Below are 57,671 nucleotides of genomic sequence, written 5' to 3' on the forward strand. Positions count from 1 at the left end.
GTGCAAAGATAACATCTTTATTTTTTATAATCCAAATCTTTTTTGAAGTTTTTTTAAAGTTTTTCGCTTTCGCCTTAAACTCAAACCCTTAAAGATTTATATCACATTAAATAAAGAACTTCGCTTGTTGTGCGCTCAACTACTTGTTGATTGCGGGTGCAAAAGTACCACCTTTTTTCAATTACGCAAGCCTTTTTGCAATCTTTTTTGAAAGTTTTTTGTTAAACTCACGTTTACAGGAAGTTACCTTCGTCGATTTTATATTACATTTTATCGATAAACACGCAAAAACTAAAACAACAAGCATGCATCAAATAAAAAGGGTTGTAAAAACCTTACAAATTCAGTTTTTACAACCCAAAATATTATCACCTATATATATTATATAGTATAAATTCTTATTTATTGATTAGCTTTTTTTCTTAGCTCCATTCTTTTTTACCCAATTTTCGATTAATTCTGTTTCAGAAATTGGATTTTTAGCTTCTTGTTTTACTAATTTACCTTCTTCAAAACATCTAATAAGATATGTTTCTATATAGTAATCTTCTGGAACTTCCATTGGATTATACTTTTTTTTCAAATCAATATTAAAAACTTTAGCTGTATTATTAGACCAAAAGGCTTTCCATCCACTTTTATAATTCTTAATTAGGTCGTAAGTACTTTGCCCAGTTTGTCTATCTATTAGTTTAACTAAAATTTGTCCTTGCTTTTGTGAAAGCTTTTTTAGTTTAGGTTCAAATTCTTCATTAAGATATTTTTCAACTAGTTTAAAATATTTCTTTTTTTCTTTATTCGTTTTAAGCTTATCCATTGTTGCGTTTATATTCACTAACTTCTCAGCAGTTAGCTTCGCATAGGGATAAACCACCCTTACTCTTTTTTGTAAAAGTAAAATTTGTTCTTTTTCTTCTTTAGTTAATTTTTCAGTATGCGCATCGGTAACCAATACTTCTTCAATAACAATTTCTTTAATGTACGATGTGTCCTGTTCAATTGCTAAAGAATCGGTTTTTGTTTTTTCTTGCGCTTGTACTAAAGAGAACCCAAAAAGTAAAATTAAAATCAGTCTATGCATACCTATATATATAAAGTGTAAAATTATAAATTTAATTAGCAAGTTCAATGCCAATTTTTTATTTTAGCACAAAAAACATCAAATAAATGAAAAGTATTTTAAAAGATAGTTCAATTGCTTTTTTAGAAGCCTATTTAAATAATGCCTCACCTACAGGATACGAAAGTGAAGGTCAGAAATTATGGATGGATTATATGAAACCTTATGTTGACACATTCATAACAGATAATTATGGTACAGCAGTAGGAGTAATAAATCCAGACGCACCTTTTAAAGTAGTAATTGAAGGACACAGTGATGAAATTTCTTGGTACGTTAACTATATAACTGATGATGGTTTAATATATGTAATAAGAAATGGAGGAAGTGATCATCAAATTGCACCCTCAAAAAGAGTAAACATTCATACCAAAAAAGGTATTGTTCGTGGTGTTTTTGGTTGGCCAGCAATTCACACACGAGGAAGAAGCGGTAAAGCTGAAGAAACAGCCAAAGTTGAAAACATATTTATTGACTGTGGATGTAGTTCAAAAGAAGAAGTTGAAAATTTAGGTGTACATGTAGGATGTGTGATTACGTATCCTGATGGATTTGAAATTTTAAATGGAAATAAATTCGTTTGTAGAGCCATTGACAACAGAATGGGTGGTTTCATGATTGCGGAAGTGGCAAGACTGTTAAAAGAAAACAAGAAAAAGCTACCTTTTGGATTATATGTTGTAAATGCAGTTCAAGAAGAAATTGGTTTACGTGGAGCAGAAATGATTACACAAAGTATCAAGCCAAACATTGCAATTGTAACGGATGTTTGTCACGACACCAATACACCAATGATTGATAAAAAAATTGAAGGTGATTTAAAAATGGGTAAAGGTCCGGTTATTGCCTATGCGCCAGCCGTGCAAAATAAATTAAGAGATTTAATTACCGATACGGCAGAAGCTAAAAAAATTCCATTTCAACGTCATGCGACTTCAAGAGTTACCGGGACAGATACTGATGCTTTTGCTTATAGTAATGGCGGTGTACCAAGTGCTTTAATTTCGTTACCGTTACGTTATATGCATACAACTGTAGAAATGGTTCACCGAGATGATGTAGAAAATGTAATTAAATTAATATACGAATCGTTATTAAAAATTGAAAACAATCACGATTTCTCTTATTTTAAATAATGAATAAAATTGCCTTATCAATATTTTTTTCGCTTTTAACAGCACTGAGTTTTTCTAACGAAATAATTAAGAAAAAATTCAACTCTAAAAATAATATTGATAAGGTTACTTTTTTTAGAAGTTTAAGCAATGAAGATAAAGTTGAAAACATCACTTTTTTCAAAAAGGAATTTTCCAGCTTATTGAATCAAAATTCTAAAAACTATACTCACAAAAAACATTTCCTTTTTGTTCTTGGGTTAATTAATCAGATACAAAATGAAAATTTAGAAGCCATTTCTAAATTTAACGACTTAATTTCAGACAAAGCTTTCAATTTATCAGAAAGAGAAACCATGGATATTTATGTAGCCATGCAAGAATGCTACTTAAAACTTAATTTATATTCCAAGGTATTTGACATTAACAAAAAAATAAACACCTTAATTATAAATGGTGTTGATTATCCCTTATGGAGTTATAATATACAAAGTAGACTCTATTTACAATTACAACAATATGACAAAGCGATTTCTCAATTGAAAAAGGAAATTCAATTGTTATATAAAAATACGAAAAGAGATTCTTTAATTATTCCTTCGGCTTATAATGATTTAGGATTCTATTATCATTTAAATAAAGACTTCAAAAACGCTTTATTGTATTACAACAAATCGATTCAAACAGCAAATAGAAGTTTGAAATCTACAAATCCATCAGCATATAAAAGCATAATACTAAGTTCACAAAGTAATATGGCGAGTTTATATTTAGAAATTAAAGAATACAATAAAACCATTTCGATTTTAAATAATGAGGTTTTAAATAAAGTTGAAAACAAAAACACTCCTATATATATACAAAGTTTATTGTTGTTAGGCGATGCTTATTTAAAAACTAATAATGTAAAGAAATCAGAAGAAATTATCAATTCGTTAAAACAAATTTGCTGTTTAGAAGACATTACTTTAAAAATTCAGTTTTTAGAAATTCAGGCTTCCTATTTCAAGAAACTAAAAGACTATAAAACTTCCTTAGAAATCACTTCAGAAATTAAACATTTAAAAGATTCTTTGCTTACAGTTCAAAATTTGAATCTTTTGAAAAGTACCGAATTAAACTATTTTATTGAAAATAAAGAAAAGGAAGTTGCTACTAAAAATTTAATTATTGAAGAAAAGGAAAAAACAAACCTTATAATAATTATAATAGGATTGATTGCTTTATTAGTGACAGGAACAATAGCCTTACGAAATAACCGCCGCAAAAGAATTGAAATTGAAAAAATGAATGTTTCCATTTCTAATAAAAAAGAAGAATTAAAAACATCTTTACACGAAAAAGAGTTATTATTAAAGGAAATTCATCATAGAGTAAAAAACAATCTTCAAGTTATTTCTGGGATTTTAAACATACAGAATAATACTATTACTGATGAAAAAACCAAAAAATTGTTAGTTGAAGGTCAGGATAGAATTCAAACTATTGCATTGTTACATAAAACCATGTATCAAAATGAGAATTTCAATATAGTAGATTTTAAGACGTATATTAATGAATTGATTTCATATATTAAAAAAGCAAATATCAATGATCATAAAAACATCGAAATACATATAGAAATTGAAAACATTCGATTGAATATAGATACCGCTATTCCTTTAAGTTTGATCATCAATGAAATCATTACGAATAGCTTCAAACATGCATTTATTGGTAAAAACGAAGGATTGATTTCAATTTCCATTTTAAAAACAAATAACGAATCCTATCAATTAATTATAAAAGATAACGGAATTGGATTACCAGAAAATCTTAACATCGATAGAAATAGTAAAACGGTAGGTTTCGATTTAATTTATGGATTAAGTCAGCAAATTGAAGGTAAAATTGAAACTTCAAATGATCACGGAACCTTAATTAAAATTCAATTTAAAGAACAAAAATGACACAACATCCTATAAAAATATTAGTTGTTGAAGACGAATACATTACTCAAAAAACCATTTGTAATTATCTTACTGAAATTGGTTATGAAGTAATTGACACATCAATGAATGCAGCAGATGCGATTGAAATTATAAAAAGCAAACCTGTTGATTTTGTTATTTTGGATATTAATATAAAAGGAGAACAAAACGGTATTTGGTTAGGGAATAATATTGCTGAAAATTTCAATTTACCTCATTTATATTTAACCGCCTATTCTGATACCGAAACCATTAAAAACGCCTTACAATCAAATCCATTAGGTTATTTGGTAAAGCCTTTTCAAAAGCACGATTTATTTACTGCTATTGAAATTGCCATTTTAAATTTTAATAAAAGTCAGAATTCTAATGAAAAGCAGCTTTTAGTAAAACATAATGAAGTGTATACTAAAATTAATTTCGATTCGATATTATATATTGAGAGTGATAAAAATTATTTGATTATAAATTGTGAAGAGGATGTTTATCGTTATCGTTCCACCATTTCAGATTTTGAAAATATCATGCCCAATTATTTCATCAAAACGCATAAAGGTTTTATTATAAACACTCAAAAGGTGAAAGAATTTTCCAATTCTACTGTAATAATTAATGATAATAAAATACCGATTTCAAAATCTCACAAGGATTTGGTTTTAAACATTTTACATTCAATTTAACCATATTTCCCTAAATTCGATTCATATTTCCCAGTTTTTTTAAAACTTAAAAATTATATCTGATTTTCGTAGTTAAAATAACTACTAAGTCATGAAAAAACTACTATTTACTTTACTTTTCCCTTTATTTATACAGGCTCAAGTTGGTATAAACACCACAACACCCGACGCTAGTTCAATGCTAGATATTAATGCTACTGATAAAGGTTTATTAATTCCAAGAGTTTCAATTCCAAATTTAAATGCAGCAGCACCTATAACTTCACCTGCAACAAGTTTGTTAGTTTACAACACCAATACAACAACTGGTGCTGGATTTTATTATTGGGATGGAACAAAATGGACACCTTTTACTGGTGGCACTAGTCATTGGACTAAAGTCGGAAATGACATTTATAACAATAACACCGGAAATGTTGGTGTAGGAACTACTACTCCAACTACAAAATTTCATGTAGAAAATGTTGGATCACCTTCTACCTTATTAAATCAGAATTTTGAAACCAACGCCATTACTCCATTTACTACTGGTGGAAATGCAAACTGGGCAACTCAAACTACTGTAAAATATGCTGGAAGTTATGCTGCAAAATCGGGAACAATTGCCGATAATCAAAGTACACAAATGTCGCACACAATTGTAATACCTTCTGGTGGAGCCACATTAAGTTTTTTCTATAATGTAAGTAGTGAATCTAATTATGATTATTTACGTTTTTATATAGATGGGATTCAACAAAATCAGTGGTCTGGAGCAATTGGTTGGACACAACAAACCTATATATTAGCAGCAGGATCTAGAACATTAAGATGGGAATACAGTAAAGATTCTTCATCAAGTTCGGGTTCAGATGCAGCATATATTGATAATATTTCAATTGTAACTGCTGCACCACCTGCAATGAGAATTGTAGATGGAAATCAAGCCAGTGGAAAAGTATTAACTTCAGATGCTAGTGGTAATGCTTCTTGGCAGGCAATTACCAATAGTAGTATTTCAGATATTCCTATTATGGCTTCGGTTCAAGGAATGGTTATTCCAATTTGTAATGATGTAAGTGTAGGATCTACGGGTAGTTTTAGCGTAACTATAAAAGGAGTTCCAACTACAGTAAGTTGGGAAGTTTTAGGCAGACAACAAAAAAGTGGTTCCCAATTAGTAAGCGGAAATCAATTAGCACGTGCTGAAGTATTAGCAGAAAGACTTCAAGTTAGATATAATTTTAGTCCGCAATTACCCTTTAATCCAAATGGTTTCATTTTTAGTGCGAACAACAATAGTGGATTTCCAGATGTTTTTGTTTTAAATTATGCTAATAAATCGCAATCTTCAGTAACAATTAATATTGCTAGAGTAGAGCGTTTTGCAGAACAATCGGGTGCCAATTGTTGGACAGGACAATTTTATTTTGATGCTTTTATTACGAATTAATATTAGTATTATTTCATCTTAAAACTTCATAATTATTTTTTTATTTAATATTCGAATGACCAAGCTTAGGCTTGGTTTTTTTATACAATTAATTTTAATATTATATATTTACCACTTGTTAAGCGACATTTAATTCTTCAAAACACAACTATTGAGCTTAAAAAAAACATTACTATTATTCTTTTTTTTCACTTTTACTTTAAGTAATGGTCAGATTAATTCTGTTCAAGATTTAAAAAAAATGAATTTGGAAAAAAAATGCACTTATTATATAGAATTAAGTAATGAAGAAAAAATAAAACATATTGGTGTATTTGAAAAAGAATTTCAAAAAATAGACATTGAAAATCTCCACAAAAAAGAATTACTTAATTTAAGGCTTTCACAAGGTTTAATTGAAAAAGCAAAAGGCAATTACATACAATCTATATTAAAAATTAATGAAGTTTTAATAGATGATAGTCCAACCATACTTCCAAAACATTTATTAATAGTATACCTTTCTTTATACGAATCGTATTTAGAACTCAATATTTTTTCAAAAGCTATTGAAATAAATTCTAAAATTGAAGAGCTTTCCAAAAAAAATGTTTCAATACCATTATGGGATTATAACTTAAAAAGTAAGTTATTTTTTAAAATGAAAAAATATAAAGAAGCGACTATTCAATTAGCTAATGAAATTGAATTGCTTAAAAAAAATCCTTTAAGAGATTCTTTAATTATTCCATCAGCTACAAATGATTTAGGTTTATATTATTATGTAATAAGCGATTATAAAAAAAGCGAAATCAATTTTAATAAGTCGATTCAATTAGCAAAGCGATCATTAGATACATTATCTACAAACTATAAAGAATTATATTTTACAGTTCAAAATAATTTAGCTCGATTAAAAGTACGTCAAGCTAAAAATGAGGATGCCATACAAATTATTCTCAAAAATGTATTTTCTAAAATTAAACCAGGAGCAGAATTATACACTGAAGCTTCCTACATATTGGCAAATGCTCAATTAAACATTAAAGATTTTAAAAATTTTAATGTCACACAACTTTATAATGCAAAACATCAAGATGATCATCCGAATTATAAATACCAATACATCAGTTTTCAAATTAATTATTTTTCTTTAATTGGTAATTATAAAAAAGCATTAGAACTACAAAAAGAGTTATACAATTTACGTGTTTCAGAAATTCAAAATGAAAATTCAAAACAATCTAAAAGTCAAGAAATAGATTATCTTTTAATAGAAAATGAGAATACCATTCGTCAAAAAAACAACGAATTAGAAGATCGTAATATTAAAATATTAATATTTCTAATTTCCTTTTTTGCATTAACAATTATCATTATTTCATATTTATATATCAATATTCTTAAAAGAAAACGTCAAATTGAAAAAATGAATTTGGCAATTTCTAATCAAAAAAGTGAAATTGAACAATCCCTAAAGGAAAAGGAAATATTATTAAAAGAAGTTCATCATCGAGTGAAAAACAATTTGCAAATAATTTCAAGTATCTTAGACTTACAATTATTAAGTACAAACAATACTGAACTTATAGACAAATTAAAAGAAGGACAAAATCGTATTCAAACTATTGCTTTAATACATAAAAACATGTATCAAAAAGAACTATATAGTGAAGTTAATATTAGAGAATATATTGAAGAATTGATTCAGCAAATTCAACAAGCTCAAAATAACAGAATTGAAATAGAAATTAAATACAACATTCAACCCGTTTTATTATCCTTAGATATTACTATTCCTTTAAGTTTGATTGTTACTGAAATTATAAGTAATTCTTATAAACATGCTTTTAAAGAAGTACTAAAAGGAGAACTATTAATTTATTTTGAAGAAGTTTCGCCTAAAAAATATATTTTAAAAATTTCAGATAATGGAAAAGGATTCGATATAAATGAAATTGACACTAATGATTCAATTGGTTTAGATTTAATTCATGGATTATCAGAACAAATAAACGGTGAAGTTTCTATTGATTCAAATTTAAACAAAGGCACAACTATAACTATTATTTTTTCTTCTCATGATTAGTAAAAAATTAAACATATTGATTATTGAAGATGAATACATCACTCAAAAAAGCATTGAAAAAAACTTAATCGTTTTAGGTCATAATGTAAAAGGACGCGCTATGGATTATGACAAAGCGATTTCCATCTTAAATGAAGAAAACATCGATTTTGCTATTATCGACATTAATATTAAAGGACAAAAAAAAGGAACTGATATTGGGACATATATTACCAATCATAAAAAAATTCCTTTTGTTTATTTAACTTCTTATTCTGATACAAAAACAATTCGCTCAGCAATTGAAACCGAACCTTATGGTTATTTAGTAAAACCATTTCAACAACACGATTTACTAACAGCAATTGAAATAGCTTTAATTAATTTTAATAAAGAAATAGGAAAATCAGAACTTCCTCAAATTCAAATTAAAATTGGAGATAAATCCATTAAACTGAATCTCGACGCCATTTTATTTGTAGAAAGTGATAAAAATTACGTTAACATTCATACCAATAAAGAAATTTACAAATACCGAAATACGCTTCATGAATTTCAAGAAAATTTACCTTCTAATTTTGTTCAAACCCATAAAAGCTTTATTGTAAATTTTAATTGTATTACTTCTGTTTCAAAAAATTTAATAGAGATAAATGAATTTAAAATTCCAATTTCAAAATCATTTAAAGAAAATATTGATATATATCTTACAAATACAAAAAAATAAAATAGACGTTTGATGAATTCGTCCCTATAACGCATTCATTTGTCCCTCAAAAATTAAAGTCGTAACAACTCCTAATAATTTTGATGATTAGAACAACACAAATCATCTCAATTATGAAAAAAGTTTTATTTTTATTTCTACTGCCTTTACTAACACTTGGTCAAGTTGGAATAAACACAACTACTCCAAACAGCAGTTCAATACTCGACATAGAAGCAACTGACAAAGGTATATTAATTCCAAGAATTTCAATTCCTAACTTAAGTAGTGCGTCACCGATTACTTCTCCAGCTACTAGTTTGTTAGTTTATAATACCAATACCACTACTGGAACTGGGTTTTATTTTTGGAATGGCACTAACTGGGCTCCTTTAGGCGGAGCGGATAATGATTGGATTTTTTCTGGCAACAATATTTATAATGGCAATACAGGCAATGTAGGAATTGGAACTGCTACTCCAACTACAAAATTACATGTTGAAAATTCTGGACCAGCAGTAAGTATTTTAAATGAAAATTTTGAAGCGAATTCATTAGGAACACTAACAACTTCTGGAAGTCAGAATTGGTATGTACAAAATACCCAAGTTGGAGCCGGAACTTACTCAGCAGCTTCTGGTGGAATTACCCATAATCAACAAACCAATTTAACGGCAACAGTTACCTTAACTTCACCTGCAGTTTTAACTTTTAAATATAGAGTAAGTTCAGAAGGTAACTTTGACTATCTTCGATTTTTTGTAAATGGTACACAAATTACTCAATGGTCAGGAAATGTATCTTGGGCAACGTATACTTATAATTTACCAGCTGGTAATCATACTTTAAATTGGAGATATTTAAAAGATGGATCTCAAAATTCTGGAGAAGACAAAGCATATTTAGATGATATATTAATTACTGGTACAACTTCAAGTTCTGTTATTCGTATTGTTGATGGAGCACAAGCAGCAGGTAAAGTTTTAACATCTGATGCGAATGGTAATGCTTCATGGCAATCCTTAACAAATAGTTCAATTCCAAATCTACCACAAATAATAGCGGTGAGCGGATTTACCATTCCATCTTGTTTTAATTATAGTGTAAATTCAACTGGAACATTTACAAAATCCATACTAGGAACGAATACAACTATAACTTGGAAAATATTACAAAAACAAACGGCAACAAACACAGTTACCGCAACTACTCCAACTGGAACTGCTCAAGTTGCTTCTGGACCGGTATTAGCGGAACGTTTACAAGTTGAATATACGTTTAATCCGCCGCTTCCGTTTTCACCAAATGCAATTATGTTTACTGTAAACAACACCTCATCTTTACCAGATGTATTTACTTTAAACTATGCTTCAAAATCAACAAATTCAATTGTAGTGAATATAGCAAGATCAGACTCATATGGAAATTTCACTACAGCGTCTTGTTGGGCTTCACAATTTTATTTCGATCTATTTATAACCAATTAATAAACACCAACTGTTAATAAAAGCCATGTTCATCATGGCTTTTTTCTTAGAATAAAATGTAAATTGCCATCAAAAATTAGTACTATGTCACAACACAACGAAACTATTGCTTTTAAATGGTTCGAAGCTTTTAACCAACATAATTTAGAAAATTTATTAAGCTTGTACGATGATCATGCGGAGCATTTTAGTCCGAAATTAAAAATCAGAAAGCCAGAAACAGAAGGATTAATAAAAGGAAAAAACGAATTGAGAATTTGGTGGCAAGATGCTTTTGATAGATTACCGACTTTACATTATAAAGTAACTTCTTTAACGGCAAATAACGATAGAGTATTTATGGAATATATTCGTCAAGTTGAGAATGAAGAAGATATGTTAGTTGCAGAAGTATTAGAAATTAAGGATGGTAAAATTATTTTCTCGAGAGTTTATCACGGATAATAGATAAAAAAAAATCCCGACTAACGTCGGGATTTTTTTTATTTTCCAAGCATTCCTGCTTTTAAGTCGTCATCTGCAGGTTTATTACCTAACCAAATTCCGAATAATGCTTTTTTGAAATCTAAACCATCAATTGTTCCTTTTTTAGTTCCGTTTTTGTATACTGAAACACCTTCACCTGGAACATAAACGATAATAAAAATATCTTTTTTATTAATTTTTTCTTTAAAGAAACTTTTAAACTTATCAATTTTTGCTTTTAATGGTGCTGTTTTTTTACCTGTAGAATTTTCGAATCCTTCATTAATTGCAGTAGTCATTTTTTCTGAAGTAATTAAACCTGAAACAATATTCAATTTAATTGCCATTGCTTCGTTAGCAGCAGAAATTGCATTTCCATCAGTAGATTTTTTAGTAACATATAAAGAACCAACATACATATCCATAAACAGTTTTTCACGAACTCCTGCTCCATTTAATGTTAAGTTCTGTCCTTCAATTGCTAGTTTGGCATCTACTTTTACATCTCCAACTGTTTTTTGAGCTGAAGCAAATATTGCTGTTAAAGCAATGAATAAAGTTAAAAATTGTTTTTTCATATTGTTATATTTTTTAGTTATTGCTAATATATTAATTTTTTTTCTTCATTTTATAAATAAATGCATTTAATTCGAAACCTATTAAAAGCAAAATGCAGTTTATCCATACATAAAACATCATTACAAGAAGTGTACCAATTGAACCATATAATTCATTATATCTTGCAAATCGCTCTACATAAATTCCAAAAACATAAGAAGATAAAGCAAAAAGTAAGGTTGTAAAAATTGATCCGTAACTAAAAAAAGCAACTTGTTTCGTTTCTTTCGTTCCTAATTTATACAACATTGAAGTAATGGTTAAAACCATCATTCCGACAAATACATATCGACAAATTTGCAATACTGAAGCATTGGTAGATAATCCGACTTGATTTTCAATTTTTTGAATAAAAATCTCAAACACAACGATTGCAGCAACGGTAAAAATCAGCAAAAAGGCAATAATTAAAGATAATCCAATTGCTATACTATATTGTCTGAAATATCCTCTTTTAATACTAATATGTGAAGACATTTCAAATCCGTCCAATAAAGCATTTATACCATTCGACATTAAATAAATAGATAACAAGATACCGGTTGAAAGTAATCCTTTATGACTTTTATTTAAAATATCATTAATAATATTGGCAATGGCATCGTATGTATTTGGTGGTACATTTTGTGAAACGAATTCTAAAAAGTCGGCTTGAAAATTTTCTAATGGAATATATGGTATTAAGTTAAACAGAAATAATGCAAAAGGAAACAAAGCCATGAAAAAGCTAAATGCGATGGCACTTGCTCTTTGAGTCACGGCTCCATTTGCGATTCCTTCAAAATATAATTTGATGACATCATACAAAGACATTTCGTGAAAAATTGCTGGTTTGATCGATTTTAAAAAATTGACAAACACATTCACAAAAGGAATCTTTTTTATGTATTCTTTCAATAATATTGGCATTAGATAGCTTTTAAACTCAAATCCATATTATGAACCGAATGCGTTAAAGCACCTGATGAAATATAATCTACACCACAAAGCGCATATTCTCTAATGGTTTTCTCGTTGATATTACCAGAAGATTCTGTTAAACATTTATCGCCAATAATTTCTACTGCTTTTTTAGTCGTTTCAAAATCGAAATTGTCTAATAAAATACGAAAAACTCCACCAGCAGCTAAAATTTCTTCTACTTCAGCAATGCTTCTAGCTTCTACAATAATTTTTAAATCTTTATTGTGCTCTTTTAAATAGTCTTTCGTTTTAGCAATAGAAGCTGTAATTCCACCCGCAAAATCATTATGATTGTCTTTTAACATGATCATATCATATAAAGCGAAACGATGATTTTCACCACCACCAATTTTAACCGCCCATTTTTCACAAGCTCTAAAATTTGGAGTTGTTTTTCGAGTATCTAAAATTTTCGCGCCGGTTCCTTCAATTAAACGAACATACTCTTTGGTTTTAGTAGCAATAGCACTCATTCGTTGCATACTGTTTAAAACCAAACGTTCTGCTTTTAATATCGATTGCGAACTTCCGTGCACATGAAAAACGACATCTCCATGTTTCACATCAGTACCATCCTGAATAAAAGTTTCCACTTTCATGTTTGGATCTACGTAATTAAAAACCATTTTGGCAAATTCTACACCAGCAATAATTCCGTTATCTTTTACCAAAAGTTTCGCGCTTCCTTGAGCTGAAGCTGGAATACAAGCTAATGAACTATGATCGCCATCACCAACATCTTCTCTAATGGCATTGGAAATTATTAAATTTAATTCGTTTTGAAATTGTTCTTCTGTAATCATATTTTTTATTTAATTGCAAACTAGCAAATTCCTTCGAAAAGCTCAGGATGACATTGCAAAGTTCGCTAATATTTTTTCTTTTGACTTATTTCTTTTGACTTTTTACTTTTGACTTGGCTCTTTATCCCTAAACCTCATCCGAAGTAAATGATTGTTGCAATTTCTTTTTATAAGGTCTGATAATTAAACGTGCTTCTCTATCAAAACGAATGTAATTATATACCCAATTTAAGAAAACAACTGCTTTATTTTTAAATCCGATTAAGGAAATTAAATGGATAAACATCCAGACAAACCATGCAAACACACCACTAAAATGAAATTTAGGCAAATCTACCACAGCTTTGTTTCTTCCAATAGTTGCCATCGAACCTTTATCGTTATATTCAAACGCTTTTAACGGCTTATTATTTTGCAAATTGACAAAATTTTCTGCTAATAATGCGCCTTGTTGTATAGCAGGTTGTGCCATTTGCGGATGTCCTTTTGGATACTTTTCCGTTTCCATGATACAAATATCACCCACAGCAAAAATAGTATCGTAACCTTTTACTTTATTATGGGCATCAACTTTTATCCTATCAATTCTTTCAAAAATGGCTTCTTTGTTTAATCCAGAAATTAATTTTCCTGCCACTCCAGCTGTCCAAATAACTGTTGATGAATGCAATTCTAAATCCGAATTTGTTGACACAACAAAACCATCATAACCTGTAACACGAACATTTTTATGCACATTAACTCCCAGTTTAGTTAAGAATTTTTCGGAAGCTATAGACGATTTTTCCGTCATGCTATCTAAAATTCTATCTCCACTTTGAATTAAATGAATTTGCATTTTATTGATATTCAAATCGGGATAATCTTTTGGCAATACTGCTTTTTTCATTTCTGCTAAAGCACCAGCTAATTCCACACCCGTTGGACCACCACCTACTAAAACGAAATTCATTAAACTTTCACGTTCCGCTTCGTCATCAGTTAAAAGTGCTGCTTCAAAACTCTCTAAAATTAAACTTCTAATATTTAAAGATTGTGGAATTGTTTTCATTGACATACTATTTCGTTCAATTTCTTTATTCCCGAAATAATTTGTTTTTGTGCCTGTGGCAATTACTAAATAATCATAATGTAAATCGCCAATATCTGCAATAATCCTATTGTTCGCTGCATCTATTTCTTTTACATCTGCCAACCGAAAATAGAAATCTTTATATTCTTTGATAACTTTTCGTATTGGATATGCGATAGAATCTGGCTCTAAACCACCTGTTGCTACTTGATATAATAAAGGTTGAAAGGTGTGATAATTATGTTTATCTAACATCACAACCTGATAGTTTTTATTTCTTAATTTTTTAGCTAAAGAAATTCCAGCAAACCCACCGCCAATAATTACAATTCTTTTTAATTCAGCATCTGGTATGTTCATTTTTGAAGTGTTTATTTACAAATTTAAGTTTTTAATTTCTTCTAATCACAAAGTTTCCAAAGATTTTTCTCAAAGTTCTCAAAGCATTTTTTAACATTTTCAACTTGATTCTTTTTACTTTTTACTAGCCTCTTTTCTAAATACATTTTACTTTTTTTTAATCATCTTTGTAACAAATGCAAAAACATTTCTACTTATAGTGTATGAAATCTGAATCGGAAGAAAGTTTCGTTAAACAATTAAAGGCAAATCAGAATATTGTCCACAAAATTTGTAGGCTATATACATCTGATCAGGATTCTCATAATGATTTGTTTCAAGAAATTACAATTCAGTTATGGAAAGCTTATCCACAATTTAGAGGCGATTCCAAATTTACTACTTGGGCCTATCGTGTTGGATTAAATACCGCAATTACTTTATATCGAAAGAAAAAAAGAAGTATTGAAACTACTCCTTTTGATACAGAATTTCATAGAATTAAAACAGACGAATATAATTACGAAGAAGAAGAGCAGTTGAAATTAATGTATAAAGCAATATCTGAGCTGAATGACATTGACAAAGCTTTAATCTTTTTATATTTAGAAGACAACGATTACACCGAAATTTCGGAAACTTTAGGAATTAGCGAAGTGAATGCTCGTGTGAAAATGAATAGAATTAAAGGGAAACTTAAAAAAATATTAAATCCGTAACCCATGGATGAATTAGAATTATTAAAAAAAGACTGGAAGAAAAACGATATGCAATTTAAGCAAGTTTCTGAAAAAGAAATTTATTCGATGTTGCACAAAAGTTCGTCTTCTATAGTAAAATGGATCTTTATCATTAGCGTTCTAGAAATTGTTTTTTGGACAGGATTAAGTGTACTTACAAGTAACGATACTTATTGGAAGATGCTAGAGAAATATCATTTAAAAACCATAATGCAAATTTTATCCATAATTAACTTTGGAGTAATTGCTTATTTCATTTATAGATTTTATAGCAATTACAAAAAAATTAACGCTACAGATTCAATTAATCAATTATTAAAAACCATTATTAATTCTAGAAAAACGGTTAAACAATACGTTACGTATAACTTAGCCATGATTGCTTTATCTTTAATTTTATTTTTTGGTTCTCAAGCGATGTACGAACCCAAAATTCAAGATATTTTAAACAAATTTGGAACAAATTCCTCTAAAGGTTATTTAATTGTATTTGGTTCATATTTCTTAATTATTTTAGTATTTACCATTATTATTTGGCTTTTCTACAAATTGATTTACGGTTTATTATTAAGACGATTAAATAAAAACTATAAAGAATTACAAAAAATAGATTTCTAAATAAAAAAGCCGTTCGATAATTGAACGGCTTTTTTTATTTTAATATTTCCATTGACGCTCACGATTGAGTTTCAATTCTTCTTCTAAAATTTCTTGAGGAATAACTTTTAAAAATGATGAATGTTGTTCGATTGCAAATTCAATTTGTTCAACAATTTTTTCCACTGAATCATTTTCGTAATCAATTTCTAATGGTGGTTTAATTTCCATAGATTGTAGAATTCCTTTTTTCTTTACGAATAATCCTTTCCTGTCAAATGAACGACGAAATCCATCAATTACTATTGGTACAACTATTGGTTTATGTTGTTTAATAATGTGAGCTGTTCCTTTACGCACTGGTTTGAAAGAACGTGTTGTTCCTTGTGGGAATGTAATAACCCAACCATCTTCTAAAGCAATTTTAATGTTTTCGGTATCGTTTGGATTTACTTCTCTTTTAATATCTTTTCCTTCTGCACGCCAAGTTCTTTCAACTGTAATCGCACCAACATAAGCTAAAATTCTTGGTAATAATCCTTCTTGCATGGTTTCTTTAGCTGCAACATAATACATATTTAATTTAGGCTTCCATAAATACATTACGTTTTTAATATTGTCCTCTCTACCTTTTAAAGCAGCATTAAATACGTGAAACATTGCAGTAACATCAGCAAAATAGGTTTGATGATTTGAAATAAAAAGAACGTTTCTATCTGGTAAACTTCTAATAATTTCAGAACCATCAATTTGCAAATTATTAAAGCTTCTGTAACGACTATGTGTAATTAAACCAAGAATACGGATTAACCACGTCTTGATGAATAATATATGTCCGAATGGATTTCTTTTAAATAATCCCATAAGTTTTAAGTTTGAAAAAGGGTTGCAAATTTAGCAATTTTAAACTACTTGATCGCATTTTTAAACAACTCTTTTAATTCACTGAGCATCATTGCAGTAGCTCCCCAAACTACATATTTTTCCACTTGAAAAGCTGGAACATCAATATTTGTAGCATAAGAAGTGGTCATTTTTGTTTGTACAATAATTTCATCATTAAGTAACTGATGAATAGGTAATTCCAAAACCCTTTTAACCTCATCTGGATTCGGTTTGAATTCTAAATTCTCCGTTGAAAAACCTAAATAAGGTGTGACCAAAAAATTACTTGGTGGAATGTAAATTTCACTAAACTGTCTAATAATTTCTATACGATGCATTTCTATTCCGACCTCTTCTTCCGTTTCTCTTAATGCCGTATATTCTAAATTTTCATCTTCTACTTCTTCTTTCCCACCAGGAAAACTAATTTGTGAAGAATGCACTCCTGGATAAGTATTACGAACTATTAAAGCCAAATGCGCTAAGTCATTTTTAGGATAAACCAACATCAAAACTGCTGCATTTCTAGGTTGTTTTTCGGTATACGATTTATCCTTAAGATAAGTAATTCGTTCCAAAGGTGCCATTTTTATGTGCGCATCTGTGGCCAACAACTTTTCTTTCTTTAAATTTGTAATATTATTTATAAAGTAATGGAATTGCATTTTTTTTAAATTCTAACACATAAAGGTACAAAAATATTTACATAAATGTATAGTAAAGCAGAAGCACAATTAATAAAAAAAGAATTTTGGAGCACTTTTGGAAACGAATATCCAAGAAAGTGGTTATTGTATAATACCAAAATTAAAGATGTCACTTTTAAATTTAATGTCGACAATAAAAAGGCATACGTAATGCTAGATATTGAGCCAAAAGAAGACAACAAAAGAACCATTTACTATGAAAAAGTAGAATCTTTAAAAGATATTTTGTTGGAAGAATTTTTACCAGATGCAATTTTCGAACGCAATTTGTATTTAGAGAATGGAAAAGTAATTAGTCGAATTTGGGTGGAACTTTCAAATGTAAGTTTAAACCGAAAAACCGACTGGGAAACCATTTTCAATTTCTTCTATGATAAGATGGATGCTTTTGAACGTTTCTTTTATGAGCACGAAGATTATATTAAAGATTTGGAGATTAATACTTAATATATAGCATAAAAAAATCCCTCTAATAAATATTAGAAGGGATTTTTTTTACAAACAAATTAAACTAATTATTAAAAACAATAATTATTTTCTGCGATTACCTTAGCGGCAATTTGCTCTCTCAATTTAACAACATTAGGCATGTTTACATATTTTGTATAACGGCGTAATCCCATTAACATCATACGTTGTTCGTCGCCCTCAGCAAAAGAAACAATTCCTTCTTTTCCTTTTTGAGTTACTACATCAACTGCGTTGTATAAATATAATTGAGACATTGCTAATTGTTCAGCAACTTTATCAGCACCTAATTTCTTAGCCATTTTCTCCGTTCTTAAAATAGCACTTTCTGCCATATAAATTTCAATTAGCATATCTGAAGCCGCCATTAATAATTGTTGGTGCGATTCTAAATCTGGTCCAAATTTTTGAACTGCTGCACCAGCAACCATTAAAAATGCTTTTTTCAGCTTACCAATCATTTCTTTTTCTTCTGCTAATAACTCAGTGTAATCTGGCACATCGAAAGATGGAATTCCCATTAATTCTTCGGCAACAGCCATAGCTGGACCTAATAAATCAACATGACCTTTCATGGCTTTTTTTACTAACATTCCCACAGAAAGCATACGATTGATCTCGTTTGTACCTTCGTAAATACGAGCAATACGAGCATCTCTCCAAGCTGATTCCATTGGTGTATCTTCAGAGAATCCCATTCCTCCAAAAATTTGAATTCCTTCATCTGTACAATTTTGAACATCCTCAGAAACTGCAACTTTTAAGATAGAACACTCAATTGCATATTCTTCTACACCTTTTAATTCTGCTTCTTGGTGTGAATTGCCATCTGCTTCACGAGCTTCAATTCTGTTTTGAATATCTCCAGCCGCTCTATAAACTGCACTTTCATCAACAAAACAATTCGTAGCCATTTCCGCTAATTTTGATTGAATGGCTCCGAAACTAGAAATTGGCGTATTGAACTGCATTCTTTCATTTGCGTATTTAACTGCTCCAGAAATAGTTCTTCTTTGTGCTTCTAAACACGCAGCCGCTAATTTAATACGACCAACATTTAAAGCATTCATCGCAATTTTAAAACCTTCACCACGACCCGCTAACATATTCTCTACTGGAACTTTCGTTTCATTGAAGAAAACCTGACGTGTTGAACTCGCACGAATACCTAATTTATGTTCTTCTTCACCTAGTGAAATTCCGTTTAAATTATCTCTATCGTATTCAACAATAAAACCTGTAATGTTTTTATCATCTTCAATACGAGCAAAAACAATCATTATATTACAAAAACCTGCGTTAGAAATCCACATTTTTTGTCCAGAAATTAAATAGTGTGTTCCATCTGCTGATAATACCGCTTTCGTTTTTCCAGAATTCGCATCCGATCCTGCTCCTGGTTCTGTTAAACAGTACGAACCAAACCACTCACCTGAAGCCAATTTTGGAACATATTTTTGTTTTTGTTCTTCTGTACCGTATAAAGTAATTGGCATAGTTCCAATTCCAGTATGCGCTCCAAAAGCTGTTGAAAATGATCCTGTAGCACCAGAAATATAATCACATACTAAAGCTGTGTTTACGAATCCCATTCCTAATCCGCCATATGCTTCAGGAACAGCTACTCCTAAAAATCCTAATTCTCCAGCATTACGCATACATTGTTCTGTATACGCATAATCCTTTTTCTCAAATTTATCTTTATGCGCCCAAAGTTCTTTGTCTACGAATTCTTTAACAGAATCGCGCATCATAATTTGTTCTTCGTTGAAATCTTCTGGTGTGAAAACACTCTCACACTTTGTTTCTTTTACAAGGAATTGTCCTCCTCTAGTTATATCTTCCATTTCTATATTTTTTATGTTGGTTTTTAAATAGCTTACATCAATTCGAAAATTCCAGCAGTTCCTTGTCCGGTTCCGACACACATAGAAACAATACCGTATTTTGATTTTCTTAGTTTCATTTCTTCAAATAATTGAACAGATAATTTAGCACCCGTACAACCAAGAGGATGTCCTAATGCAATTGCTCCACCGTTTACGTTAATGATATCCGGATTTAAACCTAATTCACGTGTAACTGCTAAAGCTTGAGATGCAAATGCTTCGTTTAATTCAATTAAATCGATATCTTTTAGAGACAAACCTGCTTGAGATAATGCTTTTGGAATAGCTTTTACTGGTCCGATTCCCATGATTCTAGGTTCTACACCTGCTGAAGCAAAGTTGACTAAACGAGCAATTGGTTCTAAGTTTAACTCTTTCACCATTTCTTCACTCATTACTAAAACGAAAGCAGCACCATCACTCATTTGAGAAGAATTTCCTGCCGTTACGGATCCATCAGCAGCAAAAACCGGTTTTAATCCAGACAAAGCTTCAATAGAAGTTCCCGCTCTTGGTCCTTCATCTTTAGAAACCACATATGATTTCGTTTCTTTTTTACCATTTTCATTAACAAAAGTTTGTTCCACTGAAATTGGTACAATTTGATTATCGAATTTACCTTCCGCTTGTGCTTTCAACGCTTTCATATGAGATTCGTAAGCAAACTTATCCTGATCTTCTCTAGAAATGTTGAATTGTTTGGCAACAGCTTCTGCTGTTAATCCCATTCCCCAGTAATAATCTTCATTTCCGGCCGCAGCAACTTTATAATCTGGAGTTGGTTTGTAACCACCCATTGGAATATAACTCATACTTTCTGCACCACCAGCAATGATACAATGTGCCATTCCTGATTGAATTTTCGCCGTTGCCATTCCGATAGTTTCTAATCCAGATGCACAATATCTATTTACGGTCACACCAGGCACATCAGTTACTTTTAATCCCATTAAAGAAATTAAACGCCCCACGTTCAACCCTTGTTCTGCTTCTGGCATTGCATTTCCTACCATAACATCATCAATTCGGGTTTTATCTAAATTTGGCAATTGCGCCATCATATGTTCGATAGTTTCTGCGGCTAATTCGTCTGGTCTTTTAAAACGAAATAATCCTTTTGGTGCTTTTCCTACTGCTGTACGATAAGCGGATACTATATATGCTGTTTTCATAATTATTTTTTTGAATTAATTTCTTAAAGGTTTCCCTTTAGTTAACATAAACTGTACACGTTCTAACGTTTTTCTTTCTGCACATAATGATAAGAAAGCTTCACGTTCTAAATCCAATAAATATTGTTCAGAAACTAACGTTGGTTCCGATAAATCGCCACCAGCCATTACATAAGCCAGTTTATTTGCAATTTTTTGATCGTGTTCTGAAATATATTGTCCAGCTACCATTTGATCTGTACCTACTAAAAACATACCTAACGCTTGTTTTCCTAAAACTTTAATATCGTTTCTTCTTACAGGTTGTGTATAACCTTGGTTAGCCATTTGTAACGCTACTTGTTTAGCTGTTGCAATTTGACGATCTTTATTAACTACAACAATATCTCTTCCTTTTTGAAGCACTCCTAAATCGAAAGCTTCATAAGCAGAAGTAGCCACTTTAGCCATACCAACCGTTAAGAAATATTCTTGTAAAACGTTTAATTCAACATCATTTTTTCTAAATAAATCGGATGCACGAAGCGCCATTTCTTTAGAACCACCACCACCTGGAATTACACCAACTCCAAATTCTACTAATCCGATATACGTTTCAGCAGCAGCAACTGCTCTATCCGCATGCATCGTTAATTCGCAACCACCACCTAATGTCATTCCGTGAGGAGCAGCAATAACTGGAATAGCAGAATAACGGCAACGCATCATCGTATCTTGGAACATTTTTATGGCCATGTTTAACTCATCGTATTCTTGTTCTACTGCCAACATGAAAATCATAGCTAAATTGGCACCAACAGAGAAATTTGCACCTTGGTTACCGATAACTAATCCTTCGTAACCTTTTTCAGCCATATCTATAGCCTTATTAATTCCTTGTAACACTCCAGCTCCGATAGAATTCATTTTAGAAGTAAATTCTAAATTTAAAATTCCGTCACCTAAATCGGTAATAATACTTTCGCTATTATTCCAAACTTTTTTGCTTTCGCGAATATTGTTTAAAATAATAAAAGCATCTTGACCAGGAATTTTTTCTGTAGTTTTAGTATCTTTATTGTAGAAATAGGTTGCACCATCTTTTACAGAGTAGAATGACGTATTACCAGAAGCTAACATATCATTTACCCAACTTGCAGGTTGATATCCTTCAGCTTGCATTAATTCGATTCCTTTTTGCACTCCGATGGCATCCCAAATTTCGAAAGGTCCATTTTCCCATCCGAAACCAGCTTTCATAGCATCGTCAATTTTATAGAATGCATCTGTAATTTCTGGAATTCTATTTGAACAATATGCGAACATCGCAGTAAAGTTTTTACGGTAAAAATCACCTGCTTTATCTTTTCCTGTAACTAAAACTTTAAATCTATCAATTGGTTTATCAATTGTTTTAGTTAATTCTAATGTTGCAAAAGAAGCTTTTTTCGCTGAACGATATTCTAAAGTATCTAAATCTAAAGAAAGAATTTCTTTTCCTTCTTTTTTGTAGAAACCTTGATTCGTTTTGCTTCCAAGCCATTTATTTTCCATCATTTTATTGATGAATTCTGGCAATTTGAATAATTCTAAAACTTCATCCGTTTTACAATTTTCGTAAATTCCGTTGGCTACGTGAACTAAAGTATCTAAACCTACTACATCAACCGTACGGAAAGTTGCCGATTTTGGTCTTCCGATAACTGGTCCGGTTAATTTATCAACTTCTTCAATAGTTAAACCCATTTCTTTTACTTGGTGGAACAAGCTCATGATTCCGAAGATTCCGATTCTGTTTCCAATAAAAGCTGGTGTATCTTTAGCTACAACTGAAGTTTTTCCTAAGAATTTTTCTCCATAACCATTTAAGAAATCTAAAACTTCAGAAGAAGTTTGTGGTCCTGGAATAATTTCAAATAATTTTAAGTAACGAGCTGGATTGAAGAAGTGTGTTCCGCAGAAATGTTTTTGAAAATCTTCACTTCTACCTTCACTCATAAAGTGAATTGGAATTCCGGATGTATTAGAAGTAATCAATGTTCCTGGTTTACGGAATTTTTCAATTTGTTCGAAAACGCTTTTTTTGATATCTAAACGTTCTACAACTACTTCAATAATCCAATCACAAGTAGCAATTTTTGCCATATCATCCGTTGTGTTACCTGTAGTAATTCTACTTGCAAAACTTTGATGATAAATTGGAGATGGTTTTGATTTTAACGCATTTGCTAAATGATCGTTTACCAATCTGTTTCGAACCACTTTACTTTCTAAAGTCAATCCTTTTTTTGTTTCAGCTTCTGTTAATTCTTTAGGAGCAATATCTAGAAGTAAAACTTCTACACCGATATTTGCAAAATGGCAAGCAATTCCGCTTCCCATAATTCCTGAACCAATAACAGCAACTTTTTTAATATTACGTTTCATACAGATATGTATTTATATTGTGTTTATTTTATGTTTTTATCGAAAATTTCTTTTTCTAAAATTTGTTCGTTGATAATTTCAGCAACTTCCATAAAGTTTTGAAGTTGTTCTGGTGTTACTTTCGATTTAATAACTTCATTAAACTGAAGTACAGTTTGCTTTGACAATTCTCTTTTTTGCTTTCCTTCTTCAGTAAGATAAATTAGAACACCTCTTCCGTCAGCTGGATTTTTTTTACGAATGATTAATCCGCGTTCTTCCATTGACTTTAATGTTCTTGTTAAACTAGTAGCTTCCATTCCCATTCTCGGACCTAAAGCTGTTGAGGGAATTCCTTTATCTTTATCAATACTTAACAAAGCAAAACCAGTAGCCATTGTTGCGCCATACTTGGCCGCTTCTTCGTTATACATTCTTGCAACCGATTGCCATGTATATCTTAAAACATAGTCTATTGTTTTATCTTGCATATAAAATGGTTTTAGCAAATATAAAAAAAAATACTATGCATGCATAGTATTTTTAAATATTTTTTTAGGCTTTTTTTTAAAATTCTTTGAAGAGTATAGTAAAATTAAGGAAAAAATCTAAACAATTAATAAGGAATACAAACAAATGCTTGAGAAAGTGTAGAAGTAAAATCTGAAATTTGTAGAAATAAAAAAAGGAAAGCTTTCACTTTCCTTTTTTTGAGCCGATGGAGGGACTCGAACCCACGACCTGCTGATTACAAATCAGCTGCTCTAGCCAGCTGAGCTACACCGGCGACTCTATTGCTTTATTGCGGTGCAAATATAGTCTTGATTTTTTAATTTGCAAAAAAAAATTAAATTTTTTTTGACTTTTTTTTACTTTAATTCGTTTACTTGCGCAACAAATTGATTTGCAGCAGCTTCGAAATCTTTTCTTATTTGTTTAAAATGAGCTTTTTTGTTTTCAACACCTTTTTCACTCACTCTAGCCATTAATCCATCAAAAGAATCATAGATACCATCTACTAAAGCATCAGATGCTGGAGTTGGTTTTCCTGTTGTAGTCATTTCCCAAACATAAACTATGTTGATGATATCACCTAATACATAGTTAATTTCTTTTTTCAAGTTTTTAACGCTTGCCATTTTGTAATTTTTAAAATTTATGATGCAAAAGTAAACAATATATTGATATACTACTAATTAAATTGTGATTTCAAGTATCGTAGCATTTCCAATTAGCTCAAATTCTTCAATTATGGCCGGAATTAAAATCGTATCACCTTTTTCAAATTCATAACCTTCATTATCGAAAAACAAAGAAAATTCACCATGTGTACACATTAGAACCGTAAAAGTATCGTTTTGCTTTTTCCAAAAATATTCACCAGAAACTGGTAAAATATTTGTTTTAAAGAAAGGACAATTTACTAATTCTGTACTTTGATTAATAATTTTTGCATATTTAACTTGCGCGTTAGAAACCTCAAAATTAATAGCATCAAGCGCTAATTCGGTATGCAATTCTCTTTCATTTCCATTAGCATCTACTCTATCCCAATCGTATAAACGATACGTAATATCACTAGTTTGTTGAATTTCGGCAATTAATACCCCAGCTCCAATTGCATGAACCGTACCCGTTTCCAAAAAGAACGTATCTCCTTTTTTTACTGGAATTTCATTTAAAGCACTAACTAATTTTTTCTCTTTTATTAAAGTAAGATATTCTTCTTTTTCAATTTTATTTTCAAAACCGACTACTAATTTCGAATCTTCATCTGCTTGCAACACATACCACATTTCCGTTTTTCCGAAGGAATTGTGACGTAATTTAGCTAATTCATCATTTGGATGCACTTGAATAGATAAATCTTGTTGTGCATCTAAAAACTTAAAAAGCAAAGGAAATTCTAATCCGTATTTTTCAATCGATTTAGAACCTAATATTTCAGTTGGAAATTTTTCAATTAATTCATTTAAGTTCAATCCAGCAAATTCACCATCTTCTACCACACTGATATTATTTTCAACGGTAGATAATTCCCAACTTTCGCCAATTTGGTTGCCATCAAAAGATTTATTTAAATAATCTCTTAATTTATGGCCGCCCCAAATGCGTTCTTTAAAAATAGGTGTAAATTTTAAAGGATAAAAATTCATTTAATTTCCACTATAGGTTACGTAATTTCTAGGTGTTTCATACAAAACAACCTCTAAATCATATTTAATTTCGATTTGATTTCTTAATTTTCGCCATATAACTACAGCAATATTTTCAGCAGTTGGATTTAAATCTTTAAATTCAGGAACATCTAAATTTAAATTTTTATGATCAAATTCATCTTCAATATGCAATTTAATCAAATCTGCTAGTATTTTCACATCCATTACAAAACCTGTTTCTGGACTAATTTCACCTGTAATATTTACAATTAATTCGTAATTATGACCGTGGAAATTTGGATTATTACATTTTCCAAAAACCAAATCGTTTTGTTCATCAGACCAATCTTTTCGATACAACCTATGTGCGGCATTAAAATGCGCTTTTCTACTTATAGTCGCTCTCATTTTATGATCTGTTAGAAATTAATTTTTCTTCAAAATGATGGTAAAATTCTTCAAAAATAATTTTAAACCAAATAGTATATTCATCTGGATTTTGAACCATATCGTTTTTTACATCTTCAATAGCCATCCACTTCCAACTTTCTACTTCGTCTTTATTAATAATAGGTTCTTCATTAAAATAACCAATCATTACATGATCCAATTCATGTTCTGTTAAACCATTATCAAAAGGAGCTTTATAAATAAAATGAAACATTTCTTTAAGTTCTGTTTCAAATCCCATTTCTTCACGAAGTCTTCTTGTTCCTGCTTGAATATTTGATTCATTTTCTCTTTGATGACTACAACACGTGTTTGTCCAAAGTAGCGGAGAATGATATTTATGATGCGCACGTTGTTGAAGCATCAATTCGTTTTTATCATTCAAAATAAAAACTGAAAAAGCTCTGTGTAACAATGCTTTTTCATGTGCTTCTAACTTGTTCATTAACCCAATTGGATTATCATATTTATCAACTAAAATTACTTTTTCTTCTCTCACTATTGAAAATTTAGATGTCAAATTTACAAAAAAATAAATTTTAAAGACAAAGATATACTGAAATAAAGACTTTAACGCAATGTTAATAAATTTGAGTTGATAATACCATAAATAATTGTATTTTTACGCTTCGAAAATTTTAAGAGAAAAAATGGGTAAAATCATTGCAATTGCCAACCAAAAAGGCGGTGTAGGAAAAACAACAACATCAGTAAATCTTGCAGCTGCTTTAGGTGTTTTAGAGAAGAAAGTATTATTAATCGATGCCGATCCTCAAGCGAACGCAAGTTCAGGCTTAGGAATTGATGTAGAATGTGTAGAAATTGGAACCTATCAAATATTAGAACATAGTAATAAACCAGAAGAAGCGGTTATGTCTTGTACAGCGCCAAACGTTTCAATAATTCCAGCTCATATCGACTTGGTTGCTATTGAAATCGAATTGGTAGACAAGGAAAACCGTGAATACATGCTTAAACAAGCTTTACAAGAAATTAAAGAACAGTATGATTATATTATTATTGACTGCGCTCCTTCTTTAGGTTTGTTAACATTAAATGCATTAACTGCTGCTGATAGTGTAGTTATTCCAATTCAATGTGAATATTTTGCATTGGAAGGTTTAGGTAAATTATTAAACACTATAAAAAGTGTTCAAAAAATTCACAATCCAAATTTAGATATTGAAGGTTTATTATTAACCATGTACGATTCGCGTTTACGTTTATCGAATCAGGTTGTGGAAGAAGTTCAAAAACATTTCAACAACATGGTTTTTGAAACCGTTATTCAAAGAAACATTAAATTAAGTGAAGCGCCTAGTTTTGGTGAAAGTATCATTAATTATGATGCAACGAGCAAAGGAGCAGCAAATTATATTAATTTAGCAGAAGAGATTATCAAGAAAAACGACCATATATAATGACAAAAGCAGTAAAAAAGCCTGTATTAGGAAGAGGATTATCAGCACTTTTAAGTGATCCAACTAACGATATTAAATCGGTAGAAGATAAAGGTGCCGATAAAGTCGTAGGAAGCATCATTGAACTTGATATAAATTTTATTGAAATTAATCCGTTTCAACCAAGAACGAATTTCAATGAAGAAACGTTACAAGAATTAGCCAAATCTATTAAAGAAGTTGGTGTAATTCAACCTATTACAGTTAGAAAACTTGAATTTAACAAATACCAATTAATTTCTGGAGAAAGAAGATTACGTGCTTCAAAATTATTAGGACTTGCGACAATTCCGGCATATATTCGTTTAGCAAACGACAACGAATCTTTAGTTATGGCTTTAGTTGAAAATATTCAACGTCATGATTTAGATCCAATTGAAGTTGCTATATCTTACCAAAGATTAATTGAAGAAATTAGCTTAACTCAAGAAGAATTAAGTGAAAGAGTTGGTAAAAAACGTTCTACAATTACAAACTATTTACGTTTGTTAAAATTAGATCCAATCATTCAAACCGGAATGAGAGATGGATTTATTTCTATGGGTCATGGTAGAGCCTTGATTAATATTGACGATCAAGATGTTCAAAGTGATATTTACCATAAAGTAGTGACTCAAAATTTATCTGTTAGAGATACAGAAGCTTTGGTAAAAAAATACCATGAAAGTTTAAAACCAAAAGCAGAAAAAGGAACTACTTCAAAATCATTTGAAATTGCTTCAGAACAAAAGAAAACATTTACAGATTTCTTTGGTGCTAAAGTAGATGTTAATGTAGCGGCTAATGGTAAAGGAAAAATCACAATTCCGTTTCATTCTGAAGAAGATTTTAATCGAATCATCAAATTAATCAACAGCTAGTGAAGCAATTATTTTACATAGTTGGATTGTTTATTTTGAGTATTCACTTTTCGTTTGCTCAAGATAAAGAAATGCAAATTGAAACGAATAAAGAAATAAAAAACGACTCTATAAATCCTTTAGCTCCGGCAAAAGCTGCATTTTATTCTGCAATTTTACCTGGATTAGGCCAAGCGTATAACAAAAAATATTGGAAAATTCCGATTGTGTATGCTGCTTTAGGAACAGGTGTGTATTTTATTATTGATAATAGTCAAAAATACAACGATTTCAGAAACGAATACAAAGCAAGATTATTAGGAACTAACGATCCTAACGATCCAACTTTTGGTAGACTTTCAGATGACAGTGTAATTCGTGGACAAAAATTTTACCAAAGAAACCGAGATTTATCTGTTTTAATTACCGCTGGTTTATATATTTTAAACATTGTTGATGCCAATGTTGATGCACATTTATTGCAATTTAATGTAAACGATGATTTAACTTTAAAACCAGACTTACATACAAATCCTTATAACTTTAAGCAAAATGTAGGTTTTTGCATAACCTACCAATTTTAACATTGCTTTAAGTAACAAGAACAACAAAAATCTAACTAATTCAACATGAAATCGTCAAACATACATTTTTATAAATAAAAAAATATTAATTGCGATTTTAACAAATAAACAAACACACATGAAAATAGCACTTTTAGGATACGGGAAAATGGGGAAAGTAATTGAAAGAATTGCTTTAGAAAGAGGTCATGAAATTGTACTTAAAAAAGGAAGTCAAGATGGTTTTGATGGCTTATTAAATGCAGATGTTGCTATTGATTTTAGTGTTCCAGATTGCGCTGTTAGTCATATTTCAGAATGTTTAAATAACAATATTCCAGTAATTTCTGGAACTACGGGTTGGCTTGCTAATTATTCGGATATGGTTAATTTATGTGAAAAACAAAACGGAAGTTTTATTTATGGTTCAAACTTTAGTTTAGGTGTAAATATTTTTTTCGAATTAAATGCATATTTAGCTAAAATGATGAAAAACCTTTCAGACTATAAAGTTTCAATGGAAGAAATACATCACACACAAAAATTAGATGCACCAAGTGGTACAGCCATTAGCTTAGCACAAGGAATTATTGAAAATACAGAATATACAGATTGGACATTAGAAAATCCATTAGCCAATGAGATTTATATTGATGCCAAAAGAATTGAAAATATACCTGGAACACATTCTGTTTTTTATGACAGTAAAGTAGACCAAATTGAAATTAAACACACCGCTCATAGTCGCGAAGGATTTGCTCTTGGTTCTGTGATAGCAGCTGAGTGGATTATTGGTAAAAAAGGAGTGTTTACTATGAAAGACGTTTTAGGAATTTAAGTAAAAAATTTACGATTTACGATATATAAAATACAATTAATAATATGGAAATATCATCTTGGATTATCACGATTTTAATCATTAGTACGATTCATGGAATTTGTACTTGGAAATTATATTTAAAAGCAAATAGACAAGCTTGGGAAGCATTTATTCCTGTATATAATGGCATTGTAATGATGCAAATTGTAAATAGACCAAAATGGTGGATTTTATTATTATTCATTCCAATTATTAATTTATTGATTTTACCTGTAATTTGGATTGAAACACTTAGAACTTTCGGAAAGAAAACCACTGCCGATATGTGGCTTGGAATAGTTTCTTTAGGTTTATATATTGGTTATGTAAATTACACTCAAGAAGTAACTTATATTGAAAAAAGAGATACTAAACCTGCAACAAAAGCATTAGACACATTAGGTTCATTAAGTTTTGCTTTAATTGTAGCTACTTTTGTTCACACCTATTTTATTCAACCGTTTGTAATTCCAACATCATCATTAGAAAAAACATTATTGGTTGGCGATTTCTTATTTGTAAGTAAGTTTCATTATGGAGCAAGAACTCCTATCACTACAGTTGCTGCACCAATGGTTCACGATACTATTCCTGTTATTAAAACAAAATCGTATTTAGAGCGTCCGCAATTACCCTATTTCAGATTTCCTGGTTTTCAAAAAATCGAAAGAAATGACATTGTTGTATTCAACTGGCCAACAGATACATTATACCATATGTATAAAAATGCCGATAAAAAATACTACAAACCTATCGACAAAAAAACCAATTATGTAAAAAGATGTACTGCAATTCCGGGTGATAAATTGGAAATTAAGAATGGTATATTGTTCATCAATGGCAAAGAATCAATTTTACCAGAAAGAAGCAAAGTTCAATACTCATACAAAATAGCTTTTGATAACACCGTTGAAAATATTGGTAGTTATTTAGAGCAAGCATTAGTAGAAACGGAGTCAACAGATGGTTTTAGAACAAATGAAACGAAGGATACTTTAATTGTAGCAGCATTAACTAAAGCTGGCGCAGAAAAATTTAAAAGTATTACAGGAGTTAAGTCTGTAGAAAAAATAATAGCTACTACATCAGAAGATGGTATTTTCCCAGACTTTAGAGACGGAAATGCACCAAAAAACAGAAATTGGAATTTAGACAATATGGGACCAATCTATATTCCAGAAGCAGGTAAAACAGTTGCTTTAAACAAAGAAACATTACCGTTTTATAAAATGATAATTACAGAATATGAGCACCATAAATTAGAAGTGAATGGTAATGAAATTAAGATTGATGGCAAACCAGCAACTTCTTATACTTTTGCACAAAATTACTATTGGATGATGGGAGATAACCGTCATAATTCATTAGATGCTCGTTATTTCGGATTTACTCCAGAAGATCATATTGTTGGAAAGCCAATTTTCATATGGATGAGTTTTGATATAGACAACAGACTTGGAAAACCATTCTTAGACCGATTTAGAACAGATCGATTTTTCACTACAGTTAGTGGTGATGGTGAGCCTCAGTCGTATTTCAAGTATTTCTTAATCGCATTAGCAGGTTATTTTGCTTGGGATTGGTATAGAGGTAAGAAAAAGAAAAAAGAAGCAGAAACTTTATAAAATAAACAAAGAGTTGTAATTTAGTTTGCAACTCTTTTTTAATTAGAATACGATTACGAATATGAAAGATATAATTTTATACCCAACTTACTTTCCTTCAATAAGTCATTATATTGCTTTAGTAAATGCTGAGAAAGTAACTTTTGAAGTAGAAGACACTTTTCAAAAACAAACCAACAGAAACAGAATGTACATTTATAGTCCGAATGGCATTCAAATGTTAAACATTCCTTTGAAACATGATATTGGTGTAACGAAGTTTAAAGATATTAAAATTGAAAATGATTTTAATTGGCAAAAGAATCATTTCAAATCACTAGAAGCAGCTTATCGTGCTTCACCCTTTTTCGAGTATTTTGAAGATGATTTCCGACCTATTTTCGAAAAAAAGCACACATATATGCAAGACTTAAATTTTGAGGTTTTCGACTTAATAAATGATGCTTTAGGAATAAACATTCCATTTGAAAAAACAACCGAATATTTTCATGACATTTCTGAAAAATTAGATTTTAGATATTTAGTTAACGGAAAGAAAGATTCTACTGTTATTGAACCTTATACACAAGTTTTTGAAACCAAACACGGTTTTATAAATAACTTATCTATATTAGATTTATTATTTAATGAAGGAAGACATGCCGTAGATTATTTGAAACAACACAGTTTATAATTACTAAAAAGCTATTTAAAAACTTAATATAAAAAAAGTCCCGATTTACATCGGGACTTTTTTATTTGAAAGATATTAAAGATTAAGCGTTATGCTCTTCTTCAATTTGTCTTTTATCAGCATTTGGCATCGTATCTACTAATACTGGAGTAGCAATAAATAACGATGAATATGTACCTACAATAATACCAATTAACATTGCGAAAATAAATCCACGAATAGAATCTCCACCAAAGAAGAACATAATTGATAATACTAAAATCATTGTTAATGATGTATTTAATGTACGTGATAACGTTGTATTAATTGAGTCATTTACAATTTGATCAAAACTTCCATGGTGAGATTTACCACCTAAGAATTCACGAATTCTATCGAATACAATTACCGTATCATTCATAGAATAACCAATAACTGTTAAGATAGCAGCAATAAAGTGCTGATCGATTTCCATATGGAAAGGCATGAATTTGTATAATGCAGAATAAATACCTAATACGAAAATAACGTCGTGAGCTACTGCAGCAATTGCACCTAAAGAATATTGGTATTTTCTAAATGAAACTACTAAGTATAAACAAACAATTAACATTGCTCCGATAACTGCCCAATAAGCGTTTGTTTTAATATCTTCAGCTACCGTTGGACCAACTTTCATAGATTGAACAACTCCAAAAGATTTACCTTCTTGAGTATTATTGAATTCATCATAAGTAAGTTGTTTTGCAAAGAAAGGTTTTAAAGCATTGTATAATTTTTCTTTGATTTCTTTATCAACTGCAACACCTTCTTCTTTAATTTTATATTTCGTTGTAATTTTTAATTGATTATCTGTACCGATAACTTTAGCTTCAGCACTTTTAAATACATCTTCAGCAGATAAAACTTTAGTAACATCTTCAGCAGAAACTGGTTTGTCAAATTTAACTTGATATGTTCTACCTCCTACGAAGTCAATACCTTGATCAAATCCATTTGTAAAGAAAGAAGCAAAACTTAAAATACATACTAATAAAGAGAAAGCATAAGTAAATTTCTTAATTTTTAAGTAATCAAATTTAAATCCTGTAAACCAATTTTTAGTAATATTAGTACAGAACGCTAAAGATCTTCCTTTTGCAATATCGTTATCAATAAAGAAACGAGCAATAAAAATAGATGTAAATAACGATGTAAAAATACCAATTAATAATGTAGTTGCGAAACCTCTAATTGGACCTTCACCAAAGATAAATAAGATAGCACCTGTTAAAATGTGAGTTACGTTTGCATCAATAATAGAACGCATAGCACCTTTCCATCCGAAAGCTGTTTTTACAGCATCTTCTAATGATAAACCTGCTCTTAATTCTTCTTTTGCTCTTTCGTAAATAATAATGTTTGCATCTACTGCCGTACCCATTGTTAATACGATACCTGCAATACCTGGTAATGTTAATACGAAACCTAAGCTCGCCATTAAACCAAATAATATGATTAAGTTAACAATTAATGCAGCATTTGCATACCATCCAGCTCTACCGTAATAGAATACCATCCATAACGAAACTAATAATAATCCAATAATAGAAGATAAAATTCCATTATCAATAGCTTCTTGACCTAAAGATGGTCCAACAACAGCACTTTGAACAATTTCAGCAGCAGCAGGTAATTTACCAGCTCTTAATACGTTTTCTAAATCGGCAGTTTCTTCTAAAGTAAAGTTTCCTGAAATTTCAGTTTGACCACCAGAAATAGCTTGTTTAGCAGAAGCAGCAGAATAAACTACATTATCTAAAACAATAGCAACCATATTACCTTGTTTTGCGATATCTCCTGTTAATTGCTCCCATTTTCTTGAACCTGTTGGGTTCATTTGCATACTAACAGCTGGTTTACCAAAACGGTCGAAAGATTTCGACGCATCTGTAACTGCTCCTCCTGTTAAAGGTGCAATACCATCAGCAGTACCTTTTAAGAAATATAATTCTGTAATGTCTTTATTTTTATCATTTGTTTTACCCCAAGCAAATTTTGCATTAGATGCAGCAGCTGGTAATAAAGCTCTGATATCTGCTCTTTTTAAATAAGAGTTAATTAAAGCAGTATCTTTAACATTGAATGAAGGATTCATTGATTGAGCCTTCATATCAATTTTACTAAAGATTGGGCCTAAATCTTTTGGAGATTTATCAGCCGTTTTGTTATCTGTAATTAAATCGTTGATTTTAGATTTAGTATCAGTTGCAGCAGCTTTAGTAGTATCTACAGCAGCAGTTGTAGCTTTCGTTTCCGTTTTCTTTAACGCATCGTTAGCTAAAACTAAAAAGTTTCCAACTTCGTCTGGTTTTAAAGTTTCCCAAAACTCTAATTGAGCTGTACTAGATAATAATTTTTCAACTCTATCAATATCTTTAGCACCAGGTAATTCAACTAAAATTCTTCCTGATTCTCCTAATTTTTGAATATTTGGCTGAACAACACCGAATTTATCGATACGCTCTCTTAATACTCCGTAAGCACTTTCAATTGATTCAGAAACTTTCTTTTTAAGAACCACTTTAACTTGATCATCAGTCATGTTAAGTTGAATCTCATCTGATAAATTTCTATTATAAAAAGCCTCTGGAGAAGCTAATTTTACTGTACCATTTGATTCAGCAGCAAAAGCATCAAAAAATGCATCTAAATAATCTTGATTTCCTTTTCTTTCTTTAGTAGCTCTAGATAAAGCTCTGTTGAAAGTAGGGTTTTTAGAGTTATTAGATAATCCTTTTAAAATGTCTTTTACAGAAACTTCTAAGATTACGTTAATACCTCCTTCAAGGTCAAGACCTTTGTTGATTTGTTTTTCTACCACATCATTATAAGTAAATGAAGTAAATCCTAAGTTCATTACTTCTTTTTCACCCATAGATTTTAAATACTCATTCTCTTTAGATGTGTCACCTTTGGCAAATTCTTTCGCATCATTAGCAATACCATTTGCAACGAATGTAAATGATAACTGATAAATACTTACAAGTGTAAATACGATTGCAAAGAATTTAATTAGTCCCTTGTTCTGCATTATTAATTATTTTAGTTATTTTTTTTAAAAACGGACAAATATATCATTTCAAACACGATAAAACAATTTTATTTTCAGTTATCCTCTGTTTTTTTTAAACATTTCTCTATTTACAACTTTTCTTACTATTCAAACGATTGAATTTCAGACAAATAAAAAATGCGTCTATCAAGACGCATTTTAAATTCTAACTTATTTTTTCAACTAAGAAACATTTTCAACATTAGCATCTGCTAAGGCTTTGTACGTTCCATTTGTTAATTTTTCTCTAATTGCTTCAAATGCAGATAACGTTTCATCAATATCAGCAATTGTATGTGAAGCTGTAGGAATCATTCTTAATAAAATAATACCTTTTGGAATTACTGGATACACAACAATTGACAAGAAAATATTATAATTCTCTCTTAAATCGTTAACCATAACCATTGCTTCAGGAATAGAACCTTCAAGATATACTGGAGTTACACAAGTATTTGTATCACCAATATTAAATCCTTTAGTTTTTAATCCGTTTTGTAAATAATTTACATTTTCCCAAAGTTTGTCTTTTAACTCTGGCATTGTACGTAACATCTCTAAACGTTTTAACGCACCAACAGTCATAATCATTGGTAACGATTTTGCAAACATTTGAGAACGTAAATTATATTTTAAGTAATCAATTACATCTTGATCTGCCGCTACGAAAGCACCAATACTCGCCATAGATTTAGCGAAAGTAGAGAAATACACATCAATTCCGTCTTGACAACCTTGCTCTTCTCCTGCTCCAGCACCTGTTTTACCTAATGTACCAAAACCATGAGCATCATCAACTAATAAACGGAAGTTGTATTTTTCTTTTAAAGCAACGATTTCTTTTAATTTACCTTGTTGTCCTCTCATTCCGAAAACTCCTTCAGTAATAACTAAAATACCACCACCTAATTCTTCAGCCATTTTAGTAGCACGTTGTAAGTTTTTCTCTAAACTTTCAACATCATTATGCTTATATGTAAAACGTTTACCCATGTGCAAACGAACTCCATCAATAATACATCCATGACCATCAACATCATAAACAATAACATCATTTTTAGTCACTAAAGCATCAATAATAGACACCATTCCTTGGTAACCAAAATTTAATAAATAAGCTGCTTCTTTTTGAACAAAACTAGCTAATTCATTTTGTAATTGTTCGTGTAATATAGTGTGTCCACTCATCATACGAGCACCCATTGGATATGCAGCACCATATTGCGCAGCTGCTTCAGCATCAACTTTTCTAACTTCAGGATGATTTGCTAAACCTAAATAATCGTTTATACTCCAGTTTAAAATTTCTTTTCCATGAAATTTCATTCTTGGACCTAATTCTCCTTCTAATTTAGGGAACACATAATATCCTTCAGCTTGTGAAGCCCATTTTCCTAAAGGCCCTTTATTTTGTTGTATTCTTTCAAATAAATCTTTAACCATAATACGATTCTTAAATGTGAGGCAAAAGTATAAATAAAAATGAGTTTTTAATAATTTTTTTTACAGAGTTACCTCAACTTCATTTTATTACACTTTCATCAACTACTTTTCTTGCAAAAAATAAAGTTTTACTTATCTTTGACATTCGTTATGAAAGAAATTAAAATTATAGAATGCCCACGTGATGCTATGCAAGGCATCAAAGCTTTTATTCCAACTGAAAAGAAAGTGCAATACATCCAATCTTTATTAAGAGTTGGATTTGATACTATCGATTTCGGAAGTTTTGTTTCCCCTAAAGCCATTCCTCAAATGCAGGATACGGCTGAAGTTTTAGCGCAATTAGATTTATCACAAACAAAAAGCAAATTACTGGCTATTATAGCCAATACACAAGGTGCTGAAATTGCTAGTCAACATAAAGAAATTCAATATTTAGGCTTTCCTTTTTCAATTTCTGAAAACTTTCAGATGCGAAACACACACAAAACCATTGCTGAATCTTTAATTACTTTACAAGAAATTTTAGAAATCGCTACAAAATCGAATAAAGAAGTAGTAACCTATATTTCTATGGGATTCGGAAATCCTTATGGCGATCCTTATAATGTTGAAATTGTTGGAGAATGGACTGAAAAATTAGCCAATATGGGTGTGAAAATCTTATCACTTTCAGATACGATTGGGTCTTCAACTCCAGAAATTATCGATTATTTATTTAGCAATTTAATTCCAAAATATCCAAATATCGAATTTGGCGCCCATTTACATACCACTCCTGATACTTGGTTTGAGAAAGTCGATGCAGCATACAAAGCAGGTTGTGTACGATTTGACGGCGCTATAAAAGGTTATGGCGGCTGCCCTATGGCAAAAGACGATTTAACAGGAAATATGCCAACAGAAAAATTACTTTCTTATTTTACATCTGAAAAAGCAAATACTAATTGTCACCCGATGAGTTTTGAAAGTGCTTATAATGAAGCTTTAAAAATTTTTAACGTTTATCATTAGTAAAATTAAATATCACAAAAATATCCTTTAAATCTTTCTTCTTATTTTCTTTACCAGGATTAACCATAAAATAAAAAGAAAATAATGCAGACAATATAATAGAAACCAAAACTTTACCTACTATATTTCCAGTCATCATTTCAAAATAATTAGGCTCAAAATATAAATTAAGAGAGTAAAATAGGAATGAATCTAACACCGAAATCACTACACTAGGAATCAAAAAGTGAAAAAATATCAATTTTGGAAATTTCGATTCAAAATATTTATACAAATATATTATAAGCAACATATCCATATACAGCAAGAACAAACCTGTAATAAATAGGTTAAAATCAAAATTAAACACTTCTGCTAAAAAAGTAGTATTCCTAGAAAAGTTATCAGACAAAATTTGCTCTAAAGAAATATAAGACAAGAACACGAGAATAATATTACTGAGAATAATTCCATACACCGCACTTCTTACTTTTAATACATTTTCATTTTTAAAAATCAATAAAACTGCAAATAACGTAGACGTAAAAATCAAGGTTGATCCTGGCGAAAATAGAAAAGTATCAAAATATAAATTATATACATTACCCGATAAAATTGTTTGAAAGAATTGCATCGTTCCTAAAAACACATATAGCAAACCTAATCCAAAATGCTTTTTAGATGTATACAAACCAAAAATTATCAAACCGACAATTAAAGTTTCTAAAAAAAAATATATAAATGTCTCCATTTCACAAATATAACTAATTCTTTATAAATCAATTATATCAAAAGTTGTCATTTACTTAAATTTGTCTTATATTTGCACGCAATTTAATTACAAATTGCACCATGATAGCACACAACACAAAAATAATTGGTGAAGGACTAACCTACGACGATGTTTTATTAGTTCCCAATTATTCTGAAATCCTTCCAAGAGAAGTTTCTATTCAATCAAAATTTAGCAAAAACATTACTTTAAACACGCCTATTGTTTCCGCTGCTATGGACACAGTAACAGAAAGCGCTATGGCTATTGCTATGGCCCAAGAAGGTGGAATTGGAGTACTACATAAAAACATGTCTATCAAAAAGCAAGCTGCAGAAGTACGTAAAGTAAAACGTGCAGAAAGCGGTATGATTATAGACCCAGTAACTTTACCATTAACTGCTAATGTTGGCGATGCAAAACACGCTATGCATAAATATGGTATTGGTGGAATTCCTGTTGTGGATGAAAACGAAGTTTTAAAAGGAATTGTTACCAATAGAGATTTACGTTTCGAAAAAAATAACGAAAGAGCTATTACTGAGGTAATGACTTCAGAAAATTTAATTACTGCTCCTGAAGGAACAACTCTTTTACAAGCTGAAGAAATTTTACAAGGCAATAAAATTGAAAAATTACCAGTAATTAATACCGAAAACAAATTAATTGGCTTGATTACTTTTAGAGATATCACTAAATTAACTCAAAAACCAAACGCTAATAAAGATAAATTCGGACGTTTACGTGTTGCAGCTGCCTTAGGTGTAACTGGTGACGTTTTAGAACGTGCAGAAGCTTTAGTTAACGCTGGAGTTGACGCTGTAATTATCGATACGGCTCACGGACATACAAAAGGTGTTGTAGATGTATTAAAACAAGTTAAGACTAAATTTCCAGATATTGATGTAGTTGTAGGAAACATTGCAACTCCAGAAGCGGCAAAATATTTAGTTGAAAACGGTGCCGATGCTGTAAAAGTTGGAATTGGCCCAGGATCTATTTGTACCACTCGTGTAGTTGCAGGTGTTGGTTTCCCTCAATTTTCAGCCGTTTTAGAAGTTGCTGCCGCTTTACAAGGAACTGGAATTCCTGTAATTGCTGATGGTGGTGTTCGTTATACTGGAGATATTCCTAAAGCATTAGCAGCTGGTGCCTCTAGTGTAATGTTAGGATCAATGTTAGCAGGAACTAAAGAATCGCCAGGTGAAACTATTATTTTTGAAGGAAGAAAATTCAAATCATATAGAGGAATGGGTTCTGTAGAAGCTATGAAAGAAGGTTCTAAAGACAGATATTTCCAAGATGTTGAAGACGATGTAAAAAAATTAGTTCCAGAAGGTATTGTTGGTCGAGTTCCTTACAAAGGTGAATTAAATGAAAGCATGCAACAATTCATTGGTGGTTTAAGAGCCGGAATGGGTTATTGTGGTGCTAAAAACATTGAAACCTTACAAGCGACTAGCCGATTTGTACGTTTAACATCAAGTGGAATTAGTGAAAGTCACCCACATAATGTAACCATTACGAAAGAAGCTCCGAATTACTCGAGATAGTATTCAGTGCTCAGTTTTGAGTAGTCAGTATAAAAAAATCCATTCCTTTCGGAATGGATTTTTTATTTTTTACCAAATACTTGAACCACATAGATTTTGGTTTTCGACTTATTTAAAGCGAAACCAAAACCGGTATAATTATACTCGCTATTTTTTATATTTTTCAAATGACTTGGTGAATTTTCCCAAAGTGATTTCATCTTTTCTGTTAATACAGCATAATCAATTGGATTTTTTGGAACCGAAGTAAATAATAAATTTTCAGCCACTAATACGTATTTATTACTTCCAAAAACTTTAACTCTATCAACCAATTCTTTTGTTCTAGAATTCTCTTTCTGAACGTGATCTAACACTTCTTTATTCGCAATATATTTCGCTTGATTTTCGGCAGCTTGATCCAAATTTTTATCGCGTATTAACACTGCACATTTATTCTCTATTCGAATAGCATTAATCTTATCAAATAAATTCGAATCTAATTTTGTTACTTCAACTTCTTGTTGAAAACCTAACAAAAACAACACTATAATCGCTACACTTTTCATTCTTCTTCTTTTTATTAAAACGTAATAAAAGGATATTTATTTTAATAGAAAATCATAAAAAAGTCATAAAAAAAACCCACTAAAATAATAGCGGGTTTTAAACTGTAAATTAGATGCTGAAATAAATTCAGCATGACAAAGTGCTATATTCCTAAATAATTACTTGGTGTAATCACTTTCAATTCTGCTTTAATTTCATCAGAAACATTCAACGTTTCAATAAATGCATGAATTGATTCTTTATTGATAACTGTGTTTGTTCTTGTTAAATCTTTTAACGCTTCATACGGATTTGGATATCCTTCTCTACGTAAAATAGTTTGAATTGCTTCAGCAACAACCGCCCAATTTTTCTCTAAATCTTCTTCAAACTTTACTTGGTTTAATAATAATTTATTCAACCCTTTTAAAGTCGCTTCAAAAGCAATAATTGTATGTCCGATTGGCACACCAATATTTCGTAAAACTGTACTATCTGTTAAGTCACGTTGTAAACGAGAAATTGGTAATTTAGCCGATAAATGTTCGAAAATAGCATTCGCAATTCCTAAATTTCCTTCCGAATTTTCAAAATCAATCGGGTTTACTTTATGTGGCATTGCTGAAGAACCAATTTCACCTGCTTTGATTTTTTGTTTGAAATAATCCATCGAAACGTATGTCCAAATATCTCTATCTAAATCAATTAAAATCGTATTGATACGTTTCAATGCATCGAAAAAGGCTGCAAAATGATCGTAATGCTCAATTTGAGTAGTTGGAAACGAATGACGTAAACCTAAAGTTTCTTCTACGAATTGTGTTCCGAACGCTTTCCAATCGCTATTTGGATAGGCTACCTTATGCGCATTATAATTTCCTGTTGCTCCACCAAATTTTGCTGCAAAAGGCACGTTGAATAACAAACGCATTTGCTCTTCAATACGCTCCACGAAAACTAAAATTTCTTTTCCTAAACGCGTTGGCGAAGCCGGCTGACCGTGAGTTCTTGCTAATAAAGGAACATCAGCCCACTCGATTGACAATTCTTTTAATTTCTGAACAATAGAAACTAAACTTGGTAAATACACATTTTCAAACGCTTCTTTCGTTGAAAGTGGAATTGCAGTATTATTAATATCTTGAGAAGTTAATCCGAAGTGGATAAACTCTTTAAATTCTTGTAATCCGAATTCGTCAAATTTCTTTTTGATAAAATATTCAACGGCTTTTACATCGTGATTAGTAGTTTTCTCTGTTTCCTTAATCCAAAGTGCATCTTCAGTAGAAAAATTCTCGTAAATCTCTCTTAATTTCCCAAACAGGTTTTTATCTACACCTTGTAATTGAGGAACATTGAATTCGCACATAGCGATAAAATATTCTACCTCAACTAAAACTCTATATTTAATTAAAGCTTCTTCAGAAAAATAAGCGGATAACGATTTTGTTTTACTTCTGTAACGTCCGTCAATTGGCGATACTGCATTTAATTCGGTAAGTTGCATATTGTTGTGTTGTTTTTTAAAGGTGCAAATTTAGTGATTAGTGATTAGTTATCAGTAATAAGTTTGGAGTTTTTTAAACTTTTTTAACTAATTTTTCTTTCAAAATTTTCATTCCTTCGCTCGCACTCAATGGTAAAACTTCTAACGGATTGGCTAAATCGTAAATGATTGCCGGTTTCGGATCGACATAATAAACCGGAACATGAGATTTTGCATAATGCATCAAACCTGCAGCAGGATAAACTTGCAACGATGTTCCAATTATAATTACAACATCCGCCGTTTCCATATGAGGAATCGCATCATCAATCGCCGGAACTTGTTCTCCAAACCAAACGATGTCTGGACGCAATTGTTCTCCTTTTTCATTTACATCACCAATATAAATATCCGTTTCCCAAAAAATACTTTCGTTTTCTGAATATTCACCACGCACTTTTACCAATTCTCCATGTAAATGCAAAATATTGGAACTTCCAGCACGTTCGTGTAAATTATCTACATTTTGAGTAATAATTTGAATATTAAAATTCTGTTCTAATTCAGCTAAAATCAGATGCCCATCATTAGGTTTTACTTCCTTTAGCTGTGCTCTGCGTTTATTATAAAAATCTAAAACCAATTTTGGATTATTCTTCCAACCTTCTGGTGATGCGACTTCCATAATATCGTGATTTTCCCAAAGTCCGTTTGAATCTCTAAATGTTGAAATTCCACTTTCGGCGCTCATTCCTGCTCCTGTTAAAACTACTATTTTTTTCATCATAATATGTTCATTTCCTTATTTGTCTCCCTGTCTCGTTTATTTTTGGAACGTGATCAGTTTTTGAAGCTAATTCCTGCTTTTCGCTGTATCTTTTTATTTTGAGCTAACAAATTGCTTCGACAAGCTCAGAATCACAATTCAAAATAAAATAAAAAGGATGCCGCTACAATCAGGGCTAATTTTCATTACTTTGCAGTAAATTTAATGAAATGTCGAAAAACAAACTTGCCTTATTAGAATATTTAGAAGGATTTATTTCTGAAAACAGGAAAAAACGATTTATGGATGTTCTAAAAAACAGAACCAATCATTTTACCATAGCGATTGAAGATGTGTATCAATTGCACAACACCAGTGCAGTAATGAGAAGTTGCGAAGTTTTCGGTATTCAAAATTTACATGTAATTGAACAGCGTTACGGCAAAGAAATAGACAAAAAAATTGCCATGGGCGCTGAAAAATGGGTAGATATTACCACTTACGATACTAGAAAAGCTTGCGTAAAAAAACTAAAAGAAGCTGGGTATCAAATTATAGCTACTACTCCACATAACGAATCTTGTATGTTGGATAAATTTGACATTACTAAAAAATCGGCCATATTTTTTGGAACAGAAATTGACGGATTATCAGACGAAGTGATGCAACAAGCAGATGGTTTCATTAAAATTCCAATGGTTGGATTTACTGAAAGTTTAAATGTTTCCGTTTCCGCAGCTTTAGTTATACAGGATATTACCAACAGATTGCGTCAATCGGAAATAAATTGGCAGTTGACTGAAGATGAAATTTTAGAAAAGCGTATTGATTGGGCTAGAAAATCAATTAAGAATTTAGAATCTGTAGAAAGCAGGTTTAATTCTTAAAATACTCTACACCATTTTCACCAACATATCCTATACCGTTTATCGTTTTAACTAAGAAAATATTAAAACTCCAACTATTATTAATTTGTATCGATTCTTTATCTAAAACATCTAAATATTTAGCAGCAATGGTTGGATAAATAGTATTAAAAACCTTTATTCCTACTTTTTTATTTTGAAAAAGCAATGTTAAATATAGGTCTCCATTTTTTTCAATTTTATCATATTCAAAAGGTAAAACAATTTCATTATTTTCATTTAGCATTCCGTATTTACCCTCTTTTAATACTTTAAAAACTTTCTTTTCTTTATGGGTATCTAGAAAACTAATTTCATCATATTTAGGTTCAATTAATATCTTTTCAGTTTTTAAATCAAAAACACCTAGCTTATTGTTCTTAGTTACATAAACCACATTTTGATTGGCATCATAATCTACATCATCATACAATTTCAATAATTCATTTTTATTTTTAAAATCCTCTCCACTAGAATCGTATTCTTTCATTACTAGCATTGGAAGTGCATCACCATCAAGAGGTTTCTGAATAATTTTGGTGTCATAGTATTTTTTTTCTCCTGTTGAATTAGATGCCAACCAAACATATTTTGGATTCTTTTCATCTATTTCCTTCCAAGAGGCATAAACATCATCATATTGTATAGGAATAATTAATTCGTTTTTAGAATTTATTAAACCACATTTTAATCCAACATACACTCTGAAACTATTATTTCCTGCTGTTTCAACAAGATCATATTTACAAGGAATAATTTCTTTTAAATTAGAATAAAATCCCATTTTACCTTTTTTAAAAACTTGAATAAATTCAGTATCATATTTATTCAATTTTATAGAATCGTAAGAATGATTTAATGGCAAAAGCATTTGATTTTTCTCATCAACAACAAATCGCTTATTGTTCTTAGACAACAAAAAAGTTGCTTTTCTATGATTAAATAAATCGAACTTAATATCTTCTACTTTATCAAAATAAGGTTTTACTACAACTTTCCCAAGCGTATCACAAAAACCCCATAATTTACCATCACGATACGGAATCAAAGGGTAATTTGTAGTTTGAGAAAATGAAATTGAAGTAATAAGTATAATAAAAGGTAAAAAGAATATTTTTTTCATATTATTTCTTTTTCAAAACTTTATAATCATTATAAGAAATTGCCAAAGCATCTAATACTTGCAAATCGCTTGCTGTAGCAATAAATACTTTAGAATAATTACATTTTTCTAACACTCTTTCGATTTCCAATTTATTCATTTGAAGTAATAACATTAACGATTCTCTATCTGAAGTATTACTTAGAACTTCTTTAAAATTAGCATCGTTTTTCAAATCAAGAATTTTTTTCAATTCTTTTTCTTTTGCATTGAATAAATTATAAACTAAATCGACAGGATTGGTAAGTGATTTTAAAAGATTTTCTGTAGCATTTTTGGCTTTCATTCCCGGTTCATACCCTAAATTTACACCTTGAATATTATATCGGTAATTTTCATTTTCTGGAAGTAATTTCGTGTCTATTTCTAAGTAACCTGTTAGTGGATAACGCAGAACCAAAACCGTTTCGATTTCCTTAATTTTCTCACTTAATACAATGGTTTTATTTCCTGTTAGCCATTTTGAACTAACCTCAACCTCTGCATAATTATATCCAATATGCGAAAATAATAATTTATCATTCGCTTTAGCTTCTATAACAAATTGACCGTTTTCTGATGCTAAAACTGAAGTGGAAGTATTTTTGTTTACTACTGTTACACGAGCAATTGGTTCATTAGTTTTAATGTCAACAATTTTACCTGTAACTTTAATATTCAACGTATCTGTTTGAGCAAATCCCAAAACAGATAATAAAAGAATAAATATGTGTAGTACCTTTTTCATTTCAAATATTTGAACAAAAATAAGATTAAATTTTAAATAGTTTAAATTGTTAACATAAGATTATAAAACAAAAATCCCGAAACGAATTGATTTCGAATCGGGATTTGTATAAATATTGACTACAAATTAGTCTTTACTTCTTCTTGGTGTTCTTTTAGCGCTTTCAAAACTTGAACCTGAACTTCTTCTTTCTGAAGTACGTCCTTCGCCTCTTCTTCCGCTATCACGAGAATCAGATCTTCTTTCACCATCACGTTTTGGTCTATCACTTCTGAATCCTCCTTCTCTGCTTCCGCCTTCACGTCTGAATCCACCTTCTCTATTTCCACCATCACGTCTGAAACTTCCATCACGACTTCCACCTTCTCTTTTTCCAGAGAAACCACCATCGCGTTTTCTGTCTCTACCGTTATGATCTCTTCTTCCAGAATTTTTAGCACCGTCGTTTTTAGAAATTTCAACGTTGATTCTTCTTCCATTATGCTCTAATCCGTTAAGAACTGTCATAACTTTATCTGCTAATTCTGCATCTGTATTAAAGAAAGAGAAACCTTCTTTTACATCTACTTTGAAAACATCATCACGACCAACTTCTAACGTATCTCTTAAGAAATCTTTTAACTCCATCCATTCGAAACCGTCACGCGCACCTAAGTTTACAAAGTATCTTACTGCACCTGAAGTAGGAACTTCCCCAGCTTTTCCAGGAATTTGAGTTAAATCTTTCGATTTTTTATAATAGTTTAAGAAACGGTTAAATTCAACAGAAACTACTTTTTTGATTAATTCTTCTTTATCTAAATCACCTAAAATATCAAAAATTGCAGGTAAATAATTATCGATAGCGTGATCTGTTTCCGTATCTTTAATTTTATTCGCTAAGTGTAATAACTGAATTTCGCAGATTTCCATTCCAGAAGGAATTGTTTTTTCTTCGAATTTCGTTTTGATGATTCTTTCGATTGCATGAATTTTTCTAACTTCACTTTTCGTAATAATTACAAATGAAGTACCTGATTTACCTGCACGACCTGTACGACCTGAACGGTGCGTATACGTTTCGATTTCATCTGGTAATTGATAATTAATTACGTGCGTAACATTATCAACATCAATTCCACGAGCAGCAACGTCAGTAGCTACTAACATCTGAATTTGTCTTCCACGGAAAGCTTTCATTACACCATCACGTTGTGCTTGAGATAAATCTCCGTGTAATGCAGCTGCATTGTATCCATCTTCAATTAATTTTTCTGCTACTGCTTGAGTATCTCTTTTAGTTCTACAGAAAACTACTGAGAAAATGTCTGGATTAGCATCTGCCAATCTTTTTAAAGCCTCGTATCTATCACGCGCATTAACTAAATAATACTCATGAGAAATATTTGCTGAACTTGAATTTTTATGACCAACCGTAATTTCTTGCGGATCTCTCATAAATTCTTTTGCTATTCTAGCTACCTCTTGTGGCATTGTTGCCGAGAATAACCATGTGTTTTTGTCACGTGGTGTTTCAGATAAGATACTTGTAATATCTTCATAGAACCCCATGTTTAACATTTCGTCTGCCTCATCAAGAACACAGATGCTGATGTTTTTAATATTCACCATGCCTCTGTTAATCATATCTTGCATTCTACCCGGTGTAGCAACAATTACTTGTGCTCCTCGCTTAATATCACGCGCTTGATCATTAATACTCGCGCCACCATATACCGCAACCGTGTATAAACCGTCGATGTATTTTGAGTATAATTTAATCTCGTTTGTAATTTGCAAACACAATTCTCTAGTTGGAGAAAGTATTAAAACTTGCGTTTGCTTGTTGAATGGATCAATCTTTTGGATTAGCGGAAAGCCGAAAGCGGCTGTTTTTCCTGTTCCTGTTTGGGCAAGAGCGACGATATCTGTGTCATCTTGCAATAATAGTGGAATAGCTTTCTCCTGTACTTCTGACGGGGTTTCGAATCCTAAATCACCTATTGCTTTTAACAACGACTCGTTTAACCCTAATTGCTCAAATTTATTCATTATATATTTTTAAATTGGGTGCAAAGGTAGAACTAATAATCGGATAAAACTAATTTGTTTTTAATTGATTTTCAGAAAGTTACGTTTTATTAGCCGGAAGTTGGAAGCTAGAAGCTGGAAGTTTAATCTAAATTAGATAAGAAATTTATCAATTTTTGGACTGCAATTCCTCTATGACTGATAACCGATTTTTCTTCCATACTCATCTCAGCAAATGTAGTTGAAAATCCTTCTGGTTGAAATATCGGATCGTACCCAAAACCTTGACTACCACTCTTTTTAGTAGTCATTTCTCCTTTTACAATGCCTTCAAACAAATGTTGTTCGTTATTAATATTTAAAGCTATAATGGTTTTAAATTGTGCTTTTCTATTGGTTTTAGAGGCTAATTTCTGTAAAACCAAATTCATATTATCATCGGCATTTTTTTGCTCTCCTGCATAACGAGCCGAATATACACCAGGTTCGTTATTTAAGGCTTCAATTTCTAAACCTGTATCATCCGCAAAACAAGGCAAGCCATAATTTTCGGTAACATAATTGGCTTTCAAAATGGCATTTCCTTCAATAGTTTCTGCTGTTTCCGGAATATCCACCAAACAACCAATATCTTCTAAAGAAACAATTTGAAATTGTGAACCGACTTGCTGTTGAATTTCAGCAATTTTATTTTTATTGTTGGATGCGAAGACTAGTTTCATGTTTTTAATTTTAATGAGTCAATTTTCAATGTGCCGATTGTTTATAATTGTCCTATTGACTAATTGTCGAATTGACACATTAAACTAACAACTTCTTATTAATATCCTTAATCAATTGCGGACCTTCATAAATAAAACCCGTATACAATTGCACTAAACTCGCCCCAGCATTTAATTTTTCAATCGCATCTTCAGCTGAATGAATTCCGCCCACTCCAATAATCGGGAACGATTTATTACTTTTTTCTGATAAAAATCGAATCACTTCAGTCGAACGCTTCGTTAATGGTTTTCCAGACAATCCACCTACCTCAACTTTATTTTCAGAAGTTAATCCGTCACGAGAAATGGTTGTATTCGTTGCAATAACTCCTGCAATTTTAGTATCATTTACAATTCCAATAATATCTAACAATTGATCATCCGTTAAATCGGGTGCAATTTTCAATAAAATTGGCTTTTGCTTTTGTTTAGTTGCATTTAAATCTTGTAAGGTTTGCAATAATTTTGTTAACGGTTCTCTGTCTTGTAATTCACGTAAACCTGGTGTATTAGGCGAACTTACATTCACCACAAAATAATCTACATAATCATACAAAGCATTAAAACAGATTACATAATCGTTAGTAGCTTCTTCATTTGGCGTGACTTTATTTTTACCAATATTTCCACCAATTAATACACCTTTGTTTTGTTTTAATCTTAAAATTGCCGCTTCTACTCCACCATTATTGAAACCCATTCGGTTGATAATAGCCGAATCCGATTTTAATCGAAACAATCTTTTCTTAGGATTTCCGTCTTGAGGTTTTGGAGTAAGTGTTCCGATTTCAATAAATCCGAATCCGAAATCTGACAATTCATTGAATAGTTTTGCGTCTTTATCAAATCCTGCAGCTAAACCAACAGGGTTTTTAAATTTTAATCCGAAAACTTCACGCTCTAAACGTTTATCTTCAACTACATAAATTGCTTTGATAATTGTAGTTACAAATGGAATTTTAGAAATAAATTTCACCAATGAAAAGGTAAAATAATGTACTTTTTCTGGATCAAAACAGAATAAAATTGGACGTAATAATAATTTATACATAGTGTAAGTTGAGTTGTTGCGCAAAAATAGGAAAATTTTAACAAACAACTTTAATTTATTTTTATACATTTGTATATACAAATATCAATCTTAAATTATGAATCGAAAACGATTTTTAGGACTTTTGAGTTTGACTCCAATATTATTTGCTATGCGAAATTTAAACGAATTATATAATTATAAAGACGCTTTACCGAATACAGCAAAAATGCCTGTGCTTTTTTTAGGTCACGGTAGTCCGATGAATGCCATTGAAGAAAATGAATTTGTAACTGGCTTTAGAACTATCGCCAAAACTATACCTACTCCAACAGCAATTTTATGTATTTCTGCCCATTGGTTTACCAAAGGAACGAAAGTCACCGCTATGGAAATGCCACAAACGATTCATGATTTTGGTGGTTTCCCAAAAGAATTGTTTGAAGTACAATATCCAGCGAAAGGTTCACCAGAATTGGCTCAACTTACTAAAGAGTTAATTCTTCCTACAGAAGTTGAATTGAACCACGATTGGGGATTAGATCATGGCGCTTGGAGTGTGATTAAACATTTGTATCCAGAGGCGAATATTCCTGTAATTCAAATGAGTATTGATTATAGTTTAACAGGAGAAAAGCATTTTGAAATCGCACAAAAATTACAAGAATTAAGAAATAAAGGCATATTAATCATTGGAAGCGGAAACATCATTCACAATTTAAGATTAATCGATTGGGCAAATTTCAACAAAGACAATCATGGCTACGATTGGGCAAAAGAAGCACATGCCGATTTTAATAAATACATGTTAGATGGCGATTTTAAATCGTTAATCAATTATCAAAATCATAGTGAAGCTTGGAAATTAGCCATTCCAACACCAGATCATTATTTACCTTTATTATATACGTTAGGATTGAAAAACAACAATGAAGAATTGCAATTGTTTAACGACAAATTTGTGGCAGGTTCGTTAAGTATGACTTCAGTGAAGATTGGATAATAAAAAAGAGTGCATAAGCACTCTTTTTTATTTAGGATTCGTTGCAATCACAAACTTTAAATTATTCTTGACTCCTATTTGAAGTACATCGACTAAATCTTGTACTTGCAAATTAAACGGAATACGAACAACAACTGTTTGTTCTTTATCGTTACCTACTTTTGCTAATAATTCTTTTTCTAAATCATCATAATTAACAGGTTGCTTATCGATAAAGAATTCTTTATTTTCATTTACAGATATACTGATAAATTGTTTATTTGTTTTTTCATTAGTTTTCGATTTTGGCAATGTCATTTTAATAACATTCGGATTAGCCAAGGTTGAAATGATAAGAAAAAACAACAGCAAGAAGAACATGATATCACTCATAGAGGAAGCATGTACTTCTGCATGAAATCGTCTATTTCTTTTAATTGCCATTTGGTCTCTGAATTATGTTTACAAATTCCAATACTTGTTTTTGAACATTTAACATAAAATGATCAATTTTTCCATTTAATAAATGATATCCTGCATACGCGAACAATCCAACAATAAGTCCTGCTCCAGAAGAAATCATTTTTTCATATAAACCTCCAGAAATATTACCAATACTGATATCTTCAGTAATCGAAATACTATAGAAAATTTTAATTACACCACCAATCGTACCAACGAAACCTAAAGTTGGAGCCATACCGGCAATTAAACCTAAATGTCCCATTTTTCGTTCCATTTCACCTAATTCGATTTGAGCCATTCGCTCCATATTCGATTCAATTTCAGCAATAGGGCGACCAATTGTTAAAATTCCTTCCTTAACTACTCTAGCTGTTGCATTATCAAGTCTTTCTGATGCACCAATTGCTAAATTAATATTCCCATTATTTAAATGAGTACGAACTTCTTTTAATAAAAAAGTATCATTTTTAGTCGCTTTTGCGATATACATATATCTTTCAAAAATTAGATAAATGGTATAAAACAATAATATTGCAATTGGTATTAAAAATATACCACCTTTAAAAATAAATTCTAAAACTGAAATTTCAGTATCAACTGGCGCAGTTGTAGTTGCTGTTGTGTCTGTTACTGCTTTTGCAACTGTATCAACTGTAGCTTGTAAAAAAAATCCAATCATATGTAATAGTATTCGTAATTAATTTTTGAAATTTGCACTAAAGATACATTTTTCTATAAAGTATAAAACTAAAAAAAATCTAAATTATTTTGTGCTGATGCAAAATAAATGAAAATAAATATAAAAATGACATATAAAGAAACAATAAATTGGTTATTCAATCAGCTTCCTATGTTCCAAAACGTAGGTGCTAGCGCGTATAAAAAAGATTTAACCAATACGTTATTATTAGTCAACCATTTAGAAAATCCACAACATAATTTCAAAAGTATCCATGTTGCTGGCACCAATGGAAAAGGTTCTACAAGCAGTATGATTGCTTCCGTATTAATGGAAGCAGGATATAAAGTTGGATTATACACTTCTCCCCATTTAAAAGATTTTAGAGAACGCATTACTATAAATGGAAAACAGATTTCTAGAGAATATGTCAAGAAATTTGTATCCAACAACAAAACTTTTTTTGAAAGCACTCAATTAAGCTTTTTCGAAATGACTGTTGGTTTGGCTTTTCAATATTTTTCAGACAAAAAAGTAGATATTGCAATTATTGAGGTTGGCATGGGCGGACGATTGGATTCTACCAATGTTATTTCACCTTTACTCTCTATTATAACTAATATTGGAAAAGACCACACTCAGTTTCTAGGCGATACTTTAGAAAAAATTGCTTTTGAAAAAGCCGGTATTATCAAACCAAATATTCCAGTAGTTATTGGTGAATATACATCCGAAACAAAACCAGTGTTTTTAGAAATTGCACAAAAGAATAATTCAGAAATTCATTTTGCTCAAGACAAAAAGCATCCTGATTACCCTTGCGGACTTCTAGGTGATTACCAAATAAAAAATAAAAAAACAGTAATTGAAGCTTTTCGAAATTTAAAATCTGATTTGATAGTTACAGAAGAAAATATAAAAAACGGTATTTTAAATGTAGTTAGCAATACCAATTTGCAAGGTCGCTGGCAAATACTAAATGAAAAACCAAAAGTAATTTGTGATACGGCTCACAATGCACATGGACTAGAAATTGTAATGAATCAATTAAAAAAGGAAAAATTTAATCAATTACACATCGTTTTAGGGGTTGTAAACGATAAAGATTTAGATTCTGTACTGCCATTATTCCCGAAAAACGCAAAATATTATTTTTGTAAACCAAAAATTCAAAGAGGTTTAGATGCTAAAATTTTAAAAGCAAATGCAAGCGAATTCGAACTAAAAGGAAACATATTTAAATCAGTTTCAATAGCTTACAAATCTGCTTTGAAAAATTGCACTGAAAAAGACCTTATATATATAGGTGGAAGCACTTTTGTTGTTGCAGAAATAATTTAATTTTTTTTGATTTTTTATTTGCAGATATAAAAAACAACTGTATATTTGCACTCGCAATACAGAAGTAGAGCACTTTATTGGGGCAATTAGCTCAGTTGGTTCAGAGCACCTCGTTTACACCGAGGGGGTCAGGGGTTCGAATCCCTTATTGCCCACCACTTTTAACTCCTTAAGAAATTAAGGAGTTTTTTTATGCCAAAATTTAATTTATAGACCTTTTATTGTTTACATACTTTATAGTCTTATTAAAGACAAACACTAGAATAGATACAGTCTAAAATAAAAGACAGAATTAATAAACAAAAACACTATAATTAAAAAAGTAAAATATAATTATCTTTTTACAGTAAAACTATTTGAAGTTTAAGCTTAGCCTTATCAAGCTAATTTCAAACTTTACACATTATTCAAAGTAATAAAAACACTTTTATAATAATGTGAAAAACTTCAAAATTTCATTTCAAAATTCACTTGCATACAATATATAAATTTTGTAGCATTGTATCACTATATCAAAAATCCGCTCATCCATTATAAACAGAAGTACAAAAGGAGTTTTCAACAAATTGTTAATAACTACAACCTACAAAAGTGTTAAAAAATTAAAAAGCCAGCATTTTCAATATATACGTAACTTTTTGAAAATCAAATTATTCGGAAATTTTTGTTGAAAATTTTGTTAATAACCAATTATTTTTCTTGATTATTTAAAAAAAAACAACATATATTTGTCCCATAACTTTAAAATAAAAACAATTATGAAAAAAGTATTATTATCTGCTATAGCAGTATTTTCATTGACTTTTGCTAATGCACAAGAAGAAGAAAAAGGAACTGGAATGGGATTTGGAAAAGGTGACTTATTCATGTCTGGAGCTCTTTCAATTGGATCTCAAAAAACTGGTGATGTAAAAGCTAATGGTTTTGAAATCGAGCCTAAAATTGGTTACTTTGTTTCTGAGAACATCGCAATTGGTGGTAAAATTGGATATGCATCTATGAAAGCTGAAAATGCTGGTGTAGACACAAATGACATGTCAGCTTTATCTTTAGGAGCTTTTGGAAGATACTATTTCACTCCAGCTTCTCAATTTTCTTTATTTGGAGAATTAGGTGTTGACTATTCTACAATTGATGACAACTTAGCTGATGTTCAACAAAAAGAATTAGGTTTAGGTTTAGGTTTAGGTTTAAACTATTTCGTGTCTGACAACTGGTCTATCGAAGCTACTTGGGCTGGATTAGGTTATACATCTAATGACAACGGTGGAAACGGTGCAGAAAAAACTAATTCTTTTGGATTAGGTGGTGACTTAAGAGCTATCTCTTTTGGTGTTAACTACAAATTCTAATTAGTAGATACTTATAAAAACAAAACCCCGCAATGCGGGGTTTTTTTATAAGATTTTTTTTATAAATTATAAATTTTCTGTAAATATTTTCTTATTTTTGTAGGATATTTTATAAATTATAATTCATGAAAAAAATCTTGCTAATTATTCTTCTTTGCAACACAGCTTATTCTCAAAGTGTTTGCAATCCAATTGGAACTACAACAAATCCTAACTTTCCTACAAACCCTCAAAATCAAAGTTTTTTAAACAATTTTGATTGGACCACAACTAGTAGCTCTTTAAACATCAATACTGTTTGCACACCAAACAGTTATACAACTAATCCTTTCGAATCGAATCAAACAGAATTATTACCTCTTTCCCTTGTTAAAGACAATAAACCAGAAGATGGATGGGAAATAGTAGCTTACAATTTAGGCTATAATAATAACAACACTCCATTAAACGTAAGACCTGAGCATACCTATTATATGCTATACAATAAATATACGGGTATAGTAAGAGTTTTAGTAAAATGGTGCCGAAATGTAAATTACAATGGCGCAATGTTAACAATAAAATTTGCTCCTGGCTTCCAATCTAACCTACTCGACATGGCATACGATGAAAAAACAACTGACATGCCTCATATAGCAAACCCTTCATTTAGTACAGTTTTAAAATTTTATAACGACAACAATTTTTGGGGGTATGCAGATTTTAAATTAAACTATGACCCTTGTACTTGTTCTTTTACAGAAAGTTCAAGATTATTATTATATTCTGAATTAATAACTAATTCATCAGTTGAGTTAACAGGTAAAATCTCTGGAACAATATCATCAATTACTAATGGAGCAGGTAGTGTTAATTCGAATGGTAGTTTCTGGAAAACAGCAAATGTTATAAGCGACAAAATGATGCAAATACATGGAGGCATTACAAGTTTTCAAGAAAAATACCAAAAAATATATGAAAATCTTGCAGATGGAGGTATAACTATAAATGCAATAAATCAATTAGGAAATTTCTTTAATAACAATGCATTTATGAAAGCTGGCCTAAAAGCTGTTCCTTATGCAAGTTCAGCTGTAAAATTTTTATCAGGTTTATTAGGTGGAGGAGCAAGTGGCAACCAACCAATTCAGTTATCACCATTAAGTGTAAATTTAGATGTAAAAATCTCCGGAACAATAAGTACACAAGACCCAATGCATAATGTAACTATAGGCTTACCAGGATCTCAAAGCCAAAACATCTTACAAGGTGTAGAAAACGGACAACCCTTATACAATGAAACATTAGGTGTATTTTCACTAGTAAACCAACCAATAATGTATTACACAGAAACTCCAACTTCTAAAGGCTTTGTAAACAGAGAAAGGAAACAAATGTTCGATAATGTTAATTATGAGTATTGGGAACTATATAACGAATATAATTTTATTTCTAGAAATTATAAACTATCGGGAGAAACATTAAAATACGCCATAAACCCAGCCAGTAATTTAATATTGCAAGATGCAGAGATAATGTTAATAACTGAATACGAACACCCAAGCTTTGTATATAAAAATAAATATGGTAGTTTATATAATGTTTCGAATACAGACGAAGCAAATGGATTACCTATAACAGGAACCAATACAGGACCAATGATTGATAATATAAACTTCATTTTCCAAAATTCATTTAATCCAATTGGTGCAAATAATTTTAAAAATGATTATTCGTTTTCATATCTGTACGATATTCAAAATAAATCTGGCTCAAATTATAATAAAAAACGTAGAATTATCTATAGCCAAGGTACATCTAATTATTACCCATATAATACAATTTATTACTGGAAAGGATATAATGACAACACACCATGTATTGCACCTCCAAACTGGCCATCTTCAGAATTTTATGGCTCTCAACCATTTAGATATGTTCAAACTAAATCAGATGATTTCAACTATTCAACTTTAAACCCGACAACTAATTTTAGAAATGTTAGTATTATTGGAATGTCTGGTACAGGCCAAACAATTAGACCTGAATTTCTTGCCCCTAAAGTAAAACAGTTTAAATTAAAATTTGTTTTAAATTTAAAAAGAACGGATAATCCTAATGCTCAAAACGTATTATATGTAGTAACTTATCCAGTAAAACTATTACCTGCACCAGTTGGATACAACATGACAGGATCTGATTATATTCTAGACGCTCAAACATATGCTAACCAAATAGGATATAATCCTGCGACACCTACAAATAAATTTGTACCAGCAACTCAAGCAGAATTAGCTACTTTATGCTCAAGCACTACTTACAGAAATGGAAGAACAAATCTACAGGGTAGAATAAGCAATCAAAATTTAACTGATGAAGACAAAAAAATTTCAAATAGTCCAGTTTTATATCCTGTTCCAATTGAAAATACTCTAAATATTAAAACCAATTCATGCAATTTAGTTTCGATTATTGATATTAACGGAAGTATTATTATGGATATTAGCAACACAAAATTGAATGATGATATTGCTATAATTGATGTTTCGAATTTAAAAAAGGGAATTTACATGATTTCGTATTACGATTCTAAAGGCGAAATTCACTTTATGAAAATGATTAAATAATCGAAAAAAATAGTTGATTTCAAAAAAAATCCCGATTTGTATCGGGATTTTTTTATAATATTTATTCAATCTTTTATCTTTCAAATTCTTTTAATGTATTGATGATAATGTTCACACAATCCATTAATTGTTCTTCATTCATCACTAAAGGCGGTGCAAAACGGATTATATTTCCATGTGTTGGTTTAGCTAACAATCCGTTTTCAGCTAATTTCATACAAATATTCCAAGCCGTATCACTTTCTTCCGTATCATTTATTACAACGGCATTCAACAATCCTTTTCCTCTTACTAAAGTTGCTATATTAGATGTTTCAATATACTTACCTAATTCGGCACGGAAAATCTGACCTAAACGTTCTGCATTATCTGCTAATTTCTCATCTGTAACAACCTCTAAAGCAGCAATTGCAACTGCAGCCGCAACTGGATTTCCACCAAATGTAGAACCATGTTGACCAGGTTTAATTACATTCATAATAGCATCATTCGCTAAAACTGCAGAAACTGGATAAACTCCACCAGAAATTGCTTTACCTAAAACTAAAATATCTGGTTGTACATTTTCATGATGAACCGCTAATAATTTACCTGTTCTAGCAATACCTGTTTGAACTTCATCTGCAATGAACAAAACATTATGTTTTTCACACAATGCTTTTGCTTTTGCTAAATATCCTTCAGAAGGAACATAAACTCCCGCTTCACCTTGAATTGGCTCAACTAAAAATCCAGCAACATTTGGA

At 30.7% G+C, this 57,671-nt stretch carries 53 protein-coding genes and 2 tRNA genes (1 of these 55 running past the window's edge); 25 read left to right on the top strand and 30 right to left on the bottom strand.

Going from position 1 to position 57,671, the window contains the following annotated elements:
• Positions 1–409: 409 nt before the first annotated feature.
• Positions 410–1,081 (bottom strand): DUF4294 domain-containing protein, encoded by a 672-nt coding sequence (locus tag BMY86_RS12500; RefSeq protein WP_091470115.1) that lies wholly within the window; start codon positions 1,079–1,081, stop codon positions 410–412.
• Between the two features lie 86 nt (positions 1,082–1,167).
• Between BMY86_RS12500 and BMY86_RS12505 the strand changes: the two genes are divergently transcribed.
• The 8 genes from BMY86_RS12505 (at position 1,168) to BMY86_RS12540 (ending at position 11,001) form a co-directional block, all read left to right on the top strand.
• Positions 1,168–2,256, top strand: coding sequence for a M42 family metallopeptidase (locus tag BMY86_RS12505; RefSeq protein WP_091470119.1), 1,089 nt, complete (start codon positions 1,168–1,170; stop codon positions 2,254–2,256).
• Positions 2,256–4,184 carry a tetratricopeptide repeat-containing sensor histidine kinase gene (locus BMY86_RS12510; RefSeq protein WP_091470121.1) on the top strand — a complete coding sequence of 643 codons (1,929 nt, stop codon included), beginning with the start codon at positions 2,256–2,258 and terminating at the stop codon, positions 4,182–4,184. Before BMY86_RS12505 ends, BMY86_RS12510 begins: the two co-directional genes overlap by 1 nt.
• Positions 4,181–4,885 carry a LytR/AlgR family response regulator transcription factor gene (locus BMY86_RS12515; RefSeq protein ID WP_091470123.1) on the top strand — a complete coding sequence of 235 codons (705 nt, stop codon included), beginning with the start codon at positions 4,181–4,183 and terminating at the stop codon, positions 4,883–4,885. Before BMY86_RS12510 ends, BMY86_RS12515 begins: the two co-directional genes overlap by 4 nt.
• A gap of 91 nt (positions 4,886–4,976) precedes the next feature.
• Positions 4,977–6,317 (top strand): hypothetical protein, encoded by a 1,341-nt coding sequence (locus tag BMY86_RS12520; RefSeq protein WP_091470126.1) that lies wholly within the window; start codon positions 4,977–4,979, stop codon positions 6,315–6,317.
• A 241-nt stretch (positions 6,318–6,558) separates the two neighbouring features.
• The gene (locus BMY86_RS12525; protein ID WP_143065672.1) at positions 6,559–8,385 is read left to right on the top strand and encodes a sensor histidine kinase; all 1,827 of its coding nucleotides are present in this window, start codon (positions 6,559–6,561) and stop codon (positions 8,383–8,385) included.
• Positions 8,386–8,401: 16 nt separating this feature from the next.
• Positions 8,402–9,091, top strand: coding sequence for a LytR/AlgR family response regulator transcription factor (locus BMY86_RS12530; protein WP_177177181.1), 690 nt, complete (start codon positions 8,402–8,404; stop codon positions 9,089–9,091).
• A gap of 113 nt (positions 9,092–9,204) precedes the next feature.
• Positions 9,205–10,557 carry a hypothetical protein gene (locus tag BMY86_RS12535; RefSeq protein ID WP_091470132.1) on the top strand — a complete coding sequence of 451 codons (1,353 nt, stop codon included), beginning with the start codon at positions 9,205–9,207 and terminating at the stop codon, positions 10,555–10,557.
• 84 nt (positions 10,558–10,641) lie between these two features.
• A complete protein-coding gene (locus tag BMY86_RS12540) occupies positions 10,642–11,001 on the top strand; it encodes a nuclear transport factor 2 family protein (protein WP_091470136.1) in 360 nt (119 codons plus the stop codon).
• A 38-nt stretch (positions 11,002–11,039) separates the two neighbouring features.
• Here the strand turns inward: BMY86_RS12540 and BMY86_RS12545 are convergent, their stop codons facing one another.
• The 4 genes from BMY86_RS12545 to BMY86_RS12560 form a co-directional block, all read right to left on the bottom strand.
• Positions 11,040–11,600 carry a chalcone isomerase family protein gene (locus BMY86_RS12545; RefSeq protein ID WP_091470139.1) on the bottom strand — a complete coding sequence of 187 codons (561 nt, stop codon included), beginning with the start codon at positions 11,598–11,600 and terminating at the stop codon, positions 11,040–11,042.
• A gap of 31 nt (positions 11,601–11,631) precedes the next feature.
• On the bottom strand, positions 11,632–12,549 hold the full coding sequence (locus tag BMY86_RS12550; protein ID WP_091470143.1) for a YihY/virulence factor BrkB family protein: 918 nt from the start codon (positions 12,547–12,549) through the stop codon (positions 11,632–11,634).
• The gene (gene nadC / locus BMY86_RS12555) at positions 12,549–13,406 is read right to left on the bottom strand and encodes a carboxylating nicotinate-nucleotide diphosphorylase (RefSeq protein WP_091470146.1); all 858 of its coding nucleotides are present in this window, start codon (positions 13,404–13,406) and stop codon (positions 12,549–12,551) included. The genes BMY86_RS12550 and nadC overlap by 1 nt, the downstream gene beginning before the upstream one ends.
• Before the next feature lie 127 nt (positions 13,407–13,533).
• Entirely contained in the window at positions 13,534–14,838 is a 1,305-nt protein-coding gene (locus tag BMY86_RS12560; protein WP_091470149.1) for an NAD(P)/FAD-dependent oxidoreductase, read from the bottom strand.
• A 203-nt stretch (positions 14,839–15,041) separates the two neighbouring features.
• Here BMY86_RS12560 and BMY86_RS12565 point away from each other — a divergent pair, with 203 nt between their 5' ends.
• Positions 15,042–15,536 (top strand): RNA polymerase sigma factor, encoded by a 495-nt coding sequence (locus BMY86_RS12565; RefSeq protein WP_091470153.1) that lies wholly within the window; start codon positions 15,042–15,044, stop codon positions 15,534–15,536.
• A gap of 3 nt (positions 15,537–15,539) precedes the next feature.
• Positions 15,540–16,175: a hypothetical protein gene (locus tag BMY86_RS12570; RefSeq protein ID WP_091470156.1), complete on the top strand. Its 636-nt coding sequence runs from the start codon at positions 15,540–15,542 to the stop codon at positions 16,173–16,175.
• 39 nt (positions 16,176–16,214) lie between these two features.
• Here BMY86_RS12570 and BMY86_RS12575 read toward each other — a convergent pair whose 3' ends face one another.
• Positions 16,215–17,018: a lysophospholipid acyltransferase family protein gene (locus tag BMY86_RS12575; protein ID WP_091470158.1), complete on the bottom strand. Its 804-nt coding sequence runs from the start codon at positions 17,016–17,018 to the stop codon at positions 16,215–16,217.
• Between the two features lie 44 nt (positions 17,019–17,062).
• Positions 17,063–17,704, bottom strand: a complete 642-nt coding sequence (locus BMY86_RS12580; RefSeq protein WP_091470161.1) for an NUDIX hydrolase — start codon at positions 17,702–17,704, stop codon at positions 17,063–17,065.
• A 45-nt stretch (positions 17,705–17,749) separates the two neighbouring features.
• Between BMY86_RS12580 and BMY86_RS12585 the strand changes: the two genes are divergently transcribed.
• Positions 17,750–18,193 (top strand): DUF4268 domain-containing protein, encoded by a 444-nt coding sequence (locus BMY86_RS12585; RefSeq protein ID WP_091470164.1) that lies wholly within the window; start codon positions 17,750–17,752, stop codon positions 18,191–18,193.
• A gap of 71 nt (positions 18,194–18,264) precedes the next feature.
• On the opposite strand, the gene BMY86_RS12590 is transcribed toward BMY86_RS12585, so the two are convergent.
• The 9 genes from BMY86_RS12590 to idi form a co-directional block, all read right to left on the bottom strand.
• A complete protein-coding gene (locus BMY86_RS12590; protein WP_091470168.1) occupies positions 18,265–20,061 on the bottom strand; it encodes an acyl-CoA dehydrogenase family protein in 1,797 nt (598 codons plus the stop codon).
• A 32-nt stretch (positions 20,062–20,093) separates the two neighbouring features.
• Positions 20,094–21,275 carry a thiolase family protein gene (locus BMY86_RS12595; RefSeq protein ID WP_091470171.1) on the bottom strand — a complete coding sequence of 394 codons (1,182 nt, stop codon included), beginning with the start codon at positions 21,273–21,275 and terminating at the stop codon, positions 20,094–20,096.
• A 15-nt stretch (positions 21,276–21,290) separates the two neighbouring features.
• The gene (locus BMY86_RS12600; protein WP_091470175.1) at positions 21,291–23,681 is read right to left on the bottom strand and encodes a 3-hydroxyacyl-CoA dehydrogenase/enoyl-CoA hydratase family protein; all 2,391 of its coding nucleotides are present in this window, start codon (positions 23,679–23,681) and stop codon (positions 21,291–21,293) included.
• Positions 23,682–23,704: 23 nt separating this feature from the next.
• The gene (locus BMY86_RS12605; protein ID WP_091470178.1) at positions 23,705–24,151 is read right to left on the bottom strand and encodes a MarR family winged helix-turn-helix transcriptional regulator; all 447 of its coding nucleotides are present in this window, start codon (positions 24,149–24,151) and stop codon (positions 23,705–23,707) included.
• Between the two features lie 222 nt (positions 24,152–24,373).
• A tRNA-Thr gene (locus BMY86_RS12610) sits at positions 24,374–24,447 on the bottom strand.
• Between the two features lie 82 nt (positions 24,448–24,529).
• Positions 24,530–24,799: a hypothetical protein gene (locus BMY86_RS12615; RefSeq protein ID WP_091470182.1), complete on the bottom strand. Its 270-nt coding sequence runs from the start codon at positions 24,797–24,799 to the stop codon at positions 24,530–24,532.
• 57 nt (positions 24,800–24,856) lie between these two features.
• Positions 24,857–25,816, bottom strand: a complete 960-nt coding sequence (locus BMY86_RS12620; RefSeq protein ID WP_091470186.1) for a type I phosphomannose isomerase catalytic subunit — start codon at positions 25,814–25,816, stop codon at positions 24,857–24,859.
• Complete coding sequence (locus tag BMY86_RS12625; RefSeq protein ID WP_091470190.1) at positions 25,817–26,227, bottom strand: 6-pyruvoyl trahydropterin synthase family protein; 411 nt, start codon at positions 26,225–26,227, stop codon at positions 25,817–25,819.
• A 1-nt stretch (position 26,228) separates the two neighbouring features.
• Positions 26,229–26,768 carry an isopentenyl-diphosphate Delta-isomerase gene (idi, locus tag BMY86_RS12630; RefSeq protein ID WP_091470193.1) on the bottom strand — a complete coding sequence of 180 codons (540 nt, stop codon included), beginning with the start codon at positions 26,766–26,768 and terminating at the stop codon, positions 26,229–26,231.
• Positions 26,769–26,919: 151 nt separating this feature from the next.
• On the opposite strand from idi, the gene BMY86_RS12635 reads away from it, so the two are divergent.
• The 6 genes from BMY86_RS12635 (at position 26,920) to BMY86_RS12660 (ending at position 32,288) form a co-directional block, all read left to right on the top strand.
• Positions 26,920–27,690, top strand: coding sequence for a ParA family protein (locus BMY86_RS12635; RefSeq protein ID WP_091470312.1), 771 nt, complete (start codon positions 26,920–26,922; stop codon positions 27,688–27,690).
• A complete protein-coding gene (locus BMY86_RS12640) occupies positions 27,690–28,589 on the top strand; it encodes a ParB/RepB/Spo0J family partition protein (protein ID WP_091470197.1) in 900 nt (299 codons plus the stop codon). Before BMY86_RS12635 ends, BMY86_RS12640 begins: the two co-directional genes overlap by 1 nt.
• A complete protein-coding gene (locus BMY86_RS12645; protein WP_091470200.1) occupies positions 28,589–29,152 on the top strand; it encodes a DUF5683 domain-containing protein in 564 nt (187 codons plus the stop codon). Before BMY86_RS12640 ends, BMY86_RS12645 begins: the two co-directional genes overlap by 1 nt.
• A gap of 118 nt (positions 29,153–29,270) precedes the next feature.
• Complete coding sequence (gene dapB / locus BMY86_RS12650; protein WP_091470202.1) at positions 29,271–29,969, top strand: 4-hydroxy-tetrahydrodipicolinate reductase; 699 nt, start codon at positions 29,271–29,273, stop codon at positions 29,967–29,969.
• A 44-nt stretch (positions 29,970–30,013) separates the two neighbouring features.
• Positions 30,014–31,615 (top strand): signal peptidase I, encoded by a 1,602-nt coding sequence (gene lepB / locus BMY86_RS12655; RefSeq protein ID WP_091470206.1) that lies wholly within the window; start codon positions 30,014–30,016, stop codon positions 31,613–31,615.
• 61 nt (positions 31,616–31,676) lie between these two features.
• Positions 31,677–32,288, top strand: a complete 612-nt coding sequence (locus tag BMY86_RS12660; RefSeq protein WP_091470210.1) for a WbqC family protein — start codon at positions 31,677–31,679, stop codon at positions 32,286–32,288.
• 82 nt (positions 32,289–32,370) lie between these two features.
• Here the strand turns inward: BMY86_RS12660 and secDF are convergent, their stop codons facing one another.
• Together secDF and BMY86_RS12670 are read right to left on the bottom strand one after the other, a co-directional pair.
• Positions 32,371–35,340, bottom strand: coding sequence for a protein translocase subunit SecDF (gene secDF, locus BMY86_RS12665; protein WP_091470215.1), 2,970 nt, complete (start codon positions 35,338–35,340; stop codon positions 32,371–32,373).
• 204 nt (positions 35,341–35,544) lie between these two features.
• Complete coding sequence (locus tag BMY86_RS12670) at positions 35,545–36,804, bottom strand: cysteate-C-fatty acyltransferase (protein WP_091470219.1); 1,260 nt, start codon at positions 36,802–36,804, stop codon at positions 35,545–35,547.
• Between the two features lie 150 nt (positions 36,805–36,954).
• Between BMY86_RS12670 and BMY86_RS12675 the strand changes: the two genes are divergently transcribed.
• Positions 36,955–37,818 carry a hydroxymethylglutaryl-CoA lyase gene (locus BMY86_RS12675; protein WP_091470223.1) on the top strand — a complete coding sequence of 288 codons (864 nt, stop codon included), beginning with the start codon at positions 36,955–36,957 and terminating at the stop codon, positions 37,816–37,818.
• Here BMY86_RS12675 and BMY86_RS12680 read toward each other — a convergent pair.
• Positions 37,802–38,548: a VUT family protein gene (locus BMY86_RS12680; RefSeq protein ID WP_091470225.1), complete on the bottom strand. Its 747-nt coding sequence runs from the start codon at positions 38,546–38,548 to the stop codon at positions 37,802–37,804. The genes BMY86_RS12675 and BMY86_RS12680 overlap by 17 nt on opposite strands.
• Positions 38,549–38,649: 101 nt before the next feature.
• On the opposite strand from BMY86_RS12680, the gene guaB reads away from it, so the two are divergent.
• Positions 38,650–40,122 (top strand): IMP dehydrogenase, encoded by a 1,473-nt coding sequence (gene guaB, locus BMY86_RS12685; RefSeq protein WP_091470227.1) that lies wholly within the window; start codon positions 38,650–38,652, stop codon positions 40,120–40,122.
• Positions 40,123–40,184: 62 nt separating this feature from the next.
• Here guaB and BMY86_RS12690 read toward each other — a convergent pair whose 3' ends face one another.
• The 3 genes from BMY86_RS12690 to BMY86_RS12700 form a co-directional block, all read right to left on the bottom strand.
• A complete protein-coding gene (locus BMY86_RS12690; RefSeq protein ID WP_091470229.1) occupies positions 40,185–40,670 on the bottom strand; it encodes a CAP domain-containing protein in 486 nt (161 codons plus the stop codon).
• 143 nt (positions 40,671–40,813) lie between these two features.
• The gene (purB, locus tag BMY86_RS12695; RefSeq protein ID WP_091470231.1) at positions 40,814–42,157 is read right to left on the bottom strand and encodes an adenylosuccinate lyase; all 1,344 of its coding nucleotides are present in this window, start codon (positions 42,155–42,157) and stop codon (positions 40,814–40,816) included.
• Between the two features lie 73 nt (positions 42,158–42,230).
• Positions 42,231–42,923, bottom strand: a complete 693-nt coding sequence (locus tag BMY86_RS12700; RefSeq protein ID WP_091470234.1) for an SIR2 family NAD-dependent protein deacylase — start codon at positions 42,921–42,923, stop codon at positions 42,231–42,233.
• 209 nt (positions 42,924–43,132) lie between these two features.
• On the opposite strand from BMY86_RS12700, the gene BMY86_RS12705 reads away from it, so the two are divergent.
• Entirely contained in the window at positions 43,133–43,789 is a 657-nt protein-coding gene (locus tag BMY86_RS12705; RefSeq protein ID WP_091470238.1) for a TrmH family RNA methyltransferase, read from the top strand.
• Here the strand turns inward: BMY86_RS12705 and BMY86_RS12710 are convergent.
• The 5 genes from BMY86_RS12710 to BMY86_RS12730 form a co-directional block, all read right to left on the bottom strand.
• A complete protein-coding gene (locus BMY86_RS12710) occupies positions 43,779–44,930 on the bottom strand; it encodes a WG repeat-containing protein (protein WP_091470241.1) in 1,152 nt (383 codons plus the stop codon). The two genes, BMY86_RS12705 and BMY86_RS12710, sit on opposite strands and share 11 nt — an antisense overlap.
• A gap of 1 nt (position 44,931) precedes the next feature.
• Positions 44,932–45,696, bottom strand: coding sequence for a carboxypeptidase-like regulatory domain-containing protein (locus BMY86_RS12715; RefSeq protein WP_091470247.1), 765 nt, complete (start codon positions 45,694–45,696; stop codon positions 44,932–44,934).
• 126 nt (positions 45,697–45,822) lie between these two features.
• A complete protein-coding gene (locus tag BMY86_RS12720) occupies positions 45,823–47,727 on the bottom strand; it encodes a DEAD/DEAH box helicase (protein WP_091470250.1) in 1,905 nt (634 codons plus the stop codon).
• Positions 47,728–47,849: 122 nt separating this feature from the next.
• Positions 47,850–48,428, bottom strand: a complete 579-nt coding sequence (locus BMY86_RS12725) for a non-canonical purine NTP diphosphatase (protein ID WP_091470252.1) — start codon at positions 48,426–48,428, stop codon at positions 47,850–47,852.
• 79 nt (positions 48,429–48,507) lie between these two features.
• Entirely contained in the window at positions 48,508–49,521 is a 1,014-nt protein-coding gene (locus BMY86_RS12730; RefSeq protein ID WP_091470255.1) for a quinone-dependent dihydroorotate dehydrogenase, read from the bottom strand.
• A 151-nt stretch (positions 49,522–49,672) separates the two neighbouring features.
• Between BMY86_RS12730 and ygiD the strand changes: the two genes are divergently transcribed.
• The gene (gene ygiD, locus BMY86_RS12735) at positions 49,673–50,503 is read left to right on the top strand and encodes a 4,5-DOPA-extradiol-dioxygenase (protein ID WP_091470316.1); all 831 of its coding nucleotides are present in this window, start codon (positions 49,673–49,675) and stop codon (positions 50,501–50,503) included.
• Between the two features lie 27 nt (positions 50,504–50,530).
• Here ygiD and BMY86_RS12740 read toward each other — a convergent pair whose 3' ends face one another.
• Positions 50,531–50,926, bottom strand: a complete 396-nt coding sequence (locus tag BMY86_RS12740; protein ID WP_091470259.1) for an ExbD/TolR family protein — start codon at positions 50,924–50,926, stop codon at positions 50,531–50,533.
• On the bottom strand, positions 50,916–51,626 hold the full coding sequence (locus BMY86_RS12745; RefSeq protein WP_091470263.1) for a MotA/TolQ/ExbB proton channel family protein: 711 nt from the start codon (positions 51,624–51,626) through the stop codon (positions 50,916–50,918). Before BMY86_RS12745 ends, BMY86_RS12740 begins: the two co-directional genes overlap by 11 nt.
• Positions 51,627–51,752: 126 nt before the next feature.
• On the opposite strand from BMY86_RS12745, the gene BMY86_RS12750 reads away from it, so the two are divergent.
• The 4 genes from BMY86_RS12750 to BMY86_RS12765 all read left to right on the top strand — a co-directional run bounded on the left by BMY86_RS12750 (position 51,753) and on the right by BMY86_RS12765 (position 56,925).
• Complete coding sequence (locus BMY86_RS12750) at positions 51,753–52,967, top strand: bifunctional folylpolyglutamate synthase/dihydrofolate synthase (RefSeq protein WP_091470266.1); 1,215 nt, start codon at positions 51,753–51,755, stop codon at positions 52,965–52,967.
• A gap of 80 nt (positions 52,968–53,047) precedes the next feature.
• Positions 53,048–53,125 (top strand) — tRNA-Val (locus BMY86_RS12755).
• A gap of 600 nt (positions 53,126–53,725) precedes the next feature.
• Positions 53,726–54,319: an outer membrane beta-barrel protein gene (locus tag BMY86_RS12760; RefSeq protein ID WP_091470269.1), complete on the top strand. Its 594-nt coding sequence runs from the start codon at positions 53,726–53,728 to the stop codon at positions 54,317–54,319.
• A gap of 125 nt (positions 54,320–54,444) precedes the next feature.
• On the top strand, positions 54,445–56,925 hold the full coding sequence (locus tag BMY86_RS12765; protein ID WP_091470273.1) for a T9SS type A sorting domain-containing protein: 2,481 nt from the start codon (positions 54,445–54,447) through the stop codon (positions 56,923–56,925).
• Between the two features lie 73 nt (positions 56,926–56,998).
• On the opposite strand, the gene rocD is transcribed toward BMY86_RS12765, so the two are convergent.
• Positions 56,999–57,671, bottom strand: partial view of an ornithine--oxo-acid transaminase gene (rocD, locus tag BMY86_RS12770; RefSeq protein WP_091470277.1) — the 3' portion only. Its footprint extends 572 nt past the window's final position; 673 of the gene's 1,245 nt are visible here — the last part of the coding sequence; the start codon falls outside the window, past its right edge; the stop codon is at positions 56,999–57,001.

Source organism: Flavobacterium urocaniciphilum, from assembly GCF_900110615.1.
In the GTDB taxonomy this organism is placed as follows: Bacteria; Bacteroidota; Bacteroidia; order Flavobacteriales; family Flavobacteriaceae; genus Flavobacterium; species Flavobacterium urocaniciphilum.

Excerpts from the sequence above, each read along its gene's own strand:
- purB (WP_091470231.1), bottom strand. The coding sequence starts at position 42,157 with ATGCAACTTACCGAATTAAATGCAGTATCGCCAATTGACGGACGTTAC.
- BMY86_RS12595 (WP_091470171.1), bottom strand. The coding sequence starts at position 21,275 with ATGAAAACAGCATATATAGTATCCGCTTATCGTACAGCAGTAGGAAAA.
- BMY86_RS12625 (WP_091470190.1), bottom strand. The coding sequence starts at position 26,227 with ATGAGAGCGACTATAAGTAGAAAAGCGCATTTTAATGCCGCACATAGG.
- BMY86_RS12690 (WP_091470229.1), bottom strand. The coding sequence starts at position 40,670 with ATGAAAAGTGTAGCGATTATAGTGTTGTTTTTGTTAGGTTTTCAACAA.
- BMY86_RS12670 (WP_091470219.1), bottom strand. The coding sequence starts at position 36,804 with ATGGTTAAAGATTTATTTGAAAGAATACAACAAAATAAAGGGCCTTTA.
- BMY86_RS12515 (WP_091470123.1), top strand. The coding sequence starts at position 4,181 with ATGACACAACATCCTATAAAAATATTAGTTGTTGAAGACGAATACATT.
- BMY86_RS12510 (WP_091470121.1), top strand. The coding sequence starts at position 2,256 with ATGAATAAAATTGCCTTATCAATATTTTTTTCGCTTTTAACAGCACTG.
- BMY86_RS12580 (WP_091470161.1), bottom strand. The coding sequence starts at position 17,704 with ATGCAATTCCATTACTTTATAAATAATATTACAAATTTAAAGAAAGAA.
- BMY86_RS12520 (WP_091470126.1), top strand. The coding sequence starts at position 4,977 with ATGAAAAAACTACTATTTACTTTACTTTTCCCTTTATTTATACAGGCT.
- BMY86_RS12600 (WP_091470175.1), bottom strand. The coding sequence starts at position 23,681 with ATGAAACGTAATATTAAAAAAGTTGCTGTTATTGGTTCAGGAATTATG.
- ygiD (WP_091470316.1), top strand. The coding sequence starts at position 49,673 with ATGCGAAATTTAAACGAATTATATAATTATAAAGACGCTTTACCGAAT.
- BMY86_RS12675 (WP_091470223.1), top strand. The coding sequence starts at position 36,955 with ATGAAAGAAATTAAAATTATAGAATGCCCACGTGATGCTATGCAAGGC.
- guaB (WP_091470227.1), top strand. The coding sequence starts at position 38,650 with ATGATAGCACACAACACAAAAATAATTGGTGAAGGACTAACCTACGAC.
- BMY86_RS12540 (WP_091470136.1), top strand. The coding sequence starts at position 10,642 with ATGTCACAACACAACGAAACTATTGCTTTTAAATGGTTCGAAGCTTTT.
- BMY86_RS12725 (WP_091470252.1), bottom strand. The coding sequence starts at position 48,428 with ATGAAACTAGTCTTCGCATCCAACAATAAAAATAAAATTGCTGAAATT.
- BMY86_RS12750 (WP_091470266.1), top strand. The coding sequence starts at position 51,753 with ATGACATATAAAGAAACAATAAATTGGTTATTCAATCAGCTTCCTATG.
- BMY86_RS12565 (WP_091470153.1), top strand. The coding sequence starts at position 15,042 with ATGAAATCTGAATCGGAAGAAAGTTTCGTTAAACAATTAAAGGCAAAT.
- BMY86_RS12550 (WP_091470143.1), bottom strand. The coding sequence starts at position 12,549 with ATGCCAATATTATTGAAAGAATACATAAAAAAGATTCCTTTTGTGAAT.
- BMY86_RS12760 (WP_091470269.1), top strand. The coding sequence starts at position 53,726 with ATGAAAAAAGTATTATTATCTGCTATAGCAGTATTTTCATTGACTTTT.
- BMY86_RS12590 (WP_091470168.1), bottom strand. The coding sequence starts at position 20,061 with ATGGAAGATATAACTAGAGGAGGACAATTCCTTGTAAAAGAAACAAAG.
- BMY86_RS12635 (WP_091470312.1), top strand. The coding sequence starts at position 26,920 with ATGGGTAAAATCATTGCAATTGCCAACCAAAAAGGCGGTGTAGGAAAA.
- BMY86_RS12705 (WP_091470238.1), top strand. The coding sequence starts at position 43,133 with ATGTCGAAAAACAAACTTGCCTTATTAGAATATTTAGAAGGATTTATT.
- BMY86_RS12585 (WP_091470164.1), top strand. The coding sequence starts at position 17,750 with ATGTATAGTAAAGCAGAAGCACAATTAATAAAAAAAGAATTTTGGAGC.
- BMY86_RS12615 (WP_091470182.1), bottom strand. The coding sequence starts at position 24,799 with ATGGCAAGCGTTAAAAACTTGAAAAAAGAAATTAACTATGTATTAGGT.
- BMY86_RS12660 (WP_091470210.1), top strand. The coding sequence starts at position 31,677 with ATGAAAGATATAATTTTATACCCAACTTACTTTCCTTCAATAAGTCAT.
- BMY86_RS12640 (WP_091470197.1), top strand. The coding sequence starts at position 27,690 with ATGACAAAAGCAGTAAAAAAGCCTGTATTAGGAAGAGGATTATCAGCA.
- BMY86_RS12740 (WP_091470259.1), bottom strand. The coding sequence starts at position 50,926 with ATGGCAATTAAAAGAAATAGACGATTTCATGCAGAAGTACATGCTTCC.
- BMY86_RS12745 (WP_091470263.1), bottom strand. The coding sequence starts at position 51,626 with ATGATTGGATTTTTTTTACAAGCTACAGTTGATACAGTTGCAAAAGCA.
- BMY86_RS12710 (WP_091470241.1), bottom strand. The coding sequence starts at position 44,930 with ATGAAAAAAATATTCTTTTTACCTTTTATTATACTTATTACTTCAATT.
- nadC (WP_091470146.1), bottom strand. The coding sequence starts at position 13,406 with ATGATTACAGAAGAACAATTTCAAAACGAATTAAATTTAATAATTTCC.
- BMY86_RS12535 (WP_091470132.1), top strand. The coding sequence starts at position 9,205 with ATGAAAAAAGTTTTATTTTTATTTCTACTGCCTTTACTAACACTTGGT.
- secDF (WP_091470215.1), bottom strand. The coding sequence starts at position 35,340 with ATGCAGAACAAGGGACTAATTAAATTCTTTGCAATCGTATTTACACTT.
- BMY86_RS12545 (WP_091470139.1), bottom strand. The coding sequence starts at position 11,600 with ATGAAAAAACAATTTTTAACTTTATTCATTGCTTTAACAGCAATATTT.
- BMY86_RS12730 (WP_091470255.1), bottom strand. The coding sequence starts at position 49,521 with ATGTATAAATTATTATTACGTCCAATTTTATTCTGTTTTGATCCAGAA.
- BMY86_RS12570 (WP_091470156.1), top strand. The coding sequence starts at position 15,540 with ATGGATGAATTAGAATTATTAAAAAAAGACTGGAAGAAAAACGATATG.
- dapB (WP_091470202.1), top strand. The coding sequence starts at position 29,271 with ATGAAAATAGCACTTTTAGGATACGGGAAAATGGGGAAAGTAATTGAA.
- BMY86_RS12525 (WP_143065672.1), top strand. The coding sequence starts at position 6,559 with ATGAATTTGGAAAAAAAATGCACTTATTATATAGAATTAAGTAATGAA.
- BMY86_RS12765 (WP_091470273.1), top strand. The coding sequence starts at position 54,445 with ATGAAAAAAATCTTGCTAATTATTCTTCTTTGCAACACAGCTTATTCT.
- BMY86_RS12720 (WP_091470250.1), bottom strand. The coding sequence starts at position 47,727 with ATGAATAAATTTGAGCAATTAGGGTTAAACGAGTCGTTGTTAAAAGCA.
- BMY86_RS12680 (WP_091470225.1), bottom strand. The coding sequence starts at position 38,548 with ATGGAGACATTTATATATTTTTTTTTAGAAACTTTAATTGTCGGTTTG.
- BMY86_RS12620 (WP_091470186.1), bottom strand. The coding sequence starts at position 25,816 with ATGAATTTTTATCCTTTAAAATTTACACCTATTTTTAAAGAACGCATT.
- BMY86_RS12715 (WP_091470247.1), bottom strand. The coding sequence starts at position 45,696 with ATGAAAAAGGTACTACACATATTTATTCTTTTATTATCTGTTTTGGGA.
- BMY86_RS12700 (WP_091470234.1), bottom strand. The coding sequence starts at position 42,923 with ATGATGAAAAAAATAGTAGTTTTAACAGGAGCAGGAATGAGCGCCGAA.
- BMY86_RS12560 (WP_091470149.1), bottom strand. The coding sequence starts at position 14,838 with ATGAACATACCAGATGCTGAATTAAAAAGAATTGTAATTATTGGCGGT.
- BMY86_RS12500 (WP_091470115.1), bottom strand. The coding sequence starts at position 1,081 with ATGCATAGACTGATTTTAATTTTACTTTTTGGGTTCTCTTTAGTACAA.
- BMY86_RS12605 (WP_091470178.1), bottom strand. The coding sequence starts at position 24,151 with ATGCAAGATAAAACAATAGACTATGTTTTAAGATATACATGGCAATCG.
- lepB (WP_091470206.1), top strand. The coding sequence starts at position 30,014 with ATGGAAATATCATCTTGGATTATCACGATTTTAATCATTAGTACGATT.
- BMY86_RS12505 (WP_091470119.1), top strand. The coding sequence starts at position 1,168 with ATGAAAAGTATTTTAAAAGATAGTTCAATTGCTTTTTTAGAAGCCTAT.
- BMY86_RS12575 (WP_091470158.1), bottom strand. The coding sequence starts at position 17,018 with ATGGGATTATTTAAAAGAAATCCATTCGGACATATATTATTCATCAAG.